Below are 57671 nucleotides of genomic sequence, written 5' to 3' on the forward strand. Positions count from 1 at the left end.
GTTAACAACACGGCGATGCTAGAAAATAAGAGTGGGCAGATCTCATGGCCACCAATGGGCATTTCTGCTGGCCATCAGTGGGCAGTTACGTGGCCGCCTATGGGCAGTTTGCCATGGCCGCTAACAGCCCTGGGCGACATCCCGCGGCCGATCGGTGCATTGCACGCCCTGGCCGCGATCCTGGGCACGGAGACGGCTGGTCCGCGGGGACCATTCGTCCACGCGACGACGGCTGACATCAAGTCGATGATACGTTGCCTGGAAACGGAAGCTGTGCTGGAAAAGATGGCACCGACAATGTAGGAGAGAGTGCAGGAGCGTCGGGATAACGCGCCCCGAACGTGCAGGAGCGTCGGGATAGCGCGCCCCGAACGTGCAGGAGCGTCGGGTGGGGTGGGGGGGGTGGGGCCGGGCTGGGTGTGTGGGGGCGGGCCTAGGGGTCCAGGTGCAACCACCAGGTTTGGCCCTTGCCGATGAGGGCAAAGCCGCAGTTCTTGTAGAGCCGCTGCCCGTCGGGGGTGGCGTTGAGCAGGAGGTGTTCGGCGCCGGCGTCGAAGGCCGCTTTGGAGAGCTGGTTGAGCAGGGCCGTGCCGATGCCCGTGCGCTGGTGTTCAGGGGCCACCACCATGTCGAAGATCCCGGCCAAGTGCTTGGTGCCCTGTTCCGGCGGCAGGTAGGCATAGGAGCGTCCCGCCCATTCATGCTCACCGTCCTTGGCCTGGGCATCCTGGATCTCGCCGTCCTGGACAGGGTTGCGTGCAGTGGCCAGCCAGACCTGGTCGGGTGCCACGGCGGTGACGGTGACTCGTCCGTCGCGGGCTCCGCTGGCCGCTGCCACCGTCTCCACATCCAGGCTCTTGGTCATCCACCAAGGCTGCCAACCGCGTTCAAAGCGGTACTGCGGCAGGATGGACTCCCTGATGGCCGCGCTCATCCAGACACCCACTGTGGTAGCCCCTCGACGTTCGGCTTCGGCCAAGGCGGGCTCTAGCCCGGCGTCACTGATCTCGGTGGGAAACATGCACAGCATCTCGCGTGTCTCCGGAAGCCAGACCCAGTCCATTTTGTGCGTGGAAAACGATCGTCCGCCTGTCGCCTCCGCCAGTGCCCTGAACCAGGCGTGCTGTGTGCGTTGGCAGTCGGCAAGGGTGACCATGATAATTCTTCCGTTTGATAAGTGGTGTGGCGGGCTGGTTGTGGCTGCTTAACGCGGCGAGGCGCGACATGAGCCCAGGGTGCGGGCTGGGGCCATGCCGCGCCTTGCGCGCGCGGTGGCTATTTTTGCTTGAACACCAGTGACATGGGGGTGGTTTCCGTGGTCTGCCCCTGCGGGTTGTCACGGAAAATATCCTCCAGCACCGACTTGGTCAGGGCCGTGTCATGGCCGAGCGCCACAACACCGAGGTCGTTGGCGTCCATGATGGCAGTTCCGGCAAAGTTTGCCGCGAACGCCGCCGGCACGTTGGCACGGACCATGGCACTGAGCCGGGCCGCCACGCCGTCGGGGTCGATGGGCGCGTACTTCACCGAGTGGGTGGAGGTGCCCACCTGGTAGCCGGCCGCGCCGTCGATCGCGTTGATGTTGTGGCCCACCACCTCGTAAAACACGCCCGACTTGCCCTGGAGCTTGCCGATGACGGAGCGCGCCGAAGCGTACATGATCCTGGGCAGGCCCACCTCGTCAATGGCCAGCTGCATGGACCAGGGGCTGGCCAAACCAATGCCGCCGGGGTTGCGGGTGACGAACTTGCTAAAGATCCGCGCGGCATTGGAGACCTTGATGTCCCAGACCGGGATGGAGCGGCCCTGCGTCATGGCCACAATCTTCTCCGAGACGAACAGGTACCACGGGGTGTCGGCCGTGGCTGCGCCATGGTCCCCGCCCGCCGTCGGAAGTCCATCAAAGTAGCGCTTGACGTACGTCATGACGGCGGGGTCAAAGTCGGTTTCCTTGTAGAAAACCTCCGTGCGCAGCGGGTAGCGGCGGAACGTGCCCGCGTCACCTGGCACAGTGATGTCCAGTTGCTTGTCCGGGTTGGGGATGTAGTCGCTCTTGCCCTCGATGCCGGCCTTGACCTCGGGTGCGTCGAAGAACTCGCGCAGCCACAGCTCGGTGTTGATCAGGCGCCAGAACACCATGGTGGAGCCGGAGCTCTTGCCGCTGAGCAGTTCCTCAAACGCGTAGATGACGGCGTCCTGGTTCCAGTACGGGCGGGCGCCAAACGAGCTGGAGAGGAAGATCTCGTAGATCTTTTCCTTCATGTGCCCGAACCACTCGGCCTCGGGGGTGGTGAAGCCGATCTTGTTGCGGCGGTTGCTGATCATTTCCGGCAGCAGCTCGCGGGTGGCGTCGCGCAGGATGCGCTTGTTCCAGCCGCCCTTGATGATGGACTCGTCGTCCAGGCTGAACAGGAATTTCACCACTTCCTTGTCCAGGAACGGCACGCGGCCCTCCAGGGAGAAACGCATGGTGTTCTTGTCCTCGTAGCGCAGCACGGCCGGCAGGGACTTGTGGAACAGGTCGTCGATGAGGCGCAGCTTCAAGTTGTCGGCGATGTTGGAGAACGTCTCGGTCTTGTACTTCGCCGTGAATTTCTTGTTCAACAGCTGCGAAATGCCGATTTCCTTCTTCAGCGTCAGCTTGCCCAGGATCCGGAAGCGGGCCAGGCGGTACAGGATGTCGGAGCTGGAGAGCAGCTCCTTGGCCAGTTTGGTGTTCTGGCCGTTCTTCTTCAACTGTCGCAGGTAAGCAAAGTAATAGGGGATGTACCCGGCCATCATCTCGTCGGCGCCCTGGCCGTCCAGCAGCACGGTGACGTGCTTGGAGGCCTCGCGCATCACCTGGTACTGGGCATAGGGGCCCGAGGAGATGATGGGCTCCTCCATGGTGCGCACAAAGTCTTCCAGGTCCTGAACAAATTCACCCGGCTGCGGCAGGATCTTGTGGCTGATGACATTGCCTTCGCAACGGGCCAGCACGGCGTCGGCGTACTTTTCCTCATCGTTGATGGAGTTCGGGAAGATGGCCGAGAACGTCTGCTGCTTGGCGCCCAGCGAGTCCGTGGCGTCGGCGTTTTCGGCCATGAGCTTGTTGATGGTGGCCACGACGGCGGATGAGTCCAGTCCGCCTGAAAGGGCCGTTCCCACGGGAACTTCGGACTGCAGGCGCAGGCGCACGCCCTCGGTGAAACGCTCCCGGTATTCGTCAATGACGGCCTGGGAGTAGGGGGTTTCGATCTTGGCCAGCTCGGCCAGCTCTTCCTTGAAACGGGTGTAGCTGCTGATGGCAACGGTCCCGGCCGGTCCGGCATCGGTGGCAACAGTATTCAGGACAAGCTTTTCCCCGGGCATGAGCTTGTGCACGCCGGCAAAGAAGGTGGCGGGCTCGTCGTCGTGGATCCTGAACTGCAGGTAGCGGAACAAGATGCGCTCGTTGACACCGGACTCAATTTTGTTGGCGGCGAGCAGCGGCTTGATTTCCGAGCCAAAGAGCAGCGTGGGTGCTTCGGGGGTGCCGGCGGTGGCGTAGTACAGCGGCTTGATGCCAAAGTGGTCGCGGGCCAGCACCAGGCGGTTGTTCAGGCGGTCGTGGATGGCCAGGCCAAACATGCCGTTGAACTTGTCGAACGCGGCGTCGCCCCACTCCTGGTAGGACTGCAGCACCACTTCGGTGTCCGAAGCCGTGCTGAAGGAACGGCCCAGTGTCTCAAGTTCGGCACGCAGGGCAAGGTAGTTGTACACCTCGCCGTTGTAGACCAACACGGTCTCGCCGTCGGCGCTGAACATGGGCTCCTGGCCGTGGGCCAGGTCGATGATGGAGAGGCGGCGGTGTGCCAGGCCTACGTTGCCCTGCGTGTAAACGCCCTCACCATCGGGGCCGCGGTGCACCATGCACGCGTTCATCTGCTGCAATAGGGATTCGTCTTCCCCATAACCGTAGTAACCGGCGATTCCGCACATACTGTAAGTTCCTCGTCTCTGTAGCACGTCAGTCCAGCCAACTCTGTAGTGGGCAGTCCTGCCGACAATGCTACTTGCTTGCGGGGCCCGCGCCTCCCACCGCGCGCGGCGCGTAAACGAAGTTGTCTGTGTGAGATTGCGCCCAACTATGCTTGGGGAGTGACTTTTGACTCCCCTTCCCATGCTTCATCCGGACCTGTCGTTGGCGTGCTGGCGCTACAGGGCGATGTTCGCGAACACGCCAGGGCGCTGGAGGATTGCGGTGCCCGTGTGGTCTCCGTGCGCCGTCCCGCTGAACTAGCCGGTGTTGGGGCCCTTGTCATCCCCGGCGGGGAGTCCACCACCATTGACAAGCTCAGCAGGATTTTCGGCCTCCGGGAACCCCTGATGGAGCGTATTGCCGCGGGGATGCCCGTCTACGGCAGCTGCGCGGGCATGATCATGCTGGCGCAGGAAATTGCAGACCCTGCGAAGGATCTGGCCGGGAACCCGCAACAAACCTTGGGCGGCCTTGACATCACGGTGCGCCGCAACGCTTTTGGACGCCAGGTGGATTCCTTTGAAAGGGCCCTGGACTTTCAGGGGCTGGCGCCGGCAGGGGTGCCGGAGACGCCGCTGCATGCGGTGTTCATCCGAGCCCCGTGGGTTGAGCGTGTTGGCCCGGGTGTACAGGTGCTGGCCGCGGTCAACCTGCCCGGGGAGGCGCAAAACGATAGGATTGATGCAGAAGTCCGTGCAGTAGCCGTTCGATCGCAGTATTTGCTCGCCACCTCCTTCCACCCGGAAGTGACCGGCGAGCGCCGCATCCACGAACTGTTTATACGAATGATCAAGGGAGAAGCGTAACCATGTCAGGCCACTCCAAATGGGCAACCACGAAGCACAAGAAGGCGATTCTTGACAGCCGCCGCGCCAAGTCGTTCGCGAAGCTAATCAAGAACATTGAAGTTGCTGCCCGCGGGGGCGGCGCAGACCTGGCAGGGAACCCCGCCCTCGAGCTGGCTGTCACGAAGGCCAAGAAGACATCCGTTCCGGCCGACAACATTGACCGCGCCATCAAGCGTGGCGCAGGGCTGCTCGGCGACGCCGTCGACTATCAGACCATCATGTACGAAGGCTACGGCCCGCAAGGAACCGCGATCTTGATCGAGTGCCTCACCGACAACAAGAACCGCGCAGCCTCCGAGGTGCGCCTGGCCGTGGGCCGCAACGGCGGCAATATGGGAGATCCAGGCTCCGTGGCGTACATGTTCACCCGGAAGGGGATTGTGGGCCTGCCCAAGAACGAGCACAGCGAGGACGATCTCCTCATGGCTGTCCTGGACGCCGGTGCCGAAGAGGTCAAGGACGAGGGTGAGAGCTTTGAAATCATCTCGGAGCCGCAGGACTTGCCCGCCATCCGGGCAGCCCTGGTCGAGGCCGGAATCGAATACGAAAGCGACGAGGCCGGCTTTGTGCCCTCCATGCACGTGGAACTCGACGTGGAGAACGCCCGCAAATTCATGAAGCTCTACGACGCCCTGGAAGACCTTGACGACGTGCAGAACATCTACTCCAATGCCGACATTGGTGCTGATGTCCACGCAGCCCTCGAAGAGGACTAGCGCTTGAAGAGGATCAAGGCTTGAAAAGGATAAAGAACTGCGTGTTTTAGGCGTTGACCCGGGCTTGACCCGGTGCGGCCTCGGCGTTGTGGACGTTGCCCCCAACCGCACAGCCACTTTGGTGGGGGTGGGGGTTGTCGGCAGTTCGCATGAACAAACCCTTGACGCCCGGCTGCTGGTCATCGCGGACGCGACCGACCAGTGGCTGGACGCATTCAAGCCGGATGTTTTGGCCATTGAAAGGGTTTTTGCCCAAACCAACCTCAGCACTGTCATGGGTGTTGCCCAGGTGTCGGGGGTGGTCATGGTCGCCGCGGCCAGGCGCGGGATTCCCGTGGCCATGCACACGCCCTCGGAGGTCAAGGCCGCCGTCACCGGCAACGGGCGCGCAGACAAGGCCTCGGTCACGGCCATGGTCACCCGGTTGTTGCGCCTGGCCGAGCCCCCTCGACCGGCCGACGCCGCCGACGCCCTGGCGCTGGCCATTGCCCACGCATGGCGCAGCGGGGCTGCCTTTTCTGCAGGCAGTGAAAGTTCGACGCCGGCCCAACAGTTGTGGCGCGATGCCGAGGCCAAGTCGAGGGTTGCGAAGAACAAGGAAAGGCCCGGCACCGCGTGGCACTAGTTCTTAGTATGTATGTTCGATATACTGGGCGCAGTTTTCCGCCATCCAGGGTGTTTGTCAGGAGCAGTTCTCAATGATCAGTTTTGTCCGTGGTCCCGTGGCCCAGCTTTCGCTGGCCCAGGCCGTCATCGACGTCAACGGGGTGGGCATGCTTGTCCATGCCACGCCCAAGACGCTGGGTGGCCTGCGCTTGGGGGAGGAGGCTGTGGTCACCACCACCATGATTGTGCGTGAAGACTCCATGACGCTCTACGGCTTTGCCGACGTTGACGAGCGGGAAGTGTTTGAGATCCTGCTCAGCGTCAGCGGCATTGGCCCTCGGTTGGCGCTGGCCATCTTGGCACTGCTGGAACCCGAGACTATCCGGCGGGCCGTCGCGGACGCCGACGGCAAGACGTTCACCAAGGTCCCGGGCGTCGGTCCCAAGGTGGCCGGACGCATCGTGTTGGAACTCAAGGGCAAGCTCATCCCCACCGGCGCCGCGGTCTCCGCAGCGCCGTCCTCGGCCCCCATGGAGTGGAAGGAGCAGGTGGTTGCCGCCATGACAAGCCTGGGCTGGAACGAAAAGGATGCGCTCAAGAGCATTGACGCGGCTTTGGCCGCCGAGCCGGAATTGGCCGAGACCGCCAATGTTCCTGCCATCCTGCGCGCCACCCTGCGTTGGCTGGGGCAGGACAACTCTCGCCAGGGCAGCGGGGTGCGCTAGATCATGGCTCCCAGCGACGACGCCGCACCCCTCCTTCCCGGGCAAATCAGCGTCGGTGAAGGAGCGGCCCCGGCACGCTCCGGGGCGGGGGAGGCGGTTGCCCCCGTGGTGGAGCCCGAGGAACGGGAGCTGGAAGCTGCCCTGCGCCCCAAGAACCTTGACGACTTTGTGGGCCAGGAGAGGGTGCGCAAGCAGCTTTCGCTGGTGTTGGCCGCCTCGCGCATTCGCGGCCGCAGCGCCGATCATGTGCTCATGTCGGGCCCGCCAGGGCTTGGCAAGACCACCTTGGCGATGATCATTGCCGCTGAAATGAACGCGCCGCTGCGGATTAGCTCGGGTCCGGCGATCCAGCATGCGGGGGACCTCGCGGCCATCCTTTCTTCGCTGTCCGAGGGCGAGGTGCTGTTCTTGGATGAAATCCACCGCATGTCACGCCCGGCCGAGGAAATGCTGTACATGGCCATGGAGGATTTCCGCGTAGACATCATTGTCGGCAAGGGTGCAGGGGCCACTGCGATTCCGCTTGAACTGCCGCCCTTCACCCTTGTCGGCGCCACCACTCGGGCAGGGCTGCTCCCGGGCCCGCTGCGGGACCGGTTCGGCTTCACCGGACATTTGGAATTCTATTCCGTGGCAGAGCTGGAACTTGTGCTGCGGCGGTCGGCCGGAATGCTCGATTTGAAACTGACAAGCGCCGGCTTTGCCGAAATTGCCGGCCGCTCCCGTGGCACGCCTCGCATTGCCAACCGGCTGCTCCGGAGGGTGCGGGATTGGGCGCTGGTGCACGGGATAGAATCCATCGACGCACGCACTGCCTCGGCAGCACTGGACATGTATGAAGTGGACGCCAAGGGCCTGGACCGACTCGACCGTTCGGTGTTGGAAGCACTGGTGCATAAGTTCAACGGCGGACCCGTGGGTTTGTCCACCCTCGCCATTGCCGTGGGGGAGGAAAGCGAAACGGTGGAAACCGTTGCCGAGCCGTTCCTTCTGCGCGAAGGGCTGCTGGGCAGGACCCCGCGGGGCCGCATTGCCCTGCCGGCCGCCTGGGAGCACCTGGGGCTGAAAATGCCACGCAATGCCGTTGCCGCCGCCATGCTGCCCTTCGACGAGGAAGACAGCGCCGAGAATTGATCTCGCCCGGATGCACTCTGTCATGCTGCCGGGGATGCCGCCGCCCGAGTTTCACTGCAAGCAAAAAAACCCACCGTTTCGCGGCAGATGGCGCTAGTGTGTGTATTTGTGCGCGATTCTGGGCGTTTTATCATCCTGCATTCAGCTTTACCCTTTAGACTGTTATGACGTCCGGCACGTTCGCAGCGTGTCTGGCCACCACACTCTACTTAAACGAATGGAACTCCAGCTGTGTCTTTCAGCAGTATTTTAGCCAACGCATTCACCCTTGGGGAGGTTTCATGGACCCGATGACCCTTCTTTTGTTCGCCATGTTTGCCGTGCTCATCTTCATGATGATCCGCAAGCAAAGGAAGAGCAAGGCAGCCCAGGAGGAGCGACGTTCAAAGTTGGCTCCGGGCGTTGAAATCATGACCAACTTTGGCCTTTTCGGCAAGGTACTAACCATCGAAGAAGAGGAGAACAAGCTCCTCTTGGAAATCTCCCCGGGCGTCACCGCCACGGTGCACCGCCAGACGGTCGCCAAGATCATGGATCCCACTGACGTCGACGCCGTTGTTCCCGAGGATGCCTCATCGCTGACGCTCGGCTTGGACAAGCCGGAGACAGCGGAGTCCACGGAGGAAACCCTCCGTCGCCTAAACAACGAAAACAACAAAGACAACTAGCCTTATTCCGGGTTGGCAGCTGCTGTGAACGGGTATTCCCGGGCGCAGCGGCATTGCCATGTTCTCAACACCCGTGACCAATAGAAGGATCCCCTGATGGCACGAACCGGTCCGACGTCCACAGCACGCAGAACTCTTCTGTGGCTCGCGGCGATCATCATTGCATGCACCTTGGCAGTAGCTGGCGGCGTTCTCGCCGGGGCCGCCTCATGGGAGCCAAAACTGGGTCTGGACCTTGAGGGCGGCACCCAGATGATTCTGGCGCCAACAATTGAAGGTGCCGGTTCCATCACCGGCGAACAACTGGACCAGGCCGTGTCGATCATTCGTCAACGTGTTGACGGTTCCGGTGTTTCCGAATCGCAAATTTCCACCGAGGGCGGGCGCAACGTTGTCGTCAGCCTGCCCGGCAAGCCCACCGACCAGCAGCGCGAACTCATCAAGGCCTCGGCCAACATGAATTTCCGTCCCGTCATCGCCGCCACCCAGGGCCCTGCCGGTGCCGTTCCGGAAGCGGAGCGCACCCCCAAAGACAAACTGCCGGTGCCCACGGCAAAGCCGCTCAACGCCAGCGATCCGAACTGGGTGGACGCTGCCGTCATGAAGGACTTCGAGGCCGTCAGTTGCATCCCGCCGCTGACCGATCGTCCCACCACCTCGGACCCGACCAAGCCGCTGGTCAGCTGCCAGCCCGACAGCGGTGTGAAGTACATCCTCGGGCCGGTGGAAATCCCCGGCAAATGGATCAGTACAGCCAGCTATGGGCTGCAGCCCGGTGCCCAGGGTGCCACCACCAACGAGTGGTCGGTGCAGCTGACCTTGACCAAGCCGGAGGGCGCCCAAGCCTTCAAGGACGTCACCCAGCGCTTGCACACCAAATACTTGGCGGACCCCAACGACCCGCAGTCCCGCTTTGCCATTGTGCTTGACGACAGTGTCATCTCGGCTCCGGCCTCCTTGGCTGCCATCACCGATGGCCAGTCCTCCATCACCGGCAACTTCACCGAAGCCAGCGCAAAGTCCCTGGCGGACCAGCTAAAGTTCGGTTCCTTGCCCATCAGCTTTGAAATCCAAAGCGAAATCCAGATCTCCGCAACCCTCGGACTGCAGCAATTGGAAATGGGCGTGCTGGCTGGCTTGATCGGTCTTGGACTGGTTGTCATCTACTCACTTTTCCAGTACCGCGCGCTGGGGTTTGTCACCATCTTCTCCCTGGTGATCGCCGGCATCCTGACCTACCTTGCCATTATTTTGCTGGGCTGGGCTGAAAACTACCGGCTCTCGCTGGCCGGTGTGGCAGGCATAATTGTGGCCATCGGGCAGACCGCCGACTCGTTCATTGTGTACTTTGAACGTGTCAGGGACGAGTTGCGCGACGGCCGCGGACTGGTTGCCGCGGTCGAAAATGGCTGGGACCGGGCCAAGCGAACCATCTTGGCGTCAAAGGCCGTCAATATCCTGGCGTCGCTGGTGCTCTACTTTGTCTCCGTGGGCAGCGTGAAGGGTTTTGCCTTCACGCTGGGCCTGACGGCAGTAGCCGACCTCATCGTAGTCTTCATGTTCACGCACCCGACGCTGCAACTGCTGGCACGGACCAAGTTCTTCGGTGAAGGCCACGCGTTCTCCGGCCTCGACCCCGTCCAGCTCGGAGCCGTACCGCTGTACCGCGGTGCTGGTCGTTTCCGCACCCCCGAAGAGTCGATGGAGGTGGCCAAGGGCAAGAACGCCCGGGCCGCCGGTGAAGCCGGGCGCCGGCAAACGATCGCCGAACGCCGATTGGCGGCGAAGGAACATGAAATGGCCGGCAGCAGCGGCGCTGGGGCCGCCAAATCAACCCCAAGTGACGACTCTAAGGAGAGCAAGTAATGAAGAGTTTCGCCACTTTTGGAAATGAGCTTTACACCGGCGAGCGGTCCTACGAGTTCATCGGGAAACGCAAGCTCTGGTTCTCGATCGCCGGCATTGCCGTTCTGCTTTCCATCTTGGTTCCCTTGCTGGGCGGAGGATTCAACTTTGGCATTGAATTCCGCGGCGGCTCGCAGTTCACCATTTCCCAGGTGAAGCAAACGGACGTCACCATCGGAGAACAGGCAGTCTCGGCTGCGGTTCCTGGAACGGTAGCCGTTGTCACCAACATTGCCGGGGATACCATGCAGGTGCAGACCGACAGGCTGAGCGACGATCAGACCCTGAAAGTCAAGGACGGTCTCAAGTCCGCCTACGGAGTCACGGAGGAGCAAATCACCTCCACCTTTGTGGGCCCCACGTGGGGGCAGGATGTGTCCCGCCAAGCGATCATTGGTTTCTTCGTGTTCGTGCTTTTGGCCACGATCCTGATGGCCTTGTACTTCCGTACTTGGCGCATGTCCGCTGCCGCCATGGTGGGACTGTTCGTCGTCATGGTGGTGACAGCGGGAGTGTACGGAGCCTCCAACTTCGAGGTCACGCCGTCGGCCATCATCGGCTTCCTGACCATTCTGAGTTACGCCCTGTATGACACGGTGGTGGTCTTTGACAAGATCAGGGAAAATACTGCGGATATCGGCAAATCCACCAGGCGCACCTTCTCCGAGGAAGTGAACCTGGCCGTCAACCAGACGCTTGTGCGCTCCATCAACACCACGGTGGTGGCGGTGCTTCCCGTGGCGTCCATCTTGTTCATCGGCGCCATGCTGCTCGGTGCAGGTACGTTGCGCGACCTGTCGCTGGCCTTGTTTATCGGCGTTATCGTCAGCACCTTCTCCACGATCTTTGTGGCCGCGCCGATGTACGCCATGCTGCGCGAGCGCGAACCTGAGCTTGTCAAGCAGGCCAAGGCGGTCCGGCAGCGCCGCGCCGCTGAAAGTGCTGCAACTGTCGAGGTGGGCTAGCAGCACTGCCCGTCGGACAAGGGACAACACACGGGCAAACAGAGGGCCGGGTTGGGATGCGATGCATGCCAACCCGGCTTTTTGGTCCGAATTGCCAGCTGTGCACCTTAGACTTGATTAAATGCCCCGTTGTGGTGGCGGGTGTCAGGTGAGTGCATGAGGGAGGTTGTGCGTTGAACGAGGAATCGCCCCTGCACGAAACATTGACGGAGAACGGCAGTGCACAGGGAAGCGGCAGTGCAACCGACAACGGCGAAGTCCGTCCCCAGCAGGACTTGTCCCGGCAGGATTCGCCCCAGCAGGATTTGTCCCGGCCCACTTTTCCCGGCCGTCGTGAACGGACCCGGTCCCGGCTTGCCCGGCTCACCGGATGGTCCACGGAAAGCTATTCACCCATCTTGGAACCGATGCTGCGCATTGTCCGCGCCAGAAACCCCAAGGAAGATTTTGACCTGATCCAACGCGCCTTCACCGTGGCGGAGAAATATCACGAGGGCCAAAAGCGCAAGAGCGGGGACCCTTACATCACCCACCCCGTGGCCGTGGCCACGATCCTGGCGGAGATGGGAATGACAGGCAGCACGCTTGCGGCTGCGCTGTTGCACGACACCGTGGAGGACACTCCGTACACGTTGGCTGAGCTTGAACGGGAGTTCGGCTCGGAAATCATGATGCTCGTTGACGGCGTGACGAAGTTGGACAAGGTGGAATTTGGTGCCGCCGCCCAGGCCGAGACTGTGCGGAAAATGGTCATCGCCATGGCCAAGGACATCCGTGTCCTTGTCATCAAGCTTGCCGACAGGCTGCACAACGCGCGCACGTGGCGGTTCGTCTCCGCCGCGTCCTCCGGCAAGAAGGCCAGGGAAACCCTTGACATCTTCGCACCGCTGGCGCACCGGCTGGGCATGAACGCCATGAAGTGGGAATTGGAGGAGCTTTCCTTTGCGGCACTGTACCCCAAGGTGTACGAAGAAATAGTGCGGATGGTCCAGGACCGTTCCCCTGAACGCGAGAAGCAGCTGAGCATCATTCGGCGCGAAATCGTGGAGATGCTGCGGGTCTCCAAATTGAAGGCCGAGGTGACCGGCCGACCCAAGCACTACTACTCCATTTACCAAAAAATGGTGGTCCGCAACAAAGACTTTGATGACATCAACGACCTCATCGGTGTCCGTGTCCTGGTGGATACCGTGGGTGATTGCTATGCGGCGCTCGGGCAAATCCACGCGTTGTGGAGTCCCTTGGTGGGGCGTTTCAAGGACTACATTGCGTTGCCCAAGTACAACATGTACCAGTCCCTGCACACCACGGTGGTGGGCCCCGGCGGCAAACTGGTGGAGATCCAAATCCGCACCCTGGAGATGCATCAGCGGGCGGAATACGGTGTGGCGGCACATTGGAAGTACAAAACGGGGAACAAGGCCCCCGTCACCGGCCAGGATGACCTGAACTGGCTGCGCACGCTGGTTGACTGGCAGCAGGAGACAAGCGACTCGAATGAGTTCTTGGAGTCCCTGCGCTATGAAATGAACACCAAGGAAGTGTACGTCTACACGCCCAAGGGCAAAGTCATCGCCCTGCCGGAGGGTGCCACTCCGGTCGATTTTGCGTATTCGGTGCACACGGAGGTCGGCAACCGCACCATCGGGGCGCGTGTCAACGGCAAATTGGTGCCTTTGAACAGTGAACTCGCCCACGGGGACACAGTGGAAATTTTCACCAACAAGGCCGAAGGTGCCGGGCCCAGCCAGGACTGGCAGAATTTCGTCAAGAGTGCGCGGGCCAGGAACAAGATCCGGCAGTGGTTTACGAAGGAACGCCGCGACGAGTCCATTGAAAAGGGCAAGGACCTGCTGACCAAGGCTCTGCGCAAGCAGAACCTGCCGCTGCAAAAGATGATGACCCACGATGCGTTGCTGTCCGTGGCGGAGCACTTCCACTACAACGACATTTCAGGCCTCTATGCCGCCGTCGGAGATGGGCACTCCTCCGCCCAGTCCGTGGTGGAGCGCCTCCGGGACGAGCTGGGCGTCAATGAAGGCATTGAAGCGGTGCCGGCACCGGCTCCCGCCACGCACCAGCCCAAGAGCCGTTCGCGTATTTCAGACTCGGGCGTCATTGTCCACGGCGTGGGAGATGTGCTGGTGAAGCTGGCCAGGTGCTGCACACCGGTGCCGCCGGATCCCATCTCCGGTTTTGTGACGAAGGGGTCGGGCATTTCCGTGCACCGCCAGGACTGCCCCAACCTGCTGCACATGAAGAACGAACCGGACAAATTGATTGAAGTTGAATGGGCACCCACCCAGTCCGGGGTGTTCCTGGTGGAGATCCTGGTGGAAGCCCTTGATCGCAAGAGCCTGCTCTCGGACGTCACCCGCGTGCTGTCCGAAAGCCACGTTAATATCCTGGCAGCCAGCGTCACCACCTCGCGCGACAGGGTGGCCGTGTCCAAGTTTGCCTTTGAGATGGGCGACCCGAAGTATCTTGTCCACGTGTTAAACTCCGTCCGGCGCATTGACGGCGTCTTTGACGTCTACCGCTCCACAGGTTCGCGCCGACGCGCCTGACGCATGCCTTGCCACGGGCTGGCTAGCAGCGGGCCAAGCGGGCCAGCCGTGCTGCCAACTCGGGGTTGTCAACGGGCATGCCGTCCATGTCCCGAAGCTGTCCTGCGGATAATTCCAGCAGTTCGACGGCGGTTCCGCCGTCCGTCGTCACCCGCCACCGGGTGCCCGGTGCTGGGTATTCACCGATGAAGTGCGCAATCGACTCGGCGACTGCGCTGTTGGGCAGCGCATCCAGCTGGTACGGTGAATTGATCTTGCGCCGCGCCCCGGGGCCTGCCGTCATTGCCAGCCTGGCCGGAATTTTGCGGTTGTCGACTTGGCCCGGATCCAGTGGCCAGTGCGTTTCCTGCCACGCGACGCAAGCGAGACCCTCCTTGCCCAGGTAGGCAACCATGTCCCTGCGTGTGTCTTCCGGCGACGGGCGGGTTTCCACAACCCACACCACGCGCAAAGGGGTGCGCAATGGCTGCGTGAGCAGAAGCGCGGCCGGCCTTGCCCGGCCGTCCGCGGCAACGAGCGAGAACTCCAACAGGGCCTGCGAAGGGCCGCCCGGCATTCCCCTGGGGGCCCGCACGGCGTGGTTGCGCCACATTAGGTCGACCGCTGCCGCGCCAAGCAGCGGGCCCTCCGAACGGGCCAGGGGTTGCCCACGCCGCGCTGCCGTCGAGGCTGGCAGCTGTGCCGGGCTCCCGTCGTCGTTGGTGATCGGTGAGAGGCCCTCGAGCTCGCGGACCCAGCGGGGGCGCAGGACCGTGGGCATCCACCAGTAGCTGAAAAAGCAGCCCACGGCACAGATGAGGACTCCGGCTCCGGCGAGAGCCGTCAACAACGACTGCCACCATGTTCCTTCGGGGGTTGGCTGCGCACCAAAACCACCGGCGACGAGACTCACCAAGCAGGATGCCGCAAAAAACAGCAGTCCCACCCCCAGATACGCCATGGCTGCGCCCGGGTACGCCCTGAGTATGTTCCATGGCCGCCATTGGCCGCGATAGCAGCGAATCCCCATCAGCAGGGCGGTTGCCCCGGAGAGGAGCAAAACGAGGAAGAATCCAGACAAGGTCGGTGTGTCGATGGCCGTGACTTTCTGTTGGTGCATGTACTTGGTGCTGCCCTGGGATCGTACTGTGCAGCAAGGGTCCCAGCCCCGGTGCCCGCCGCCGATGAACAGGGCAGATTTACTGCGCGGTGGAGAACTTGACGCGGAAGCGCATCAGAAGCAGGCCGCAGCCAACAACGATACCGTGGGAGTGTGCGGTTCGCACAGTACGTGAACCACACCCATCAACCTGATGGAAGGGCGCCTCGAATGAAAAATGGAACAGCTGAAATTGACGGCAAGGATGCTATTCGTCTGTTTCCGGTGGTCGATTGACTTTTCATGCCCTTCGTCGTTGTGGAGGTTGCTGCGGTTCCCCTACTTCCGTTCCTGCCCCTGGTCGTTGCAGCAGCAGCCCTCACCACTAGGCTGAGGGGTTCCCGCCGGAGAATGGTCACGCTGTGGAGTTTGGCTGCTGTGTTGACACTGAGTGTGCTGGCCCAGTTTGTGCCGAGGCTGTTCAACTTCAATTTCGTGGAAAATGGCACTGTCCATACCGTTGGTTGACCCGGGCCCTGCGGTCAATCCCCTGCAGCTTCGCTCCGGTGCAGTTGTTGGTGCGCGTCGTCGATCATGTTTTCCAGCAGTTCCTGTGCCCGGCGTTTTCCAGGCACATGCACCGCAGCCGCCAGTGCCTGACGGATCCTGCCCAGGGGGCACTGCAACACAGCGTTGCGGCTCATCGTTGTCAGGGCGGCCCGTGCCACTGGTAGAGGTGCTGTTCTGGCCACGTCCAAGGCCGTGCGCAGCGGGCTGGTGACTGGCACTGCGCCAAGCTCCATCACATCCAAGGGGTCGAGGTGCACTTGACGGATGATGCAGCCGCAGAACGGTGGGGCCGAGACGCTGTTGCCGTCGTTGCCGACCACCAGTGAAAAGATGTCCGGCGGGGGAGCGCAGCCGTACACCCAGGCCGCGGACAACTGTGCCACCACTGCCCTGTGCACAAGGCAGGCGGGAATATGGTGGGAGACAGCCGCCGCCCTGAGTTCCGGTGTTTCGGGGGTAGCCGCCGGGCGGAAAGTTTGGCCAAGGACGGGGACCAGCACGCCGTCAAGTTTCATCCCGTGCAGCTCAGCGAGGGTGAAGAGCATGCCGGGGGCCAGCAGCGCTGTTGCGGAAAGCGAAACATCAGTCATGGTTCCACCCTGCACCTTTGCCGGCCCAAGAAAAAGGCCCGCGGGCCGGATTGTGGACAACCCGGCCCGCGGGCCCTTTTGCAAAGCAGCTAAATGTTCGCCCGGCGTCAGGAGAAGTCTGCGGCAGCCTTCTCGATCTGCTCCAGCCAGAGTTCGCGGGCTTCAAGTGCTTCGGTGGCCTTGGCGACCTTGCGGGCGTCCCCGGCCTTCTGCGCCTTGGCGAGGTCGTCCTTGAGCCCGGCGATGGTTGCTTCCAGCTGGCTCAGGGCACTGCTCGTGCGGGCCTTGGCTTCCGGATCGCTGCGGCGCCAGTTGTCTTCGTCGGCCGAGCGGACTGCGTCCTCCACCTTGCGGAGGCCAGCCTCAACACGCTGCATGTCACTGCGGGGTACCTTGCCGGCTTCCTCCCAGCGGTCGCGGATGGACTCCAACGCCTTCTTTGTGGCGTTGAGGTCCTTGACCGGCAGCAGGGCCTGGGCCTCGACAATAAGGGATTCCTTGACGATCAAGTTCGCGCCAAATTCCTCATCCAAGGCATTGTTGGCTGACTGGCGGGCAGTGAAGAACTTGTCCTGGGCGCCGCGGAAACGGGCCCACAGGGCGTCGTCGTCCTTGCGACTGGCACGGGGGGATGCCTTCCACTGGTCCATCAGGCCGCGGTATTCCCCGGCAGCCCAGCCCCACTCGGTGGAAGTCGACAACTCCTCGGCTGCCTCGATCAAGGCCTCCTTGGCGTTTTTGGCGACGGCGTTGTTGTTGTCGAGCTGGGAGAAGTAGGCGCGACGGTGGCGGTCAAACACGGTGCGGGCGCTGCGGAAGCGCTTCCACAGGCCTTCTTCCGTGGCACGGCCCAAACGCATGCCCGACTTTTGTGCCTGCTTCCAGGACTCAAAGAGTTCGTTCATGCGGGCGCTGCTGACCTTCCACTGAACCGTGGCGGGGTCTGCGGCGGAGAGGCTTTCAGCTTCGGCGACAATGGCCTCGCGGGCAGCAAGTTCAACGGAGCGGGCGGCCTCGTGCGTGGCGCGCTCGGCAGCTGCCAGGGCCTTGATGTTTTCCTCAAGGGCAACCAAGCGGGCCAAGGCGGCGTTGACGTCGCCCACCGAGGCCTTCTCGCCCAGCTGCTCGCGCAGGTGGGCCACGCTCTTGTTCATGTCCGTGGTGGGGGCCTGGGCCTCAACCCGCTGCTCGAGCAACGTCAGCTGGGCAAGGATGTCATCAAATTTGCGGGCGAAGTACGCCAGCGCCTCATCCTTGCTGGCACCCGGGTACTGGCCCACGGGGAACTCTTCGCCGTCGAGGAGCAAGAACACATGTCCGTCGTCCTCGGCGCGGCCGAATTTGGCGGCTTCTGCCATATTGACTGGAGTGGCGGCCGCCGGGACGGGAGCTGTCGGGGCTGCCGGCACCGGTGCGGCCGGAACAGGGGCAGCTGCAGTCGGGGCCTTGGGGCGGGCCGCAAAGGCAGCAGGAGATGGTGAAGCCGGTGCGGGTGCTGGGACGGGTGGCTGTGCCGGGACAGCGCCTTCCGCCGTCGTTTCAACAGGGGCAGGGCTGGCCGGCTCCATGGTTGAGGCAAGTGTTTCGTCGGATTCTTGACTGTGTGTCACCGCTAAAAATCTTTCGCGTCGATGGATGCTGGCAGGTGTTGCAAAGTGGATCTGGCCAGGATCGCAGTGATGCTGTTCCTTGCCGGCCACGGTGGTGGCCGGCCGGGAACGGCCTGGTGAAATCTACTTGAGCTTGAACGAGTCTATCGTCACCTTGGTCTTGGGTGCACCGTCGGTGGCGTCGCCTTCGATCCCATCCTTGGCAATGGCGTCCACCACGTCAAGGCCGCTGGTGACCTTTCCCAGGATGGTGTAGCCGCCGTCGTCCTGGGGAAGGGTGGTGTCCTTGAACGTAATGAAAAACTGGGTGCCGTTGCTGTCGATGGTATTGGCCCGGGCCACGGCGATGGTGCCGGCAGGGTAGTTGCCGTCGGCGGGTGTGTTCTCGACCGGGCCCCACTGGTAGTCCGGGTCGCCTTGGCCGTCGCCCTTGAGGGAACCGCATTGCAACACGCCGAAGTCGGGCGCGTCGGCCAAGCGGTGGCAGGTCTTGCCGGCCAAGAAGTCGCTGTCCGCGAGCGATTTGAACACGGCGGCGGCCTGCGGGGCTTTCGTGCCGTCAAGGGTGACACCCAGCGGCTTGCCATTGAGCGTCAGGGTTCCGGTGAACGTCTTGCCTGCGGCGGTTGCGGCGTCGGGAACTTCCGCGCTGTTGGTCAGCCCCTGGGTTGCGGAATCCGCGGCCGGGGTTTCCGCTGGTGCGCTCTGGGCCGGCTCGTCATCCTTGGGCACGAACAACGTCAGCGCCAGCACAATGGCAACGGCCAAAGCGGCGCCGATGGCGATGAAGGCAATGAGGTTGTCGCGCTTTCGACGCTGCACTTGGCCTTCATGCATTGCCTGGTTGGCCTCCATGCGTGCCACGCGCGCCTTTGCTTCGCGTCCTTCACGGTCGGACTTGTTGCTGGTGCCCAAGGGTGCCTCTCCTTCAAATTGAGCGGTATGTTCACCCGTCGCCATCTCATTCTGGCGGGGTGGGTTGGGGGTGGGCCGCCAAAGCTTATAAAATGGCAGCCGGTGCCAGTTTACCCATGGAACGTCCCCATAGCGGCGAGCATGACCAGGCAAGCCAGGCACCATGACGTTTACCCGCCCCGCCGCGCCCCTTGTCTTGAACGAGGTCCCGGCGCATGTTAGGAGAGCAACATCCATGGCACGCAACGCCTCCTTGTCCGGATTCCCCGAGTTGCTTCCCGAAGAACGGTTGGTGGAACAACATGTGCTGGACACACTGCGTCGCACCTTTGAACTTCACGGCTTCTCTTCCATTGAGACCCGTGCGGTGGAAACGGTGGGCCAGCTCCTGCGCAAGGGGGAGATCGACAAGGAGGTGTACGCGCTTTCGCGCCTCCAGGACGACGACGGAAACACCGCCTCCGCAGCCAAGGGGGACCCCAACCAGCTGGCTCTTCACTTCGACCTGACAGTGCCCTTTGCCCGCTACGTGGTGGAAAACGCCGGCTACCTGTCCTTCCCGTTCCGCCGGTACCAGATCCAGAAGGTGTGGCGCGGGGAACGCCCCCAGGAGGGCCGCTACCGCGAGTTCACCCAGGCGGACATCGACGTGGTGGCCGACGGCGTGCTGCCGTTCCGCTACGACGTGGAACTTGCGCTGGTGATCGCCGAGGCGCTCTCCGCCCTGCCCCTTCCGGCCTTCAAGCTGCGCATCAACAACCGCAAGCTGGCCGAAGGCTTCTACCGCGGGATCGGTCTCACCGACACGGCCGGGGTGCTGCGCAGCATCGACAAACTGGAGAAAATCGGAGCCGGCGCCGTCGCCGGCCTGCTGAAGTCCGAGCTGGACGCCAGCGACGAACAAGCCGAAAAGGCGCTGGCGCTGGCTTCCATCCGCACCGAGGACACGTCCTTCGTGGAGCAGGTGCGCGCCCTGGGCGTCACGGACGAGCTCATGGAGGAGGGCTTGAACGAGCTTGAACAGGTTATTGCCGCCGCAGTAAAAAGTGCACCCGGCTCCGTTGTGGCGGATCTCTCCATTGCCCGCGGTCTGGACTACTACACGGGAACCGTCTACGAAACGGTGCTGGTGGGCCACGAACAGCTGGGCTCCATCTGCTCCGGCGGCCGCTATGACGCACTGGCGTCCAAGGGCAACCGCAAGTTCCCTGGGGTGGGCCTGTCCATCGGGGTCACCCGCCTGGTGGCACGCATTTTGAGCCAAGAATTCGCCAAGGCCTCCCGCAGCGTTCCCACCGCCGTCCTGGTGGCACTTGCCGATGAGGACAGCTGGAGCGAGGCCCAGGAGGTGGCCGGTGCACTGCGAGCCCGCGGCATCTCCACCGAGGTTGCGGCCAAGGCGGACAAGTTCGGCAAGCAGATCAAATACGCCGACAAGCGCGGCATCCCCTACGTCTGGTTCACCGACGACGACGGCGCCCACCAGGTCAAGGACATCCGCTCCGGCGAGCAGGTGGCGGCAGATCCTGGTACGTGGATGCCGCCGGCCGAAGACCTCAAGCCCGCCATCGTCGTCGCCTAGACCTGGATCTGCCTGATTCAGCAGCGCCTTGATTCACCGGTAAACTTCTCAACAACTGACCTTTTCGGCCCCGGAACGCGGGCCGTACACCACCATTGAAAGGAATGCTGTGCTGCGCACACATGACTTGGGCTCCCTGCGGGCTGAACATATTGGCCAAACCGTCACCCTCTCGGGGTGGGTTGCCCGCCGACGGGATCACGGCGGCGTTGCGTTCCTTGATCTGCGCGACGCCTCGGGCGTGGCACAGATCGTGGTGCGTGAAGAGGAAGTCTTCCACTCCCTGCGCAACGAGTTCGTGCTGCAGATCACCGGCACCGTCTCACGACGCCCCGAAGGCAACGAAAACCCTGGCCTCGCCACCGGTGAGATCGAAGTGATGGCCGATGACGTCGTCGTGCTTAACGAAGCTGCACCGCTGCCCTTCCAGATTGACGACCACGTGGAAGTTGGCGAGGAAGCCCGCCTGAAGCACCGCTACCTCGACCTGCGCCGCCCCGGCATGCAGCGGAACCTGCGCCTGCGCTCGGAGGCGAACCGCGTGGCCCGCGAGCTGCTGCACGAGCAGGGCTACATTGAAATTGAGACGCCGACGCTCACGCGTTCCACCCCCGAGGGTGCCCGCGACTTCGTGGTACCGGCACGCCTGGCCCCCGGCTCTTGGTACGCGCTGCCGCAGTCCCCGCAGCTGTTCAAGCAGCTGTTGCAGGTGGGTGGCTTTGAGAAGTACTACCAGATTGCCCGCTGCTACCGCGATGAAGACTTCCGTGCCGACCGGCAGCCCGAGTTCACGCAGTTGGACATCGAGGCGTCGTTCGTTGATCAGGACGACATCATCGCCCTGGGCGAGAAGGTTGTTTCAGCGCTGTGGAAGCTGATCGACGTTGAGATTCCGCTGCCGATCCAGCGCATGACCTACCGCGACGCCATGGCCCGCTACGGTTCGGACAAGCCCGATCTGCGCTTCGGTCTGGAGCTGACGGATTTGACCGAGTTCTTCAAGGACACCGAATTTGGCGTGTTCAAGGCACCCTATGTAGGCGCAGTCGTCATGCCGGGAGGTGCTTCGCAGCCCCGCCGCCAGCTCGATGCGTGGCAGGAATGGGCCAAGCAGCGCGGCGCCAAGGGCCTGGCCTATGTCCTGTTCAAGGAAGCGGGCGAGCTGACGGGGCCGGTGGCCAAGAACCTGACCGACACCGAGCGTGCCGGCCTGGCCGACGCGGTGGGCGCCAAGCCCGGGGACTGCATCTTCTTCGCAGCCGGGGAAGTTTCCCCCTCCCGCGCGCTCCTGGGCGCCGCCCGTGTGGAGATCGGCCACCGCACGGGCCTGATCAACCCGAGCGACTGGGCCTTTGTGTGGATTGTCGACGCTCCCATGTTCGAGCCCGCGTCCGACGCCGTTGCGTCCGGCGACGTGGCCGTTGGTGCAGGCAAGTGGACGGCCGTGCACCACGCGTTCACCTCGCCCAAGCCCGAGTTCATGGACACCTTCGACACCGACCCGGAATCCGCCCTTTCATACGCCTACGACATTGTTTGCAACGGCAACGAGATCGGCGGTGGCTCGATCCGTATCCACCAGCGCGATGTCCAGGAGCGTGTCTTTGAGCTCATGGGCCTGGACAAGGAAGCTGCGGAGACCAAGTTTGGGTTCCTGCTCGAGGGTTTCAAGTTCGGCGCCCCTCCGCATGGCGGAATCGCCATTGGCTGGGACCGTGCCGTGTCCTTGTTGGCCGGAGTGGATTCCATCCGCGACGTCATCGCGTTCCCGAAGTCCGGCGGCGGTTACGACCCGCTGACTCAGGCGCCGGCTCCCATCACGGCCCAGCAGCGCAAGGAAGCCGGCGTTGACTTCAAGCCCGAAACCAAGCCCAAGCCTGACGCCAAGCCCGAGGCTGGCGACAAGTAGCAGCCTCCTGCACTTGGCAGCCGCTGCCGGACGTAGTTCCGGGAGCGCAAAAGCGTGAAATGCCGGTCTTCCCGTGATGGGGAGGCCGGCATTCTGCTTTTGCACAGGTTGCGGGGCTCCCGGGCGCAAAAGTGGCCCGTCCCTGCAGCGAAACCGCGTCCGCCCCGCATGCCCGCGGCTGCCGCGTTCCTACTCGTGGGTCAAAACCGCGTCCGCCCCGCATGCCCGCGGATGAGCCGCCAAACAGCGGTTGGGCATCAGCGGTTTCGCGGTCCATGCGCGTGCATGCGGCCACGGCGCGGTCTCGGTGTGCGCGGCGGGGGCGGATATGCGGCCACGGCGCGGTCTCGGTGTGTCAAGCGTCGGGTTCCCGACGATAGTGGTAGCGTCCGGACTCAGAAAATCCGGAAGAACTGTAGAGTCCTTGCGCCGCAGCGTTGGCGGCTGCGACCAAAAGCCACGCGTGGCTGGCTCCGTGGTCGAAGGCACAGGCCATGAGGCGCTGGACGATGGCAGATGCAATGCCTTGGCGCCGGTGGTCCGGGTGCACAGCCATGCAGTAGATCCCGCCCCAGTCGCCGCTCAGACTCATCCGGCCCGTTCCCACCACTGCGCCAGTGTGGTCCACGGCTGAGACAAACACGGACGGCACACTTTGCACCAGTTCGCTGGCGATGGTCCGCCCCGCGGGGCTGGCCGTGCCTTCGATGGCGCACCAGAGGGCCAGCCATTGCGGCGTCGGAGCATCAGCGACTTCAAGGGTGATCTTCTCCGCCTGAGACCCAAGCTCCGGGCCAACTAAGCCGGTATTGCGAGGAGTGTGAGTGTTGTGAGCGCTGGCGGCTGGGGTGCTCGATGTCATGATGAGCGTCTCGGACTGGCAGGAGTACCCCTGTCCAGCCAGAAACCGGTCAAGCTCGATATTTTCCGGGCGGTGGGTCACTTGGAACAGCACTGGCTGGTGCCGTTCGGCGTACCATTTTTCGGTTTGCCGCAGGATCAGCTCGAATCGGTGATCTTGTGGCTGGGCTCTTTCCGTAGGCCGGAACTCCTGCGCCGAGGAGCCCCGGATTGCTTGCGCCCACACGGAGTTGGCCCGCCGTGTCACGGAGCCGGACGCGCGCAGCACCCAGCCATCCAACTCGACAACGTCGAGAGACGGCCAAACGGCATTCATGAGTGGTTCCAGAACGTCCAAGATTGCCGGATTGGTTGCTGTGTGGGTCATCGAACGATCCTAGCGGCGCTGGAAGCATGTTCTGTTACCGCAGCTGCGTTTTCCCGCCCTAGCGCGAAACCGACCCTGTCCCGCATGCCCGCGTCTGGCCCGCGAGCCAGTAGCTGCGCAACAGCGTGTTCGCGGACCAGACGCGGGCATGCGGCCACAACGCGGTCTCGAAATGCGGGCCAGACGCGGGCATGCAGCTGCGGCGCGGTTTCGGAGCGAGTTGCCAAGGGTCCGGCACATGAATGGACCCCCCGTCCACAACGGTGCTCGCCCGGCACGGGATATCAGCCGCTGGTGTCGGAAATCCTGATACGAATGGCGCAAAAATCGGCGGCAGCCTTGTGTAGCACGGCTGACGTGGGGTCGGCCACGGGCAGGGCAGCCAAACGTGGTCGTTTCGCGACGGCCCGCAGCGCCGGCGCGGCAAGGACGGCCTCCACCAGCGGCTTGTCCCCGCCGGTGGCAAGGTATTCAAAACTTTGGCCTGACAGGATCCGTGCCGCCTCCTGCGCAGCGCGCCCGGCAACCGCAACGCCTGGGTCGCCGCCACGGGAGCGGGCAGAGGTGGTGCCCGCCTTGTGCGCCAGCAAGGATCCGCCGGCCGCAACTCCCACGGCATAGCCTCCGCGGCGCACGAGCACGAGAGCCATCCGGCGTTCCTGGGATGCCAAGGAGACCAGGCGCTCCACCAAATCCGTTCCGCGGCCGGGCCGGCCGTCGTCGGGCCACGGCGGGCTCAGGAGGGCCGAAGAGCCGTCGCGCATAGTCAACAAAAGGCCTCCGTCGGTGTCTGCGGTGGCGGCCAAACCGTCATGAGCGTCGGCAAAACGTGCAATCCAGCCGTGCAACCGATCCGGGGTGAGAAGAGTGGTACGAGTTGAGTGCGTCACGCTGCAAGACTATCCGCCGCAGCCAGCTCGAACGGCCCCGCCGCCTCAGCCGCCGGCACCACTGGCGGCATGTGCCGCGTGCCGTCAACACCTGCAGCACCCGACTAGCAGCGCCGCGGTGCAGCGGTGTCGGAGGGTGGGGATAGCCTAGAGGGGTGAGCGACCTTTTTAGCAGCGTCTTTGACAATGACGACGACGCGGACGACGACGGCAGCATAGCCTTTGATAGTGACCAGGGCCAACAGTCCTCGCGTCCGCGCAGCCCCTTGGCCGTGCGCATGCGCCCACGCACGGTGGACGAGGTGGTGGGCCAGCAGCACCTGCTGGGTGCGGGATCGCCGCTGCAAATGCTGGCGGCCGGTGGCAGCGCCGGGGGAGCGGCCGGGCCCGCCTCCGTAATGCTCTGGGGCCCTCCGGGGACCGGGAAAACCACCCTCGCCCATGTGATTGCCCGCGGGCCGGGACGGAAGTTCGTGGAACTTTCCGCCATCACCGCCGGGGTCAAAGACGTGCGGCGGGTCATGGACCAGGCCCTCACCGACAGGGACCTGCACGGGCGCACCACCATCTTGTTCCTCGATGAAATCCACCGTTTCAACAAGGCGCAACAGGACGCGCTGCTGCCAGGTGTGGAAAACCGCTGGGTGGTGTTGATTGCCGCGACCACCGAGAATCCCTCGTTTTCCGTGGTGGCACCCCTGCTTTCCCGCTCGATCCTGCTGACGCTCAAACCGCTGACCAATTTGGATATCCAGGGCCTGTTGGAGCGTGCCGTCACCGACCAGCGCGGCCTTGACGGGCTGGTCACCGTCACCGACGAGGCCATGGACCATCTTGTTCGGCTCGCGGCCGGAGATGCCCGCCGCGGACTGACCACCCTCGAAGCCGCTGCCGGGGTTGCGCTGTCGGACGGCGGCCAGGCGGTCGGCGGTCAAGCGGGCCCTGGACCAGGGGAACCGGACATGGACGACGGCGATCGCGCAGCGGCCGTGGTTGACCTCGCTATTGCCGAGCGTGCCATTGACGCTGCCGCGGTGCGCTACGACAAGGCCGGAGACCAGCACTACGACATCATCAGCGCTTTCATCAAGTCGGTGCGCGGCTCCGACGTCGACGCGGCACTGCACTACCTTGCCCGCATGCTCGAGGCAGGGGAGGACCCACGCTTCATCAGCCGAAGGATCATGATTTCCGCCTCGGAGGATGTGGGCATGGCCGACCCCACGGCCTTGCAAACGGCTGTGGCGGCCGCTCAGGCAGTGGCGCTCATCGGCATGCCCGAGGCGCGGATCATCCTCGCCCAGGCGGTGGTCCATGTGGCCACGGCACCGAAGTCCAACGCCTCCTACAACGGCATCAATGCCGCCGTTGCCGATGTCAGGGCCGGACTGGGGTCCACGGTCCCGCCGCCCCTGCGTGACGCACACTACGCCGGTTCAGCCGGATTGGGCCACGGCAAGGGTTACATCTATTCGCACGATTCCCCGCATTCGATCGCCACCCAGCAATACCCGCCTGACGACCTGGTGGGCCGCAACTACTACGCCCCCACCGCCAACGGATTCGAACGCGACCTTGGTACGCGGGTGGACAGATTGCGTAGTCTGGTCCGCGGCAGCGGAGACGGCCCACCAGCCAATGCCACGGCAGCCAAGCCCAAAGGGAAATAGCTTCCCCCCGGTTGCGTGGCCCCAACTGTCATTCTGCGGACGTGGACAAATAGTTTCGGGCACGCATGTGGTGGTACAGTTGATGCCGCACTGGCAAGCCTTGGCTCCATGCGCAATATAAAGCTCAAACGACGCGTATTTCCGCGCCCTCTGACCATCTTTTTGTTCATGCCCAGGTGCTGTAGCGACGGGTGGCAATAGCCCCAACTCTCCACAATGGAGGCCAGGACACATACATGTTGCACATATTGGAAGGACACAAGTGGCTAACAACACACGTGCCCGCCGGCAGGCCCGCCTTTCGCGGTCCCTCGGCATTGCCCTGACTCCCAAGGCCGCCAAGTACCTGGAGCGCCGCCCGTACGGCCCCGGTGAGCATGGACGCGCCCGCAAGAAGCAGGACAGCGACTACGCAGTACGCTTGCGCGAAAAGCAGCGTTTGCGCGCCCAGTACGGCATCCGCGAAGCACAGATGACCCGTGCCTTCGAAGAAGCCAAGCACACCAAGGGCATGACCGGTGAAAACCTGGTTGAGATCCTTGAAAGCCGTTTGGACGCCCTGGTTCTGCGTGCAGGCTTCGCCCGCACCACCGCCCAGGCACGCCAGCTGGTTGTGCACCGCCACATCATGGTTGACGGCGCCCGCGTGGACCGCCCGTCCTTCCGCGTTGCCGAGGGTCAGCTGATCCACGTGCACACGCGCAGCCAGACCATGGTTCCGTTGCAGCTTGCAGCAGCCGGCGCCCACCGCGACGTGCTCCCCGCCGTCCCGGCCTACTTGGATGTGAAGCTGGAGAGCCTGCAGGCCCGCCTGGTTCGCAGGCCCAAGCGCTCCGAGGTCCCCGTGACCTGTGAAGAGCAGCTGGTTGTTGAATTCTACTCACGCTAAACATCCTTAGCGTGAAGTAGGGCTCGAACCACTCGCAGCCTGACAACACAAAACAGCCCGTGGCCTCCGCTGCGGGCTGTTTTGCAGTCAAAACACCCCAAACCCGGCCAGAACCAGCCAAGGCCGGCGGCTTTTTGGACTAAGGTGTTTTGGGAAGCAGTCCGTGCCGGCAGGACGCGGCTCAACGAGCCCGCCCGGCAGAGCACGACAAGCCCAAGAAGCCCAACAAGCAAGGAATAGAGGCGGCACGCACATGAGTGGTGGCGACATTGCAGGATTGATAGCGGCAGGGGTCTTTGCCGTCTTGGTGGCCTTGCTGGCCGTGCCCATTTTCAAACTCGGCAAGGTTTTCGATGAAATCCGGGTCACCATCAGGCAGGTCGGCGACGGCACGACCCCGCTGATCGATGAAGTTACAGCCACGGTGGCCACCACCAACACCCAGCTGGGCAAGGTGGACGGCATTTCCAACAATGTCTCCGATGCCACCGCCAATATTTCAGCGCTCTCCGCGTTGGTGGCCGCCACCATCGGTTCACCGTTGATCAAGGTTGCAGCGTTTAGCTACGGTGTCCGCCAAGCAGTGGCCAGCCGCAGCAAGCCCTCTCGCGGACGACGCAGCCGCTAAAGCACGCCACCCAAGGACCCCCAGGACAAGGTACCCATGAAAAAGATCTTTTGGCTCGGCGTTGGCATCACCATCGGCGTCGTGGCTGCCCGCAAGATTGCCGCCGCAAAAGGTGCGATAGGCCCCGAAGGACTCAACCGTGCCGTGGGGCGCGCCAGTGATGCCGTCCACGACTTTGCCTCCGCGCTGCGTGAAAACATGGATGAGCGTGAAAACGACCTGCGCGTGGCACTGGGCATCGACCAGGCACCCGACTTGGCACGCCACTAAAGCAAATTCAAGTATTTTTGCCCGCTAGAACAATTGAAGGAGCCACCAGGCTAATGAAATCCCATGACATTGCACGCCGCTGGGTAGAATTCTTTGCCAGCAAGGGACACACCCCCGTGCCGTCTGCCTCCCTGGTGTCCACGGATCCGTCGCTGCTGTTCACCGTGGCCGGCATGGTCCCCTTCATTCCCTACCTGACAGCCCGTGAAGTGCCCCCTTACAAGAGGGCCGTCAGCGTGCAAAAGTGCATCCGCACCGGCGACATCGACGAAGTGGGCAAGACGGTCCGCCACGGCACCTTCTTCCAAATGTGCGGCAACTTTTCCTTTGGCGACTACTTCAAGGAAACCGCCATTTCCTACGCTTGGGAACTGCTGACCACACCCCTGGCCGACGGGGGCTTCGGCCTGCCCGTCGACCGCCTCTGGGTCACTGTTTATGAAGAGGACGACGAAGCGCTGTCCATCTGGCGCGACACGGTGGGCATTGCCGAGGATCGCATCCAGCGCATTGGCAAGGAAGACAACTACTGGTCCACCGGCCAGCCCGGCCCGGCCGGGCCCTGCTCCGAGATATTCTACGATCGCGGCCCCCAGTACGGGATCGAGGGCGGGCCCGTTGCCGATGAAACCCGCTACATTGAGATCTGGAATCTCGTGTTCATGCAGTACCAGATTGACAACGTCACCTCCAAGGTGGATTTCGACGTTGTCGGCGAACTGCCCAACAAGAACATTGACACGGGCCTTGGCCTGGAACGCCTGGCCATGATCCTGCAGGGCGTGGAGAACATGTACGAGACGGACCAAATCCGTCCCGTGCTCGATGCTGCTGCCAAGCTTTCGGGGAAGACCTACACCTCCACTGAGGACCCGGCGGACCCGCATCACGTGGACGACGTGCGCATGCGTGTTGTCGCCGACCACATCCGTTCCTCGCTGATGCTGATTTCCGACGGCGTCACCCCCTCCAACGAGGGCCGCGGCTATGTGTTGCGCCGGCTCATCCGACGTGCCGTACGGGCCATGCGCCTGCTGGGCGTGGAAACCGCCGTCCTCCCGGATCTGCTGCCTGTCTCCCGCGACGCCATGAAGGGTGCCTACCCGATAGTGGAGAACGACTTTGCGCGTATTTCACGCATCGCCTGCGCCGAGGAACGTTCCTTCCTGCGCACCATTGCCAGCGGCACGGCACGCTTGGAAGAGGCTGTGAAGGAGTCCAAGGCTGCCAACACGAACCTCTCCGGCGCTGAAGCCTTTGCCCTGCACGACACGTACGGCTTCCCGATCGACCTGACCCTTGAAATGGCAGGCGAGGCAGGACTCGCCGTGGACGAAGTCGGTTTCCGCGCCTTGATGCTTGAGCAGCGCCAACGTGCGCAGAGGGACGCGAAGGCCAAGAAGAGCGGCCACGCGGACCTCAGCGTCTTTCACGAGCTGCTGGCACAGGGCGAAACAGTCTTCACCGGCTACACCGAGCTGGAAGGCCAAGGCCGAGTCCGCTCCATCCTTTCGCACGGCGCAGCGGTGGCCCATGCCTCCACCGGAGACGAAATTTCCCTCGTCCTTGACGAAACCCCCTTCTACGCGGAAGCGGGCGGCCAGGCAGCTGACACGGGCTTGATTACCGGCGACGGTTTTGTCGTGGAAGTTCTGGACGTCCAACGCCCCGTCAAGGGCCTGAGCGTGCACAAGGCCATCGTGCGCGAAGGTGAACTGCCGGCCGATGCCATGGTGCGTGCCGCCGTCGACCGTGAACGCCGCCACGCGGCAGAACAGGCGCACACTGGAACGCACATTGTGCACGCCGCCCTGCACCAGATCCTGGGCCCGGAGGCACTGCAGCGCGGCTCCTTCAACAAGGCCGGCTACCTGCGCTTTGACTTTGCCTGGGGCGAAGGCCTGAGCCCCGCGACGCGTTCGGAAGTTGAAGAGGTGGCCAACATTGCCATCCGCAACAATTTCCGCGTCGACACGAAAGTCATGGACCTGGACGCTGCCAAGGCGCTGGGCGCCATGGCCCTGTTTGGTGAAAATTACGGCTCCGAAGTGCGTGTGGTGGAGATCGACGGCGCCTGGTCGCGCGAGCTCTGCGGCGGCACCCACGTCGAGAGCACCTCAAACATCGGTTCGCTGACCCTGTTGGGCGAGCAGTCGGTGGGCTCGGGCAACCGCCGTGTTGAGGCGTTTGTGGGAATGGACGCGTTCCGCCACCTGGCCGCCGAGCGCGCCTTGCTGAGCGATTTGACGGACATGCTCAAGGTCCCGGCCCACCTCCTCCAGGAACGCGTGGCCGCCACTTTGGCAAAGCTGAAGACCGCCGAGAAGGAACTCGAACGCCTGCGCAAGGAATCCCTGGGCGCGGCGGCCGCAAACCTGGTGGGCACGGCCGTCGACGCCCGCGGCGTGCGCCTGATTGCGCACAACGCCGGGGATGTCAGCGGAGCGGACGACCTGCGCGCCTTGGCCCTTGACCTGCGCGACCGCCTGGGCTTGGCGCCGTCGGTCGTGGCGGTGGCCGGTGCCTCCAACGGCCGCCCCGTCATCCTCGTCGTCACCAATGAGGGAGCCCGTGCCGAAGGCATCAAGGCCGGAAACCTGGTGAAACTGGCTTCGGGCATTTTGGGCGGCGGTGGCGGCGGCAAGCCTGACATGGCCCAAGGCGGCGGCAGCGACGTCAACGCCATTGGTGCTGCACTGTCCGCCATTGCCGACGCCGTGGAACAACGGTCCTAGGAGCCTCGTGTCGGAAACAAACTACCCGCAGGGGGTCAAGCTGGGCGTGGACGTGGGTATGGTCCGCGTTGGCTTGGCCTCCTGCGACCCCGACGGCATTCTCGCCACCCCGGTGAAGACGTTGAGCCGGGATGCCAAGAAGAACAGCGACGTGAAGATCGTTGTCAAGGAGGCCGCCGCCCGCGGCGCCCGGCAGATCTTTGTCGGCCTGCCCCGCACACTCAAGGGGGAGGAAAAAGCGTCGGCGCAGATGGCACGCAGCTACGCCGACATCCTTGTTGCCTTGCTGCAGGACGCCCACCTGGACGTTCCCGTGCACCTCATCGACGAGCGACTGACCACCGTCAGCGCCCATCAAGCGCTGCACAATGCTGGCATGGACAGCCGTGAACACCGTAAAGTAGTAGATCAAGTGGCCGCTGTGGAGATTTTGCAGCATGCCCTTGACATGCAAAAGGCGCGCAAGGCCGACGTCGGCCGCCGTGTGCGCGCAGCCAAGACTGGCGTTGTGGGGACTGCCGGCTCATCTGAAAATGAAGAGGTTTCCACCATTTCCACGCCTGCCAGCGTGCCTGAAGAAACGACGACGGCACCATGAACGATCCTTTTCACGGCCCCGCAGCCGGTACCGGGGCGGAGTCCGAAGCCGAGCCCGGGCACGAATCCTCCACTGAATTCCTCGACCACCAGGAAGCTGTAGCGGAAGCGTCGGAAGCGTCGGAAGCCTCGGAAGCGTCGGAAGCCCAGGCGGCCCCGCTGCCTACGCGCCGCAGCACCCGAGTCTCGAAGCGAGTGCGCAAGCGCCGGCGCAGTCTTGCCTTTCTGGTCGTTGTTGTCCTCTTTGGGGCGGTCGTGTACTTCGCCGTGCAAAGCGTCAAGCCCATGCTCGGCGGATTTGCCGTCCCGGATTATCCAGGGCCCGGCACGGGTTCCGTGGAGATTGTTGTTCCCGAGGGCGCCACAGGACGCACGGTGGCGGCCGAGCTGAAGACCGAGGACGTCGTCGCCAGTGAACAAGCTTTCCTCGACGCCTTGACTGCCGCCGACGGCAGTGGTGCACTGCAGCCGGGCAGCTTCAGCATGAAGGAACAAATGAAGGCTGCCGACGCAGTGACCATCCTGTTGGCCAACAGCGACGACAAGGTCCACTACGCAGCCGTGGCGCAAAACTTGCGCATCAACGACACCCTGGCCGTCTTGGCCAAGAGCACGGGCCTGCCGGAAGCCGAGTTCCAGACACTGTCCGAACAACCCGAGCTTTTCGATCTGCCGAAGCAGGCCAAAACCCTTGAGGGCTACCTGGCCCCGGGGGAGTACCGTTTCCCGATCGAGCTGGACGCCAAGGGCGTTCTGGCCGAAATGGTGGCGGCCACAAAGAAGTCGCTCGTCGACACCGGCGTGACCGATCCGGACGAGCAATACAGGGTCCTGACGATTGCCAGCATCATTGAATTCGAAGGAAACGAAGCGAACTACGCCGAGATTTCCGGTGCCATCGAAAACCGCATCAACAACCCCAATGGTGAAACGGGCGGCCGGCTGGAATCCGATGCCACAGTGGCTTATGGGCTCGGCGTGAAGACGTACAACATCACGTCGGCGCAAAAGGCCGACAAGTCCAATCCGTACAACACTTTCGCCAAACCGGGGCTGCCGGTGGGTCCCATCGGTTCCCCTGGCAGCAAGGCCATTGAGGCGGCAGCCCACCCCGAGCCGAACCCCTACTACTTCTGGGTGACAGTGAATTTGAAAACCGGTGAAACACTGTATGCGACCACGTTCGCGCAGCACAAAGTCAATGTGGCGAAATATGTGGCTTGGTGCGGGGACAATCCGGGGAAGTGCAAATAATTGAAGGAACTGCTTCAGGGAGCGGTGTTGGGGCACCCCATTGGGCATTCCAAGTCACCGGCCCTGCACAACGCCGCCTACAAGGTCATTGGCGCCCACTTCAGCTACACGGCCCTTGACATTGAGGTCCCGGAACTTCCCGGCCTGTTGGAACGTGTGCGAGCCGAAGGCAATTGGTACGGCCTCTCGGTCACCATGCCGTTGAAAAACGCCGCCGTGGCCTTGCTGGACGAGCTGAGCCCCGTCGCATCCACCCTGGGTGCCGTGAACACCATCGTGTGCACGACCCCGCCCGACGGCGGCACTCACCTCCGCGGGGAAAACACCGATGTGCCGGGGATCGTGAACGCCTTGCGCTACGCCGGAGTTCGGGAACGCCCGCGCGCTGCCATTCTGGGCGGCGGCGGCACGGCCGTCTCCGCCATCGCCGCACTGGCCCATCTTCAGGCGAGCGAGGTGGTGGTCTTTGTGCGCAACCCCGCCAAGGCGGCAGACGTCCTGGACGTGGCGTCCAAGGTTGACGTTCGTGCCTCGCTTGAGCCCTTTGCAGGTGCCGCAGACGCCATGGCCGGCTTCGACGTCGTCATTTCCACGCTGCCGCCGCACGGTGCCGACGGGCTTGCAGCGACCTTGGACGGGCAAGGGGGGGAGCAACTGGACGGGGCACTGCTGCTCGATGTTGCCTACGACCCTTGGCCCAGTGCCTTGGCGGCGGCGTGGGAGAAGCGCGGCGGCACAGTGGTGGCAGGCATTGAAATGCTCTTGTACCAAGGTGTGGAACAAGTCAAGCTGTTTGCGCGGGCCGGAGGGTACGGCACGTTGGCAACAGACAAGCAAGGGGACGTCATCAATGTGATGTGCGACGCAATTGGCGTCGGCAGGCGGAAACCCCACGAACAGAACATGGCAGGATAGAGAGTATGTTGCGTTGGTTGACCGCCGGAGAATCACATGGCCCGGCACTCGTGGGAATTATTGAAGGCGTGCCCGCCGGTGTGGAGCTTACGAGCGCCCACATTCGGGACGCCCTGGCCCGCCGCCGCCTCGGCTATGGCCGCGGCGCGCGGATGAAATTTGAGCAGGACGTGGTGACCATCCTGGGCGGCGTGCGCCACGGCCTGACCCAGGGCGGTCCCGTCGCCATCCAGATTGCCAACTCCGAGTGGCCCAAGTGGGAACAAATCATGTCCGCGGACCCCGTGGACGAGTCCGAGCTGGCCAACCAGGCCCGCAACGCACCCTTGACACGGCCTCGCCCCGGACACGCAGACTTTACCGGCATGCAAAAGTACGCCTTTGACGAAGCGCGGCCCGTGCTTGAACGCGCCAGCGCCCGCGAAACCGCCACCCGGGTTGCCCTGGGCGTCGTGGCAGCGCAAATGCTGGCCGCCGTCGGCGTCGAGCTTGTCAGCCACACCGTGCAAATTGCGGGGGTCGCTTCCCCCGGGGACGCCGTGCTGCCCGTCTTCGCCGACGTGGCAGCCCTGGACGCCGATCCGCTGCGCTGCTTCGATGCGGCAACTTCGGCCGCCATGGTGGAAGAAGTAGACACCGCGCAAAAGCAGGGTGAAACACTGGGCGGCGTCGTTGAGGTATTGGCCTACAACCTGCCGCCCGGCTTGGGCAGCTACGTGCACTGGGACAGGCGCCTGGACTCGCGCCTGGCCGGGGCCCTCATGGGCATCCAAGCCATCAAGGGGGTGGAAGTCGGCGACGGCTTTGCCACCGCTGCACGTCGCGGTTCGGCAGCACACGATGAAATTGTCCGCGATGCCGACGGGCGCATCACCCGCACCTCCAACCGCGCAGGCGGCATTGAAGGCGGCATGAGCATTGGCGACGTAGTGCGCGTGCGGGCGGCGATGAAACCCATCGCCACGGTGCCGCGCGCCTTGAAGACCATTGACGTGGCCACCGGCGAAGCAGCCAAGGCACACCACCAGCGCTCGGATGTCTGTGCGGTTCCGGCTGCAGGCGTCGTGGCCGAGGCCATGACGGCCTTGGTGCTGGCAGAAGCACTCGTGGAAAAGTTCGGCGGGGACTCCATGACGGAAACCCGGCGGAACATGGAAAGCTACCTGGCGGCCATTCCTGCCAACCTGGATACGCAGGGGCACTGATGGGCGCGGGCAGGGATCCGGCCGGGGTGCCGGAGTTCACGCCCCGCCGGCCCATCGTCGTGATCGGGCCCATGGCTGTTGGCAAATCCGTCATCGGCGCCGAATTGGCCCGCGTGCTGGGCCTTGAATTCATTGACTCGGACCAGTTGATCGTGACCAAGCACGGCCCGGTGCCGAGGATCTTCGCAGCGAAGGGTGAGCACCACTTTCGCCAGCTGGAGGCCAAGGCCATTGCGGGGGTACTCGATTCGCCCAAGCCCAAGGCCGTGGTTTTGTCCCTTGGAGGGGGAGCGGTGCTGGATTCGGGCACGCAGCAGCTGCTGGCCAGGGCCACCGTAATTTTTTTGCGTGCCGAGATTGACACAGTGCGCGAACGCATCACCCGCAACACCGGGCGTCCGCTGCTGGCCGCGGATCCCGTGGGCACCTGGCAGCGCCTGGCCGCAGCCCGGGGACCGGTTTATGCACGGCTGGCCGACATCACCCTCGATGTGAGCCGCTCCAATGTGCCGCAGCTTGTTGGGCGGCTGATCGAACAGCTCGCAGAAGCTTCTAGGAAAGAGAATTTGCAACCGTGAACATCGAAAATACAGCAGCCGCCACCAACACGGTCATCAAGGTCACCGGCGCGTTGCCACAGGATAATTACGACGTCGTGGTGGGACGGGGGCTGTTGGCCCAGCTGCCGGCGCTGCTGGGTGAGCGGGTCAAAAAGGTACTTGTGATCCATCCCCGGGCGTTGCGCCTCACGGGGGACACCGTCAGGGATGAGCTCGAGGCCGCAGGCTTCACGGCCCTGACGGCGGAAATTCCCGACGCGGAAGAAGGCAAGCACATCCAAGTGGCCTCCTTCTGCTGGGAAGTGCTGGGCAAGAACGATTTCACCCGCTCCGACGCCATCGTCGCCGTGGGCGGGGGCGCCGTGACCGACGTCGGCGGATTCGTGGCAGCCACGTGGTTGCGCGGCGTCAAGGTGGTGCACATGCCCACGTCGCTGCTGGGCATGGTCGATGCCGCCGTGGGCGGCAAGACGGGCATCAACACCGCGGAAGGCAAGAACCTTGTGGGCGCGTTCCACCCGCCGGCGGGTGTTCTTGTGGATCTTGACACCCTTGACACGCTGCCCCCCAACGAATTGATCTCCGGCATGGCCGAAGTGGTCAAGTGCGGCTTTATCGCCGATCCCGTGATCCTTGACTTGATCGAGGCCAACCCCGACGCCGTGAAGGACCCGAAGTCGGCCGTCTTGCGGGAGTTGATTGAACGAGCCATTGACGTGAAGGCCAAGGCGGTTTCCGAGGATCTGTTGGATGTGGGTGTGCGTGAGACCCTGAACTACGGGCACACTTTGGGCCACGCCATCGAATTGACTGAACGCTATTCGTGGCGCCACGGTGCTGCCGTCTCGGTGGGCATGATGTTTGCCGCCGAACTGGCCCGCAGCGTGGGCCGGCTCAGCGACGCCGACGCCGATCGGCACCGAAGCATCCTGGACTCGCTGGGCTTGCCGTTGACCTACCGCCGCGACCGTTGGCAGGCCTTGCTTGACGGCATGCGCCGGGACAAGAAGGCACGCGGGGACTTGTTGCGATTCGTGGTCCTCGACGGCATTGGCCGTCCGAGCATCCTCGACGTGCCGGATACTTCGCTGCTCTTTGCCGCCTACCAGGAGATAGCTTCCTAGCATGGGATTGAAGGATTGGCCCTCGGCAGGTTTTCCGGGCACCGCGGTTAACCCGGATACATTGCTGGCCGAAGTGGTTGACGATGAAGCCTGCGACGAAGCGCTTGCACGCTCCGAGGACCCGGCGGACAAGATTTTTGTCCTCCTGGCCCGTGGGCTGACGGGCGAGGCCGCCGAGGCTGCCGCGAGGGCCCGCCTGACCGATCCCGAATCAGTCAGGCTGCAGGTCCTGGACGCGGAAGTGCTGCGGTCCTCACGGAACTTCGCCAGGGCCGAGGCCATCCTGCGGGGCCTGCTGCCCACCGTTGCCGGGACGCCCTTGGAACCCTGGGTGTTGCAACAAAAGGGCAAGGTGCTCTTTAGCAACGGCCAGTTTGAAGCAGCGGCCAAGAGCTTTGCCGCAGCGTTGGAATTGCGCGTGGCAGCCGGCCACGACGCATCGGCCATCTATTCGGCCACCGTGTCGCTGACGCGGGCGCTGGACCAGGCCGAACGCGAATAACCGCACCGTGCGGTAGTATGGTCAATGGATTTTTGATAACACTTATACGCTAAGAGGCTATTGTGGCAACCACTAACGACATTAAGAACGGCACCGTTCTCAAACTTGAAGGACAGCTCTGGAACGTCATTGAGTTTCAGCACGTCAAGCCAGGGAAGGGCGGCGCGTTTGTCCGCACCAAGATGCGCAACATCCTCTCCGGCAAGGTGGTCGACAAGACCTTCAACGCAGGCTTGAAGATTGAAACCGCAACAGTGGACCGCTCCGACTACCAGTACCTGTACCAGGACGGCGAAGACTTCGTGTTCATGGACAACGATAACTACGACCAGCTGACCGTCTCCGGCAAGACCGTTGGCGACGCCACCAACTTCATGCTGGAAAACCTCAACGTGACCATCGCGCTGCACGAAGGGTCGCCGCTCTACATTGAGCTGCCCCCGTCGGTTCAGCTGCGCATCACGTACACCGAGCCGGGCCTGCAGGGCGACCGCTCCTCCGCCGGCAACAAGCCCGCCACGGTGGAAACCGGCTACGAAATCCAGGTTCCGTTGTTCGTTGAGAACAACACCCTCGTCAAGGTTGACACCCGCGACGGCAGCTACTTGGGACGTGTCAGCGAGTAGTGGCAAGCAGTCAGACCAGCCCCACGGGCAAACCAAATTCGTCGCGCAGCAAGGCCCGCCGCCGCGCCTTGGACATTTTGTTCGAGGCCGAACAGCGTGAGGTCAGCGCCCTCTCGGCACTGACCGCCCGCCGCGAGAAAACCGACCAGGTCATCAACCCGTACACGGTTGACTTGGTCGAGGGCGTCACCACCATGGCCGAGGAGATCGACGAATTCCTGCAGACTTACTCCCAAGGGTGGACGCTGGAGCGCATGCCCGCCGTCGACCGCATCATTTTGCGCGTTGGCACGTGGGAATTGCTGTACAACGACGATGTCCCCGACGGTGTTGCCGTCAGCGAAGCCGTGGAATTGGCGAAGATCCTTTCAACGGACGAGTCCCCGCAGTTCATCAATGGACTGCTGGGCCGCCTCCAGCAGATCAAGCCGACGCTCTTGGCGTAGCTCGGCACAAGGGGCCCGCGGGGGCGGTCGAAAACACTTGCCTGCTCGTGTTTTGGACCGCCCCCGCGGGCCTTTTGGCGTTTAAGCCCGTCACTAGCCGGTGGCGGGCTTGTTTGCGTGCGGCTCCGAGCTGTTTGCGCCCTCCGCCGCCTGCGCAACGCTGTCACGACCGGGTCGGGCCCGCACCTTGGCCGCACGCCCGCGCCTACCCCGCGAAACCGCGTCCGGAGAACGGCGGTCTCGCGGGGTGGGCGCGGGTTCGAGGATGTGGATGCGGGGTAGGCGCGGGTTCGAGGATTTGGGGGACCCGATCGGGGCTTAGTGTGGGGGCTCGCGGTAGTTCTGCTGAACCTGCTGGCTGTGCTGCTGCGGCTGGAGCTGTGGGAACTGCTGGTGCTGCTGCGCCTGCCACACCGCAGCGGCGTGCCGGCCCAGCAGTTCGCTGCGCACGGTGGTGATTTTGGTCAGCAGCGATATTTCCAGTTCCTGCCCGGTAGCAAGGCGTCCGGCCGCACCGCCGCGTGAATCCACCAAGAGGCGCTGGCGGGTAAAGGCCAGCCTGGTGGCGAGCCGGATGAATTCCTTCATGCTCGGCGCTGCGGCAAAGGTTTTGGACCACGCCAATGCACGACGGCGCCCGCCTCCCGTGGCGAGCATCGGCACTTCCTGGGGGGTGAACCATCCGGACGGGACATACTCGGATAAGCGCATCCGGGTCAGCCTGGCTTCCGAGCGGCGCAGCAGGATGACCCCCACGACGAACACGATGAACAGCGGAACCTGGAGTACCACATAGGCGATGAAGAAGCTCCCGCCCAGGAATGAGGAACCGTTCCACAGCCCGTGCAGGACCATGGCCGGCACAAGGCCCACCACCCACGCGCCCAACACCATCCCGGTGCCGCCGTGGCGGGCTGCATAGCCCACGCAGACGCCGAGGGTGGCGGTGAACATGACGTGGGCGAAGGGAGACATGAGCCCGCGCAGGATGAATATTCCCACGAGTCCGCTCGGAGCCCCGTGTGCCTCCTGGAGGGCCTGGCCGAAGTAGAGGATGTTCTCGGTGAACGCAAAGCCGGCCGCAATGATGCCGGCATAGACCACGCCATCTATGGGTCCGTCAAAGGTCCGCCGGCGCAGGAAGAACAGCAGCAACACCCCTGCACCCTTGCAAAACTCCTCCACGAGCGGTGCCTGAATGACGGCTCCCACCATGTCGGCGTTCGCCGTGGTGCCGATCGTCAGCAGCGGCTGCACCCAGCTGCCCACCACGAGGGTCGTCATCACGGCCATGCCTGCACCCCAGCAAAACCCAAGGGCCAGGGCGGAGAAAGGTTCAGGCTCCCACCTGTCAATCCACACCAACGTCGCCACACAGATGGTCAACGGGATCAACGCCAAGGCACCGCAGATCAAAAACACGTTGGCACCAATGGAAATGGCAAAGAAGGCAAGGGTCACGAGGGTTACGAGAGCAAGTACGCACAGCAAGATGATGTTTGTCACCTTCACGCCCCTGCCGCGAACCTTTTTGCGTGCCGGAGCTGGGGCCGGGTGTGCCCAATACTCGTGCGCGTGGTTCAACGCCGTACCGGGTGCCGGCGCATGGCGGAGGGGCGCATGGCGGAGGGGCGCCTGGGCAAGATTCGCCTGGCCGGGATTCGCTTGGGCAAGGGGCGGTTGCGCATACACAGGCTGCTGTTGCGGGGCACCTGCAGGGGGCTGCGGCCAGTGGCCGGGCTCAGTCATGGCTTGAACAGTTCAGTCATGGCTTAAACACTAGGGCCACCGGGCACGGCCACCAAGGTGCCGCGCTCATCCAGCACTGCAAGCGCCCATCCAGCACCGCAATTGGGCATCAAGCACGGCAGGAACGCAGCCTGTGCTGTCCGACGAAGTTCCGGACATGCTCCGGCAGGCAGGGCTCCGGCAAGCCATGCTCCGGCAAGCAAGGCTCCGCCTGTGGTATTTTTTAGGGGTATGCAATCAACCTTTTAATTCCGTCCTGTGAGGCGGGGAAAGGGGACGCGAGAAAATGAGTAACTCCTCTGCAGCATCCGGGGAAGTTCAACCTGCCTCGGCGCCTGCCGTTGTGTCCCGTGTGGTTTTATCCGCCGCGGACATCGAACGGGCACTGACTCGTATCGCCTATGAGATTCTGGAAGCCAACAAAGGCTCGGAGAATCTGCTCCTTTTGGGCATCCCGCGACGCGGCTACCCCTTGGCCCAGCGACTGGCCGCCAAGTTGGCTGCCAGCGATCCCGCCGTGGATCCAGCCGCCATCGTCGGCCAACTTGATGTCACCATGTTCCGTGACGACTTGGCACAACATCCCACCCGGGCACCCCAGCCCACCCAGCTGCCGCCTTCCGGCATCGACGGGAAGACCATTGTTCTCGTCGATGACGTCCTGTATTCCGGACGCACCATCAGGGCCGCCCTCGACGCACTAGTTGATCTGGGCCGTCCCCGTGCCGTCCGGCTGGCAGTGCTCGTTGACCGCGGCCACCGTGAACTTCCCATCCGGGCAGACCACGTGGGCAAGAACCTGCCCACGTCCTCCAGTGAAAAGGTGCGTGTGCGCCTGTCCGAAATTGACGGCGGCGCAGCTGCCCGCGACGAAGTGGTCATTGAGGCAGGCGCATGAGGCATTTGTTGTCCACTGAACAACTCAGCCGCGAAAATGCCATCCAGATCCTTGACACCGCGCAGGAAATGTCCGCCGTGGGCGAGCGGGAAATCAAGAAACTGCCGGCCCTGCGCGGGCGCACGGTGGTGAACCTGTTCTTCGAGGACTCCACCCGCACACGCATCTCCTTTGAAGCCGCCGCCAAGCGACTCTCCGCCGACGTCATCAACTTCAGCGCCAAGGGATCCTCGGTGTCCAAGGGCGAATCGCTGAAAGACACCGCCCAGACTTTGGAAGCGATGAGCGCCGACGCCGTTGTCATCCGGCACTGGGCATCGGGGGCACCTGCCCGGCTGGCCAACTCCGGCTGGATCGACGCAGCGGTGATCAATGCGGGCGACGGCACGCACGCACACCCCACCCAGGCACTGCTGGATGCGTTCACGATGCGCGCCCACTGGGCCAAGCTCAGCGGCAACCCTTCCGTCGGTGCCGACCTGCAGGGCATGCGGGTGGTGATTGCCGGAGACGTGCTGCACTCCCGCGTGGTCCGCTGCAACGTGTGGCTGCTGCGCACCCTCGGCGCCCACGTCACGCTCGTGGCCCCGCCCACCCTGTTCCCTGTCGGCGTGGAGCACTGGCCGTGCGAGATCAGCTACGACCTTGACGCCACGCTGGATGCCGGGGTTGACGCCGTCATGATGCTCCGCGTCCAGGCGGAGCGCATGAACGCGTCCTTCTTCCCCTCCACCCGCGAGTACGCCCGCCGGTGGGGTTTCGACGACGCCCGGCTGGCCCGCCTTGACGCGCTGAACCTCAAGGACACCATCATCATGCACCCGGGGCCGATGAACCGCGGCCTGGAAATTTCCTCCGCCGCCGCCGATTCGCCCCGCTCCACCGTGCTGGCCCAGGTCCGCAACGGTGTTTCGGTGCGCATGGCCGCCCTCTACCTGCTGATGTCGGGTGAGCTGCGCACGGAGCAATCCGACGCCGCCGCCCAGCACCCAACGTCCCCGTCCTCCACCGACCTGCCTTCTGCAAAGGACCCCTCATGACTTCGACGAGTTACTTGATTCGTTCAGCCTCCCTTTTGGGAAGCACGACGGCGGACCTCCTGATCCGTGACGGCGTCATTGCCGCCGTGGGCGCGAACCTTGACGCCGCCACCGTGGACGGAGCAACAGTCATCGAAGCGGCCGGGTTTGTGGCCCTGCCCGGCCTGGTGGACCTCCACACCCACCTGCGCGAACCGGGCCGCGAAGACGCTGAAACTGTGGAAACCGGCACCCGCGCCGCCGCCCTGGGCGGCTTCACCTCCGTCCACGCCATGGCGAACAGCTCACCGGTGGCTGACACGGCAGGTGTGGTGGAGCAGGTCCACACGCTGGGCCGCGAGTCCGGCTGGGTTGATGTCCACCCCGTGGGTGCGGTCACGGTGGGCCTTGCCGGCAAGCAGCTGGCCGAGCTCGGTGCCATGGCCGACTCCCGAGCCCGCGTGCGCGTTTTTTCCGACGACGGCATCTGCGTCAGCGACCCGGTCATGATGCGCCGCGCCCTGGAATACGTCAAGGCGTTCGACGGCGTGATCGCCCAGCACGCGCAGGAGCCCCGGTTGACCGAGGGCGCGCAAATGAATGAGGGCCGCGTCTCGGCGGATCTGGGCCTGGCCGGCTGGCCCGCCGTGGCCGAGGAATCCATCATTGCCCGCGACGTGCTGCTGGCCCAGCACGTTGGCTCACGCTTGCATGTGTGCCACGTTTCCACGGCCGGATCCGTGGAGATCATCCGCTGGGCCAAGGAGCGCGGCATCTGCGTCACGGCCGAGGTCACTCCGCACCACCTGCTGCTGACCGAAGAGCTGGTGCGCAGCTACAACCCCGTGTACAAGGTCAACCCGCCGCTGCGGGCCGACTCCGACGTCCACGCCCTCCGCGCGGCACTGGCCGACGGCACCATCGACATTGTCGGCACCGACCACGCCCCGCACCCCAGCGAAGCCAAGGACTGCGAATGGGCTGCTGCCGCCATGGGCATGACAGGGCTGGAAACGGCGCTGTCGGTGGTGCAGGAGACCATGATCGAAACGGGGATGATGACGTGGGAGGACTTCGCCCGCGTCACCTCCACCGCGCCGGCCCAAATTGGCCGTGTCACGGACCAGGGCCGCCCGCTGGAAGTGGGGGAGCCGGCCAACATTGTGCTGGTGGACCCCGCTGCCCGCTGGAACGTGGACCCGGCCGCCATGGCCACGAAGGGCCGCAACTCTCCCTTCGCGGGACTTGTTCTGCCGGGCAAGGTGGTGGCCACGTTCTTCCACGGACACCCCACCGTGCTGGAGGGCAAGCTCAACACCCCCTACCGCCACGGAGCCAACTAGTGGATGAGCGCATCCTGCCGGGCCTGCTGACGCTGCTGCTCGTCGTCGTCATCTTTGCCATGATGTGGTGGGGATGGCGCAACAAGCTCAAGCGCCAAGAGACTGTCGCCGCGCTGCCGGAGACGCCGGCCGGGCTGGGGGAATCCGTCATCAGTGTCCCGGGACAATATGTTGTCACTACTTCCGCAGGGGACTGGCTGGACCGCATGGCTGTGAACGGGCTCGGCATCCGCACACCTGCCGTCGTGCACGTCCATGCCGCCGGCGTCGTGCTTGAACGCAAGGGGGCGCAGGACATCTTCATCGCCAAGGAAGCACTCGGCGAGGTTGGTGCCAGGTCGGGCATGGCCGGTAAATTCGTGGAAAAGGACGGCCTGGTGGTGATCGGCTGGCGTCTGGCGGACACTGCAGTGGACACCGGATTCCGCACCACCGAGGCAGCCGCTAAACGGCCCTTGATTGAAGCATTGCAGGCGTTGCTGCCTGAAGACAGCGATACAGAGCCCAACGGAAAGAACAATTGAGAATGAGTGAAACAACCATGCCTGCACAGGCACTTTTAGTCTTGGAAGACGGCCGCACTTTCCGTGGCAGCAGCTACGGGGCACAGGGCACGGCCCTGGGCGAAGCGGTCTTCACCACCGGCATGACCGGATACCAGGAAACCCTGACCGACCCCTCCTACGCCCGTCAGCTGATCGTGCAGACTGCCCCGCACATCGGCAACACCGGCGTGAACAAGGCCGACAACGAGTCCGCCCGCATCTGGGCCGCCGGCTATATTGTCCGCGATGCCGCCCGCCGCCCGTCCAACTGGCGCAGCGAGGGAACGCTCGACGACGAGCTTTCTTCCCAGGGCGTCGTCGGCATCCAGGGTCTAGACACCCGCGCCATCACCCGGCACCTGCGCGAACGCGGCTCCATGAAGGCCGGCATCTTCTCCGGCGCCGACGCCGCCCGCCCCGAAGCGGAGCTGCTCGCCGACGTCGTTGCCCAGCCTGCCATGGCCGGGCTGCGCCTGGCCGAGGAAGTCAGCTGCAAGGAGGCCTACGTCGTGGAACCTGCCGAGCACGGCTGGACGGGGGAGACCCTGTTCAACATCGTGGCCCTCGACCTGGGCATGAAGGCGATGACCCCGGCCCGATTCGCCGAGCGCGGCGTGCGCCTGCACGTCCTGCCAGCCACCGCCACGTTTGAAGAGGCCCAAGCGCTGAACCCCGACGGCGTGTTTATTTCCAACGGCCCGGGCGACCCCGCCACGGCCGACCGCCAGGTCGGATTCGTGCGCAGCTTCCTTGAAGCCGGCGTGCCCTACTTCGGCATCTGCTTCGGGAACCAGATCCTGGGACGGGCCCTGGGCTTTGGCACCTACAAGCTGCGCTACGGGCACCGCGGCATGAACCAGCCGGTCCTTGACCGCAGCACCGGCAAGGTGGAAATCACCAGCCAGAACCACGGCTTCGCCGTCGACGCGCCCCTTGACGGGCCCACCCAGGCACCGGAAGATCGCTTCGGCAGGGTCAAGGTCAGCCACATCAGCCTCAACGACCAAGTGGTTGAAGGCCTCTCCTGCATGGACGTCCCCGCCTTCTCGGTGCAATACCACCCCGAAGCCGCGGCCGGCCCGCATGACGCCGCCTACCTGTTCGACAGGTTCATCAACCTCATGACCGAGTACAAGACCGCACAGAGCCAAACCACACAGAGCCAGGAAAACAAGTAATGCCAAAAAGGGAAGATCTTAAGTCAGTTTTGGTCATTGGCTCCGGCCCGATCGTGATTGGACAGGCCGCCGAGTTCGACTACTCCGGCACCCAGGCGCTGCGTGTTTTGAAGGAGGAGGGCCTGCGGGTCATCCTCGTCAACTCCAACCCCGCCACCATCATGACCGACCCCGAGTTCGCCGACGCCACCTACGTTGAGCCCATCACCCCCGAGGTGGTGGAGAAGATCATCGCCAAGGAACGTCCCGACGCACTCCTGCCCACCCTGGGCGGTCAGACGGCCCTGAACACGGCCATCGCCTTGGACAAGAACGGCGTGCTGGAAAAGTACAAGGTTGAGTTGATCGGCGCCAACATCGCCGCGATCGAACTCGGCGAGGACCGCGAAAAGTTCAAGGGCGTCGTGGAGCGTTGCGGTGCCGAGTCGGCACGCAGCCACATCATCCACACCCTGGCTGAGGCATTCGTCGCTGCTGAGGACCTCGGCTACCCGATGGTGGTGCGCCCCTCCTTCACCATGGGCGGGCTCGGCTCCGGACTGGCCTACAGCCCGTCGGACCTGGAACGCATTGTGGGCCAGGGCCTGCAGTACAGCCCCACCACCGAGGTTTTGCTCGAAGAGTCCATCCTTGGCTGGAAGGAATACGAGCTGGAAATGATGCGGGACAAGAACGACAATGTCGTGGTTGTCTGCTCCATCGAAAACTTTGACCCGGTGGGCGTCCACACCGGCGACTCCATCACCGTGGCTCCGGCCATGACCCTGACGGACCGCGAGTACCAGAACCTGCGCGACATCTCCATCGCCATCATCCGCGAAGTTGGCGTCGATACCGGTGGTTGCAACATTCAGTTCGCCATTGAGCCGGACACGGGCCGCGTCGTCGTCATTGAGATGAACCCGCGTGTTTCACGCTCCTCGGCACTGGCCTCGAAGGCCACCGGCTTCGCCATCGCCAAGATTGCCACCAAGCTGTCCCTGGGCTACACGCTGGATGAAATCCCCAACGACATCACCCAGAAGACCCCGGCCTCCTTCGAACCGGCACTGGATTACGTGGTGGTCAAGGTTCCGCGCTTCGCCTTCGAGAAGTTCCCGGCGGCGGACCCCACCCTCACCACCACCATGAAGAGTGTTGGCGAGGCCATGTCCATGGGCCGCAACTTCACCGAAGCGCTGCAGAAGGCGCTGCGTTCACTGGAGCAAAAGGGTGCCAGCCTTGAATTCAGCAGCGTCAACGAACTCGACGTGCCTGAGCTCATCGAATCCTCCAAGCGCCCCACCACCGAGCGCCTGTCCCAGGTCCAGCGTGCACTCCTGGGCGGTGCCACGATTGAGCAGCTGTACGAGGCAACAGGCATCGACCCCTGGTTCCTTGACCAGCTGGTGCTGCTCAACGAGGTCTCGGCAACCATCCGCCAGTCCACCGCGCTGACCCCGGAAATGCTGAAGCTGGCCAAGCGCCACGGCTTCTCCGACGCCCAGATCGGCGCGTTGACTTTCAACTCCGAGGCTGTGGTGCGCGGCGTCCGCCAAGCGCTGAACATCCGTCCCGTGTACAAGACGGTCGACACCTGTGCGGCCGAGTTTGCCGCCTACACCCCGTACCACTACTCCTCCTACGACGAGGAAGACGAGCTTGCGCTGCACGAAAAGCCGTCGGTCATCATCCTCGGCTCAGGACCGAACCGCATTGGCCAGGGCATCGAATTTGACTACTCCTGTGTCCACGCCTCGATGGCGCTGCGCAAGGCCGGCTACGAGACCGTCATGGTCAACTGCAACCCGGAAACCGTCTCCACCGACTACGACGTCTCCACGCGCCTGTACTTTGAGCCGCTGACCCTTGAGGACGTCTTGGAGATCATCGCCGCCGAAGAGCGCACCGGCGGTGTCATGGGCGTGTTTGTCCAACTCGGCGGCCAGACACCGCTGAAGCTGGCTGCGGAACTGGCCGACGCCGGTGTGCCCATCTTGGGCACGTCCCCGGAAGCCATCGACCTGGCCGAGCACCGCGGCATGTTTGCCCGCGTCTTGGACGAGGCGGGGCTCATCGCCCCGAAGAACGGCACGGCCGTCTCCTTCAACGACGCCAAGACGATCGCCGACGAGATCGGATACCCCGTGCTGGTCCGCCCCTCCTATGTGTTGGGTGGCCGCGGCATGGAGATCGTCTATGACGAAGCGCACCTCTCGCGCTACATCACCAACGCCACGGAGATCACCGAGGCCCACCCGGTGCTGATTGACCGCTTCCTGGAAGACGCCATCGAAATCGACGTCGACGCACTCTTCGACGGCAAGGACATGTACCTTGGCGGCATCATGGAGCACATCGAGGAAGCCGGCATCCACTCCGGCGACTCTGCCTGCGTGCTTCCCCCCATCACCTTGGGTCAGGACGTGCAGGACCGGGTCAAGGCCGCCACGCGCGCCATTGCCGAAGGCGTGGGCGTCAGGGGCCTGATCAACATCCAGTTCGCCCTGGCCGCAGACATCCTGTACGTGCTTGAAGCGAACCCGCGTGCCTCCCGCACAGTGCCTTTTGTCTCCAAGGCAACCGGCGTGCAGATGGCCAAGGCGGCGGCGCTGATTGGAGTGGGCGTGTCCATCGCCCACCTGCGCAGCGTCCACCACATCCTGCCGGAACAGGGCGACGGCGGAAACCTGCCCGACAACGCCCCTGTTGCCGTGAAGGAAGCAGTGCTGCCCTTCAACCGATTCCGCACTCCGGAAGGCCACGTGGTCGATTCCCTGCTCGGGCCGGAAATGCGCTCCACCGGCGAGGTCATGGGCATCGACAAGCACTTCGACACGGCCTTTGCCAAGAGCCAGGCAGCAGCCAACAACGCCCTGCCGGTCTCCGGCACCGTGTTCGTTTCGGTGGCCAACCGCGATAAGCGCTCCATCATCATGGCCGTCAAGCGCCTGGTAGACCTCGACTACACGATCGTCGCCACCAGCGGCACCGCCGATGTGCTGCGCCGCAACGGCATTGCCTCCACCACGGTGCGCAAGATCAGCCAGGAAGGCACGGGCCAGGACGAGCGGAGCGTCGTGGACTTGATCAATGACGGGGAGATCGCCATGATCTTCAACACCCCGTCAGGCGGCCAGGCCCGCGGCGACGGCTACGAAATCCGTGCAGCGGCAGTTTCAAACGGCAAGCCCTGCATCACCACGGTGGCCGAGTTCAACGTGGCAGTCCAGGCCATGGAGGCACTGCGCTCCTACGAATGGGACGTCACCAGCCTGCAGGAACACGCCGTCGTCCTGGCAGCGGGACTGGCAGCGCAGAATGCCTAACCCGCACGACGCCGGACGGCGGGCCCCCGGTCGCGAGGGCCCCACTGCGAGCTTGCGAGCAGAGGGAGCGACTAGGGGATTTGGCGTCCGCCTCGCCGCCGCCATGCTTGCCCGCGGACCGCTGTGTGTGGGGATCGACCCGCACCCGGCACTGCTGGCGGGGTGGGGGCTGGCGGACTCGGTGCAGGGCCTGCGCACGTTCTCGCAGACCGTGCTGGAGGCCGTTGCACCCTTGGCGGCCGCCATCAAGCCGCAGGTGGCGCTGTATGAGCGCCACGGCTCGGCCGGCATGGCGGCGCTGGAGGAATTGCTGGCAGCGGCCGCGGAGGCCGGGGTGCTGACCATTGCCGACGCCAAGCGTGGGGACATTGGCTCCACCATGGCCGGCTATGCCGATGCGTGGTTGCGGGACGGTTCGGCATTGGCTGCGGATTCAGTGACGCTGAGCCCCTACCTGGGCTTTGAATCGTTGCGTCCCGCCCTTGACCTGGCGGCCGCCAATGGCAGGGGAGTGTTTGTGCTGGCCCTGACGTCCAACCCGGAAGGCGCCTCCGTACAGCATGTGGGCGGCGCCGATTCGGTCGCCAAGCGCATTGTGCAGGCAGCTGCCGTCGAAAACCAGCGTTGGGCCTCTGTAACTTTGGGCTCGGTGGGGCTGGTGGTCGGTGCCACGGTGGGTGACGCGCTGAAGGAACTCGGCATCGACCTGGCAGCCGTCCACGGTCCGCTGCTGGCGCCGGGCCTGGGTGCACAGGGCGCCACGGGTGCCGACATGCGGGCCACCTTTGGTGCCGCCTATCCGGGTGTGCTGGCCACCTCCAGCCGCGGCATCCTGGCCGCCGGGCCCGGGGTGGCAGAGCTGCGGGCCGCAACGACGGCGACACTGCAGAGGTTGTAGTTGGTGCGAGCTGCTTGGGACAGATTGATTTGCTTCCCCGGTGCGGATAGGTTCGAATGATTAGCGAGTAAATGACCCGCACCGGGGACAGCCATCAGCAGGGAGCTTTTACGTGAATTTGCCGCATCTGTCCCATGAAGAACGCGCGGAGGCACGCATCAAGGCCATGGCGGCCAGGGCCTTGCGGTCCCAGGCCAAGCAGGATCTCAAAACAGGGCAAACCACCGTTGCTGCGGTGCTTGCCGCGGCTCCCGGTGAAGCTGCCCTGGACAGACTCAAAGTGTGTGAATTACTCGAAGCCCTCCCGGGCATAGGAAAGGTACGTGCAACTGTGATCATGAGCGAGCTGGGGATAGCCCCAACGCGCAGGGTGCGTGGCTTGGGCGTGCACCAGCGCCGGGCCCTGGTGGACTACCTGGGGCGGAAGCGGTGAGCGGAGTTTCCGTACCCGCGGAAAACGTGCCCGTGGAAAATGTGCCGGCAGACAGTGTGCCCACAGACAATGTCCCGACGGAAAACACCGCCCGCACCAAGCCCCGCAGCGGGGTGACGGTGTTGGCCGGACCCACCGCCGTCGGCAAGGGGACTGTCTCCACGTTTATTCGCGACAATTACCCGGATGTGTGGCTTTCGGTGTCGGCCACCACACGCCAGGCCCGGCCCGGGGAAGATGAAGGAATTCATTACTTCTTCAAGTCCGCCGACGAATTTGATTCCCTGGTGGCCGACGGCGACTTGCTTGAGTGGGCCGTGGTCCACGGCGTCAACCGCTACGGCACGTTGCGCAGCACCGTGGAGGCTGCCGTGGCAGCCGGCAAGTCCGTGTTGCTGGAGATTGACTTGCAGGGCGCCCGGCAGGTCAAATCGGCCATGCCGGAAGCCGACTTTGTGTTTCTGGCACCGCCCACATGGGAGGAATTGGTCCGCAGATTGGTGGGACGCGGCACGGAAAGCGCCGAGGAACAGCACCGACGCCTGGAAACAGCTAAACTGGAACTTGCTGCTGCCACGGAGTTTGATTACGTCATTGTCAATGACCAAGTCAGCCGTGCAGCAGCGGCGCTGGTTGACTTGATGGGGCTCACGCCCCACCACCTTGATTAAACCGCAAGACCCTTTACGAATTTTGGAGAAGCAATTGACAACACAACCCGAAGGCATCATCAATCCCCCCATCGATTCGCTGCTTAAAGCTGCCGATTCGAAGTACGGATTGGTCATCTTTGGTGCAAAGCGCGCGCGCCAGATCAACGCCTACTACGCACAGCTCCACGAGGGCCTGTTTGAGTACGTCGGCCCGCTGGTGGACACGAAGCTGAACGAGAAGTCGCTTTCCATCGCCTTCCGTGAAATCGACGAGGGCCTGCTGGTCTCCGCCCCCATCGAAGCCGCCTAACCAGCGTTTTTCGCAGGGGATGAATGTGCTGAACATTGTTTTGGGTGTGGGCGGCGGCATCGCCGCCTACAAGTCCGCCTTGCTGCTGCGCCTCTTCACGGAGGCCGGCCACAAGGTCACTGTCATCCCCACGGAGGCGTCGAAGCGCTTTGTGGGCGTCGCCACGTGGGAGGCCCTCAGCGGCCGCCCCGCCACGAACGACGTCTTTGACGCCGTCGAGTCCGTCAACCACGTCAGGATTGGCCAGGAGGCCGACCTGATCGTGGTGGCTCCGGCCACCGCCGATCTGCTGGCGAAAGCTGCCGGCGGGCACGCCAACGACCTGCTGACCACCACTTTGCTGATGGCGCGCGGGCCGGTGTTGTTCGCCCCTGCCATGCACACCGAAATGTGGCAGCACGCGGCCACGGCAGCCAACGTTGCCACCCTGCGCGCCCGCGGCATCCATGTGCTGGACCCGGCCGTGGGTCGATTGACGGGTGCCGACACAGGACCCGGCCGGCTGCCCGAGCCGGAGGAGATCTTTGCCGCCGCCATGGCGCTTGTCCCGGCCGCGGGCCCTGCACTGGGTGAGCCCGCAGTTCTGGATCCCGACGCTCTTGAGCCTGGCGCTCTTGAACCCGGCACAGACAGACAGGACATGTTGCAGCACGACGCCGGAATCCCGGCCGCCGCTGTCGCCCCGGAACTTCCAGCCGACACTGCACCGGCTCCTTCAGTGGGCCCGGGACCCGATGCTGTGGCGGCACCAGCAGCCGCCCTTTCACTCGCTCCCGCCGGCGGAACTGGTCCGTTGTCCGGGCGGCAGGTACTCATCACTGCCGGGGGCACCCGCGAACCCCTGGACCCGGTGCGTTACTTGGGCAACAAGTCCTCCGGCAAGCAGGGAGTGGCACTGGCCGAGGCCGCCCTGGCCGCCGGTGCCACAGTGACACTGATCCACGCGCCCCTTGACGTGCCCGTCCCTGCCGGGGTGAAGCTGCAACCCATTGAGACGGCCCGTGAACTGCGGGCCGCCGCACTGGCGGCGGCAGCCACGGCCGACGTCGTCGTCATGGCGGCCGCCGTGGCCGACTTTCGTCCGGCAAGCCTTTCCACGGGCAAGATCAAAAAACGCGACAACGTCCCCGACCCCGTCATCGAACTGGTGCGCAACCCCGACATCCTGGTGGAATTGGTGGCCCACCGGGCCGCCCAAAACCAGCGGCAGCTCATTGTTGGATTCGCGGCCGAGACCGGCGACGAACAGGGTGATGCGCACAGCTATGGGCGGCAAAAGCTTGTCCGCAAGGGCTGTGACCTGCTGGTGGTCAATGAAGTGGGACCGGGGGAGTCCGGAGCCGAGCGGGTCTTTGGACAGGACAACAACCAGGTGGAAATCTTGGCCCTTGACGGCGCCAGCCCCGTGCAAACCGGCGGCAGCAAGCGCGAGGTGGCCGACGCCGTCGTGCATCTGATTGCCCAACGGCTGGCCAACGGCTGACCCTGCCCAGTGTGACCATCCATGTCTGCCGTCGCCGGTGGGCAGCACAACGACAAGTAAAGTAGACACGTGACTTCACTAAACCCCTTGCGCCTTTTTACCTCCGAATCAGTGACAGCCGGCCACCCGGACAAAATTTGCGACCAGATCAGCGACGCCATTTTGGATGCGCTGCTGGCCGAAGACCCCAATTCACGGGTCGCTGTGGAGACCATGGCCACCACAGGGCTGGTGCACGTGGCGGGCGAGGTCACCACGAACGCGTACGTGGAAATTCCGCAGATCGTCCGCAACACCATTTTGGACATTGGCTACGATTCCTCCGCCAACGGATTCGACGGTGCACGCTGTGGTGTCTCTGTCTCGATCGGCCAGCAGTCCCAGGACATTTCCGACGGCGTCTTCAACTCCCTGGAGGTCCGTGAAGGCACGGCCGTCGACGACGACGACACGCAGGGTGCAGGGGACCAGGGGCTCATGTTTGGCTACGCCAGCAATGAGACCGCCTCCTACATGCCCACCCCCATTTACTTGGCCCACAGGCTCTCGGAACGGCTCACCTCGGTCCGCAAGTCGGGGTTGCTTGAGTACCTGCGCCCGGACGGAAAAACCCAGGTGACCATTGGCTACGACGGTGATGTTCCGGTCTCCGTGGACACCGTGGTCATTTCCAGCCAGCACGCGGAGGGCACCAGCCTGGACCGGCTGCGCGCAGACCTGCAGGAATTCGTCATTGCCCCTGTCATGGAGGCCTCCGGACTGGATATCACCGCTGTCAAGACACACCTGAACCCGGCGGGGCCTTTCGTGGTGGGCGGTCCCGTGGGCGACGCCGGCTTGACGGGGCGCAAGATCATCGTGGACACCTACGGCGGCATGGCCCGCCACGGTGGTGGTGCCTTTTCCGGCAAGGACCCGTCAAAGGTGGACCGCTCGGCCGCGTACGCCATGCGCTGGGTCGCCAAGAACGTGGTTGCCGCCGGCCTTGCCGCCCGGGCCGAAGTCCAGGTTGGCTACGCCATTGGCATGGCCCGCCCGGTGGGTGTGTATGTGGAGACCTTCGGCACCGAGACAGTCGACCCGCGCCGCATCGAAGCCGCCATTGCCGCCGTGTTTGACCTGCGCCCCAGCCCCATCATTCGGGCGCTTGACCTCAAGCGGCCCATCTACGCCAAGACGGCGGCCCACGGCCACTTTGGCCGCGACGATCCGGACTTCACCTGGGAAAACCTTGACCGCGTGGATGAGTTGAAGGCGTTCTTCAACGCTTAAACCTTCCGGTTTTTCGTTTTCCCCAACACCTTCATCCACAGCCAAGCACAGCCCGCCGACATCTTTGTCAGGGGGCTGTGCTTAGCTTGTTTTAGGCCCCCGCAACGGGCCCGCCGCCCAGGGCATGCAAAGGCGCCGATTGCACGCCCGGACAAGTCGACCGCATGCCAAGACAAGGAGTACGCCATGGATGAGGATTCCAGCCAGGGTGTGCAACTGAGCCTGCTGAGCGGCTTTGTGGCCAAGGAACGGGTTGCCGATCCGCACAGCGGGGTGGTGCTGGCTGCGGAACTGCCGGTGGCCCAAGTCGTCATTGATTCGCCGCTGCCGCACCTTGACAGGATCTTCGACTACTCCGTGCCCAAGGAGCTCGACGCCGAGGCCCAGCCTGGTGTGCGGGTGCGGGTGAAGTTCTCCGGCCAAGACCTCAACGGCTTTTTGGTGGCGCGGGTTGCCGAATCCCAAAGCGAACGTTTGGTGCCGCTGGGGCGTGTCTATTCAGCTGTTCCGGTGCTGGCCCCGGCGGTGTTGGAGCTAGCCCGAAAAGTGGCCGCGAGGTACAGCGGAACCGTGGCGGACGTGTTGCGCGTCGCCGTGCCGCCACGGGTCGCCAGTTTGGAGAAGGTGTTCCTGCGCAGGGCCGATTCAACTGCTCCCGTCCCGCATGAGCCAACGCCACATCTGGAGTCTTCGCCGTTTGCCGATTACGACCATGCCGAGGACTTCCTGACCCGGCTGGCCATGGGAGAAGCACCCAAGGCCGTTTTGGGCTCCCTGGCCGGCTTTGGCGTGCACTCCTGGCACCACCAACTGGCCCAGGCAGTGGCGTCCTGCCAGATCTCGGGCCGCGGTGCCATTGTGGTGGTACCCGACCTGCGCGACCTTGAGCTGCTGGAGCACGCCTTCGCCACCGTGTTGGAGGAAGGAACTTTTCTGAAGCTGACCGCCGACGACGGCCCGAGCCTGCGCTATGCCAACTTCCTGAAGGTCCTGTCCGGGGACGTGAAAATTGTCATCGGCACCCGGTCTGCGGCCTACGCCCCCGTGGCGGATCTGGGCCTTGTGTGCTGCTGGGACGACGGCGACGAGCTGCACGTTGAGCGCCGCGCCCCCTACCAGCACAGCCGTGACGTGTTGTTGCTGCGCTCGGAAATCCAGGACACGGCAGTGCTCATGGCAGGCCACTCCCGCAGCAGCCAATCCCAACGCCTGGTGGCCACGGGGTGGGCACAGGAGCTGGTGGCCGCCCGTCCCGCCGTTCGTAAATCCACGGCAAGGGTCATCAGCACCTCGGACTCCTATGAGATGGAACGCGACCCGGCCGCTGCCATGGCGCGCCTGCCGCACAGGGCCTGGGAAAGCGCCAAGGCTGCCGTCAAGTTTGGCCCCGTCCTGGTCCAAGTGGCCCGCACGGGCTACGCACCGGCGCTAGCGTGCCAGCGCTGCCGCGAAGTGGCCCGCTGCAGGCACTGCACGGGCCCCCTGATGCAGGCCCGGTCGGCTGGGTCCACCTCCATCATGGTCACCTGCAAGTGGTGCGGGGTGGCCGAGACAGCCTTTAGCTGCAGCAACTGCGGATTCCACGAGCTGCGGGCCATCTCCGTCGGTGCTTTGCGCACTGCCGAGGAACTGGGGAGGGCTTTCCCTTCGGTGCCCGTCATCTCCTCTTCCGGGGAACACATCAAGACCACGGTGCCTGACAAGCCGGCCATTGTGGTGGCCACCATCGGTGCGGAGCCCGTGGCAGCGCGCGGTTATGCGGCAGCGCTTCTCCTCGACGGGGACTCCATGCTCCGCCGTGAAACGTTGCGGGCGGGGGAGGAAACGCTGCGACGCTGGATGAATGCGGCGGCCCTCGTGCGCCCGGCCAAGGACGGCGGCGTGGTGGTGGTCACCGCAGAGGAGTCCACGGAAGTTGCCGCACTGGTTCGCTGGGATCCGGCCGGCTACGCCGAACGGGAGTTCATGCTGCACCGTGAATTGCAGCTGCCCCCGGCCGTCAGGCTCGCAGCCCTCACGGGACGCGAAGCCGATGTGGAGGCATTTGTGGCCGCCCTGGAACTGCCTGAAGGGGTCAGGGTGGTTGGTCCGGCCCCGTTGCCGCGGGCCTACCTCGCGGCGCCCTCGGCGGAAGAGGAAGAAGCCCCGGACTACCGCACACTTGTCTTCTTCCCCTACTCGGAAGCTGCCGGGATCACCGCCGCCATGCGGTCCCTGAAAGCCTCCAATGCAGCCCGCCGGGTGGGCAAGCCAGTGCAGGTTCGCTGTGACGGCCTGGACGTGCTCTAACCTGGCGATGCTGGTGGGTTGTCCGCCTGCGCGTCGGAGGAGCCGCAACTCAGTGTCCAGCAACTGCGTGCGCGGGCAGTTCAGTGAGCGGGCAGCGCGATGAGGTAGCTGTCGGCCTCGAGCACTTTCGCTGTTTTGGCCGCTCCGGCGAAACGCAGGACATGGCAAAATGCCTGCCGTGTACCATCGTGGAGAACGAGCACGCCGTCAACGCTGGCCCCGCGCCCGTGCGTGAGCAGGGATCCGAAGGACACTTCTTCAACCGGGGGAGTTGCCGCTATCCACTGGCGCACCCCGTCGCGGCCTTCCAAAATGCGTTGCCCCAGGATCCTCCATGCAATGTCGTCGGCAAGGACTGAGTCCACATGGTCGGCGTCGTGCTTGGCGAGCGCGATGACGAGTGCGGCCAGGAGCTCCCTTCGGGGAGCATTGCCGCAGTCCGGCAACCTGTGAATCGTGACCATTCGCCGAGTGTACCCGGTGATGGGGCTCGGGCCCCAGCCTTCGCTGGAGGACACGGATACCGTCGGTCTGGGGTACGGCCACGGTCAGCGTGGATATAGCGACATGACAGCCAGTGTCACCTATACGCTCTGGCGCAATCCAAACGACCGCTCCGACCCCATCAACTTGGCGGACCTCGACGAGCAGATGCGCCGGGGGCACGAGCACGTTCCGCCATGGCCGCGGCGCCGTGACGGCCGTGCTTCCACGCGCCGAGCTTCAGCGCATCCCCGTCGGCTTCACGGCCCGGCACTAGCGTGCTGTGTGCCGGCGTTCCCAACGAATGGCTGCGGCTCGGCTTGCGGTGCGAACACGCCATGCGCATTTCCATGACGAACGTGGGCCATGACGAACGTGGAAGGGAACAACCGTCAGGCTTTTTCAACAGCGGGAAACCCCACGTCGTATCCGAGTCGCTTAAGCTCTGAAATGATCTCCACTTTGTGTTCGCGGCCTTTGGTCTCCACCTTGACGCCGATCTGCACATCGGTTGCCGCGAGCCCGCTGCTCGTTCGGTCATGCTCCACACTCACCACGTTGCATTCCGTTCGTGCCAGTGCTGTGAGGAACTTCACCAGCGACCCGGGCCGGTCGGGCAGGCGTACTATCATTTCCATGAAACGCCCGGCCGCTGCAAGGCCGTGCAGCAGTACCCGATCAAGCAACAAGGTGTCGACGTTCCCGCCCGACAGGACGACGACGACAGGCCCCTTCAGTCCTTGCGCACCGTCGAGCAGGGCAGCAACACCCACGGCGCCGGCAGGCTCGACAACCAGCTTGGCGCGCTCGCTCAAGAACAGCATCGCCTCGCCGATCTGTTCCTCCGTCACCGTACGAATCTCGGCCACGTGCTCGCGCACAATGCCCAAGGTCAGCGCACTTGGCACAGGTACGGCGATCCCGTCGGCAATTGTCGCCATCCGGGTCAGGCGTACCGGAGCCCCCTGGGCCAACGAAGCCGGGAACGCTGCCGCTCCCTCGGCCTGCACCCCGACCACCCGGGCACAGGAACCGGAGAGATGCACGGCAGCGGCCACCCCTGCGAGCAGCCCCCCGCCTCCCGTAGGGACGATGATGGTCGCGACCTCCGGCACCTGCTCCAAAACCTCAAGGCCCAAAGTGGCCTGGCCGGTGACGATGTCAACATGATCAAAGGGTGGAATAAAAACACGGCCGCTTGCGGCCGCCTCGTCTTGTGCCAATTCGATGGACTCCGCCAAATCTTCCCCGGCCAAACGCACCTCGGCACCGTAGCCGCGGGTGGCAGTCACTTTTGGAAGTGCAGCCCCGGTCGGCATGAACACCACGCAATCAATCCCCAGCTCGCGTGCGGCCACCGCCACGCCCTGGGCATGATTTCCCGCGCTTGCGGCTATGACTCCTCGGTTGCGCTCCGCTTCGCTCAGCGCCGATAGCCGCGTAAAGGCACCACGGAGCTTGAACGAACCAGCGCGTTGCAAGTTCTCACACTTGAGCAATACCGGAACCCCTGCCATGGCGCTGAGCGAGGTGCTGGTCTCTATCGGCGTGCAGGAAGTCACGCCCCTGAGCAGTTCCCTGGCTTGCTCGATTTCGGAGAGACGGATCGGCGAAGTGTCGTCGTTGACCGGGATCGCTGCAGACATGATGAGACTCCTCCACCTAAAATAGCTGTACCCGCCAGAAGAACGTGTCCCACTCGTTTGCTTGCACATGGGCGGCCTGAACACGGGCACGGGGCTGGAATGTCCCGCCTCTCGCACGTTCTGGCCTGCTGCAAACCGCCCACCTCGTTCGGGAGTAATCTCCCTCACCATAAGACCTGCAGTGCATGCACGGCTAGCTTGGGCAAGGCTGGTTCATGATCCGGCCGAGTCAGGGAC

At 63.9% G+C, this 57671-nt stretch carries 50 protein-coding genes; 39 read left to right on the forward strand and 11 right to left on the reverse strand.

Annotation, left to right across the window (positions count from 1 at the left end; genetic code table 11):
- The coding region (locus tag QMG25_RS08785; RefSeq protein WP_283459359.1) for a hypothetical protein at positions 1–303 on the forward strand (303 nt) is incomplete at its 5' end.
- Positions 304–433: 130 nt separating this feature from the next.
- Here QMG25_RS08785 and QMG25_RS08790 read toward each other — a convergent pair.
- Together QMG25_RS08790 and asnB are read right to left on the reverse strand one after the other, a co-directional pair.
- On the reverse strand, positions 434–1156 hold the full coding sequence (locus tag QMG25_RS08790) for a GNAT family N-acetyltransferase (RefSeq protein ID WP_283459361.1): 723 nt from the start codon (positions 1154–1156) through the stop codon (positions 434–436).
- A 119-nt stretch (positions 1157–1275) separates the two neighbouring features.
- Complete coding sequence (gene asnB, locus QMG25_RS08795) at positions 1276–3960, reverse strand: asparagine synthase (glutamine-hydrolyzing) (protein WP_283459363.1); 2685 nt, start codon at positions 3958–3960, stop codon at positions 1276–1278.
- A gap of 159 nt (positions 3961–4119) precedes the next feature.
- On the opposite strand from asnB, the gene pdxT reads away from it, so the two are divergent.
- The 9 genes from pdxT (at position 4120) to QMG25_RS08840 (ending at position 14134) form a co-directional block, all read left to right on the forward strand.
- Positions 4120–4806: a pyridoxal 5'-phosphate synthase glutaminase subunit PdxT gene (gene pdxT, locus QMG25_RS08800; protein WP_283459364.1), complete on the forward strand. Its 687-nt coding sequence runs from the start codon at positions 4120–4122 to the stop codon at positions 4804–4806.
- A 2-nt stretch (positions 4807–4808) separates the two neighbouring features.
- Positions 4809–5564 (forward strand): YebC/PmpR family DNA-binding transcriptional regulator, encoded by a 756-nt coding sequence (locus QMG25_RS08805; RefSeq protein WP_283459365.1) that lies wholly within the window; start codon positions 4809–4811, stop codon positions 5562–5564.
- A 37-nt stretch (positions 5565–5601) separates the two neighbouring features.
- Positions 5602–6189: a crossover junction endodeoxyribonuclease RuvC gene (gene ruvC, locus QMG25_RS08810; protein ID WP_283459667.1), complete on the forward strand. Its 588-nt coding sequence runs from the start codon at positions 5602–5604 to the stop codon at positions 6187–6189.
- 73 nt (positions 6190–6262) lie between these two features.
- Positions 6263–6895, forward strand: coding sequence for a Holliday junction branch migration protein RuvA (ruvA, locus tag QMG25_RS08815; RefSeq protein WP_283459367.1), 633 nt, complete (start codon positions 6263–6265; stop codon positions 6893–6895).
- A gap of 3 nt (positions 6896–6898) precedes the next feature.
- The gene (ruvB, locus tag QMG25_RS08820) at positions 6899–8029 is read left to right on the forward strand and encodes a Holliday junction branch migration DNA helicase RuvB (RefSeq protein WP_283459369.1); all 1131 of its coding nucleotides are present in this window, start codon (positions 6899–6901) and stop codon (positions 8027–8029) included.
- A gap of 281 nt (positions 8030–8310) precedes the next feature.
- Entirely contained in the window at positions 8311–8697 is a 387-nt protein-coding gene (gene yajC / locus QMG25_RS08825; protein ID WP_349307123.1) for a preprotein translocase subunit YajC, read from the forward strand.
- A gap of 96 nt (positions 8698–8793) precedes the next feature.
- On the forward strand, positions 8794–10563 hold the full coding sequence (secD, locus tag QMG25_RS08830; protein WP_283459371.1) for a protein translocase subunit SecD: 1770 nt from the start codon (positions 8794–8796) through the stop codon (positions 10561–10563).
- On the forward strand, positions 10563–11567 hold the full coding sequence (secF, locus tag QMG25_RS08835; RefSeq protein ID WP_283459373.1) for a protein translocase subunit SecF: 1005 nt from the start codon (positions 10563–10565) through the stop codon (positions 11565–11567). Before secD ends, secF begins: the two co-directional genes overlap by 1 nt.
- Positions 11568–11842: 275 nt before the next feature.
- Positions 11843–14134 (forward strand): RelA/SpoT family protein, encoded by a 2292-nt coding sequence (locus tag QMG25_RS08840; protein WP_283459671.1) that lies wholly within the window; start codon positions 11843–11845, stop codon positions 14132–14134.
- Positions 14135–14156: 22 nt separating this feature from the next.
- Here QMG25_RS08840 and QMG25_RS08845 read toward each other — a convergent pair whose 3' ends face one another.
- From QMG25_RS08845 to QMG25_RS08860, 4 genes are all read right to left on the reverse strand, one after another.
- On the reverse strand, positions 14157–15233 hold the full coding sequence (locus QMG25_RS08845; protein WP_283459375.1) for a hypothetical protein: 1077 nt from the start codon (positions 15231–15233) through the stop codon (positions 14157–14159).
- A gap of 521 nt (positions 15234–15754) precedes the next feature.
- Complete coding sequence (locus tag QMG25_RS08850; RefSeq protein WP_283459378.1) at positions 15755–16372, reverse strand: type IV toxin-antitoxin system AbiEi family antitoxin; 618 nt, start codon at positions 16370–16372, stop codon at positions 15755–15757.
- A gap of 107 nt (positions 16373–16479) precedes the next feature.
- Positions 16480–17982, reverse strand: a complete 1503-nt coding sequence (locus QMG25_RS08855; protein WP_502866371.1) for a DUF349 domain-containing protein — start codon at positions 17980–17982, stop codon at positions 16480–16482.
- 123 nt (positions 17983–18105) lie between these two features.
- Entirely contained in the window at positions 18106–18837 is a 732-nt protein-coding gene (locus tag QMG25_RS08860) for a peptidylprolyl isomerase (RefSeq protein ID WP_283459676.1), read from the reverse strand.
- Positions 18838–19132: 295 nt separating this feature from the next.
- Here QMG25_RS08860 and hisS point away from each other — a divergent pair, with 295 nt between their 5' ends.
- Together hisS and aspS are read left to right on the forward strand one after the other, a co-directional pair.
- The gene (gene hisS / locus QMG25_RS08865; protein WP_283459380.1) at positions 19133–20479 is read left to right on the forward strand and encodes a histidine--tRNA ligase; all 1347 of its coding nucleotides are present in this window, start codon (positions 19133–19135) and stop codon (positions 20477–20479) included.
- A 109-nt stretch (positions 20480–20588) separates the two neighbouring features.
- A complete protein-coding gene (aspS, locus tag QMG25_RS08870) occupies positions 20589–22388 on the forward strand; it encodes an aspartate--tRNA ligase (RefSeq protein ID WP_283459383.1) in 1800 nt (599 codons plus the stop codon).
- A gap of 355 nt (positions 22389–22743) precedes the next feature.
- On the opposite strand, the gene QMG25_RS08875 is transcribed toward aspS, so the two are convergent.
- Positions 22744–23616 carry a GNAT family N-acetyltransferase gene (locus tag QMG25_RS08875; RefSeq protein ID WP_283459385.1) on the reverse strand — a complete coding sequence of 291 codons (873 nt, stop codon included), beginning with the start codon at positions 23614–23616 and terminating at the stop codon, positions 22744–22746.
- Positions 23617–23900: 284 nt separating this feature from the next.
- Positions 23901–24506 (reverse strand): Vms1/Ankzf1 family peptidyl-tRNA hydrolase, encoded by a 606-nt coding sequence (locus tag QMG25_RS08880; RefSeq protein WP_283459387.1) that lies wholly within the window; start codon positions 24504–24506, stop codon positions 23901–23903.
- A gap of 155 nt (positions 24507–24661) precedes the next feature.
- Between QMG25_RS08880 and QMG25_RS08885 the strand changes: the two genes are divergently transcribed.
- The 14 genes from QMG25_RS08885 (at position 24662) to nusB (ending at position 37927) form a co-directional block, all read left to right on the forward strand.
- Positions 24662–26176, forward strand: coding sequence for a replication-associated recombination protein A (locus QMG25_RS08885; RefSeq protein ID WP_283459389.1), 1515 nt, complete (start codon positions 24662–24664; stop codon positions 26174–26176).
- A gap of 262 nt (positions 26177–26438) precedes the next feature.
- Complete coding sequence (gene rpsD, locus QMG25_RS08890; RefSeq protein WP_283459391.1) at positions 26439–27065, forward strand: 30S ribosomal protein S4; 627 nt, start codon at positions 26439–26441, stop codon at positions 27063–27065.
- Between the two features lie 253 nt (positions 27066–27318).
- The gene (locus tag QMG25_RS08895; RefSeq protein WP_283459393.1) at positions 27319–27693 is read left to right on the forward strand and encodes a DUF948 domain-containing protein; all 375 of its coding nucleotides are present in this window, start codon (positions 27319–27321) and stop codon (positions 27691–27693) included.
- A 36-nt stretch (positions 27694–27729) separates the two neighbouring features.
- Entirely contained in the window at positions 27730–27963 is a 234-nt protein-coding gene (locus QMG25_RS08900; RefSeq protein WP_283459395.1) for a hypothetical protein, read from the forward strand.
- Positions 27964–28016: 53 nt separating this feature from the next.
- Positions 28017–30698 (forward strand): alanine--tRNA ligase, encoded by a 2682-nt coding sequence (alaS, locus tag QMG25_RS08905; RefSeq protein ID WP_283459397.1) that lies wholly within the window; start codon positions 28017–28019, stop codon positions 30696–30698.
- Positions 30699–30705: 7 nt separating this feature from the next.
- Positions 30706–31296: a Holliday junction resolvase RuvX gene (gene ruvX / locus QMG25_RS08910; RefSeq protein ID WP_283459399.1), complete on the forward strand. Its 591-nt coding sequence runs from the start codon at positions 30706–30708 to the stop codon at positions 31294–31296.
- On the forward strand, positions 31293–32549 hold the full coding sequence (gene mltG, locus QMG25_RS08915) for an endolytic transglycosylase MltG (protein WP_283459401.1): 1257 nt from the start codon (positions 31293–31295) through the stop codon (positions 32547–32549). The genes ruvX and mltG overlap by 4 nt, the downstream gene beginning before the upstream one ends.
- The gene (locus tag QMG25_RS08920) at positions 32550–33464 is read left to right on the forward strand and encodes a shikimate dehydrogenase (RefSeq protein WP_283459403.1); all 915 of its coding nucleotides are present in this window, start codon (positions 32550–32552) and stop codon (positions 33462–33464) included. It begins immediately after the preceding gene.
- A gap of 5 nt (positions 33465–33469) precedes the next feature.
- Positions 33470–34669: a chorismate synthase gene (gene aroC, locus QMG25_RS08925; protein WP_283459406.1), complete on the forward strand. Its 1200-nt coding sequence runs from the start codon at positions 33470–33472 to the stop codon at positions 34667–34669.
- Complete coding sequence (locus QMG25_RS08930; RefSeq protein ID WP_283459407.1) at positions 34669–35247, forward strand: shikimate kinase; 579 nt, start codon at positions 34669–34671, stop codon at positions 35245–35247. Before aroC ends, QMG25_RS08930 begins: the two co-directional genes overlap by 1 nt.
- A 2-nt stretch (positions 35248–35249) precedes the next feature.
- The gene (gene aroB / locus QMG25_RS08935; protein ID WP_283459678.1) at positions 35250–36353 is read left to right on the forward strand and encodes a 3-dehydroquinate synthase; all 1104 of its coding nucleotides are present in this window, start codon (positions 35250–35252) and stop codon (positions 36351–36353) included.
- Position 36354: 1 nt separating this feature from the next.
- A complete protein-coding gene (locus QMG25_RS08940; protein WP_283459409.1) occupies positions 36355–36855 on the forward strand; it encodes a tetratricopeptide repeat protein in 501 nt (166 codons plus the stop codon).
- 62 nt (positions 36856–36917) lie between these two features.
- Positions 36918–37481, forward strand: coding sequence for an elongation factor P (gene efp, locus QMG25_RS08945; protein ID WP_283459411.1), 564 nt, complete (start codon positions 36918–36920; stop codon positions 37479–37481).
- Positions 37481–37927: a transcription antitermination factor NusB gene (nusB, locus tag QMG25_RS08950; protein WP_283459413.1), complete on the forward strand. Its 447-nt coding sequence runs from the start codon at positions 37481–37483 to the stop codon at positions 37925–37927. Before efp ends, nusB begins: the two co-directional genes overlap by 1 nt.
- A gap of 318 nt (positions 37928–38245) precedes the next feature.
- On the opposite strand, the gene QMG25_RS08955 is transcribed toward nusB, so the two are convergent.
- Positions 38246–39676: a PrsW family intramembrane metalloprotease gene (locus QMG25_RS08955; RefSeq protein ID WP_283459415.1), complete on the reverse strand. Its 1431-nt coding sequence runs from the start codon at positions 39674–39676 to the stop codon at positions 38246–38248.
- Between the two features lie 286 nt (positions 39677–39962).
- On the opposite strand from QMG25_RS08955, the gene pyrR reads away from it, so the two are divergent.
- The 13 genes from pyrR (at position 39963) to QMG25_RS09020 (ending at position 55305) form a co-directional block, all read left to right on the forward strand.
- Entirely contained in the window at positions 39963–40574 is a 612-nt protein-coding gene (gene pyrR, locus QMG25_RS08960) for a bifunctional pyr operon transcriptional regulator/uracil phosphoribosyltransferase PyrR (protein ID WP_283459416.1), read from the forward strand.
- Complete coding sequence (locus QMG25_RS08965) at positions 40571–41614, forward strand: aspartate carbamoyltransferase catalytic subunit (RefSeq protein ID WP_283459417.1); 1044 nt, start codon at positions 40571–40573, stop codon at positions 41612–41614. The genes pyrR and QMG25_RS08965 overlap by 4 nt, the downstream gene beginning before the upstream one ends.
- Positions 41611–42936, forward strand: a complete 1326-nt coding sequence (locus QMG25_RS08970; protein ID WP_283459418.1) for a dihydroorotase — start codon at positions 41611–41613, stop codon at positions 42934–42936. The genes QMG25_RS08965 and QMG25_RS08970 overlap by 4 nt, the downstream gene beginning before the upstream one ends.
- Positions 42936–43460, forward strand: a complete 525-nt coding sequence (locus tag QMG25_RS08975) for a PH-like domain-containing protein (protein ID WP_283459420.1) — start codon at positions 42936–42938, stop codon at positions 43458–43460. Before QMG25_RS08970 ends, QMG25_RS08975 begins: the two co-directional genes overlap by 1 nt.
- A gap of 2 nt (positions 43461–43462) precedes the next feature.
- The gene (gene carA / locus QMG25_RS08980) at positions 43463–44659 is read left to right on the forward strand and encodes a glutamine-hydrolyzing carbamoyl-phosphate synthase small subunit (protein ID WP_283459422.1); all 1197 of its coding nucleotides are present in this window, start codon (positions 43463–43465) and stop codon (positions 44657–44659) included.
- A complete protein-coding gene (gene carB / locus QMG25_RS08985; RefSeq protein WP_283459424.1) occupies positions 44659–47967 on the forward strand; it encodes a carbamoyl-phosphate synthase large subunit in 3309 nt (1102 codons plus the stop codon). The genes carA and carB overlap by 1 nt, the downstream gene beginning before the upstream one ends.
- Positions 47960–48865, forward strand: coding sequence for an orotidine-5'-phosphate decarboxylase (gene pyrF / locus QMG25_RS08990; RefSeq protein ID WP_502866372.1), 906 nt, complete (start codon positions 47960–47962; stop codon positions 48863–48865). The genes carB and pyrF overlap by 8 nt, the downstream gene beginning before the upstream one ends.
- A 112-nt stretch (positions 48866–48977) precedes the next feature.
- Positions 48978–49298, forward strand: a complete 321-nt coding sequence (gene mihF / locus QMG25_RS08995) for an integration host factor, actinobacterial type (RefSeq protein WP_283459429.1) — start codon at positions 48978–48980, stop codon at positions 49296–49298.
- Between the two features lie 56 nt (positions 49299–49354).
- Positions 49355–49969: a guanylate kinase gene (gene gmk, locus QMG25_RS09000; RefSeq protein ID WP_283459680.1), complete on the forward strand. Its 615-nt coding sequence runs from the start codon at positions 49355–49357 to the stop codon at positions 49967–49969.
- A 34-nt stretch (positions 49970–50003) separates the two neighbouring features.
- Positions 50004–50261: a DNA-directed RNA polymerase subunit omega gene (rpoZ, locus tag QMG25_RS09005; RefSeq protein ID WP_283459431.1), complete on the forward strand. Its 258-nt coding sequence runs from the start codon at positions 50004–50006 to the stop codon at positions 50259–50261.
- Positions 50262–50289: 28 nt separating this feature from the next.
- The gene (locus QMG25_RS09010; RefSeq protein ID WP_283459682.1) at positions 50290–51744 is read left to right on the forward strand and encodes a bifunctional phosphopantothenoylcysteine decarboxylase/phosphopantothenate synthase; all 1455 of its coding nucleotides are present in this window, start codon (positions 50290–50292) and stop codon (positions 51742–51744) included.
- A 69-nt stretch (positions 51745–51813) separates the two neighbouring features.
- Positions 51814–53016, forward strand: a complete 1203-nt coding sequence (gene metK, locus QMG25_RS09015; RefSeq protein WP_283459433.1) for a methionine adenosyltransferase — start codon at positions 51814–51816, stop codon at positions 53014–53016.
- 186 nt (positions 53017–53202) lie between these two features.
- On the forward strand, positions 53203–55305 hold the full coding sequence (locus QMG25_RS09020; RefSeq protein ID WP_283459435.1) for a primosomal protein N': 2103 nt from the start codon (positions 53203–53205) through the stop codon (positions 55303–55305).
- Between the two features lie 80 nt (positions 55306–55385).
- Here QMG25_RS09020 and QMG25_RS09025 read toward each other — a convergent pair whose 3' ends face one another.
- Positions 55386–55769 carry a nuclear transport factor 2 family protein gene (locus QMG25_RS09025; protein WP_283459437.1) on the reverse strand — a complete coding sequence of 128 codons (384 nt, stop codon included), beginning with the start codon at positions 55767–55769 and terminating at the stop codon, positions 55386–55388.
- A gap of 411 nt (positions 55770–56180) precedes the next feature.
- The gene (ilvA, locus tag QMG25_RS09030) at positions 56181–57434 is read right to left on the reverse strand and encodes a threonine ammonia-lyase (RefSeq protein WP_283459439.1); all 1254 of its coding nucleotides are present in this window, start codon (positions 57432–57434) and stop codon (positions 56181–56183) included.
- Positions 57435–57671: the final 237 nt, after the last annotated feature.

The organism is Arthrobacter sp. H35-D1, assembly GCF_030063185.1.
Taxonomy (GTDB): Bacteria; Actinomycetota; Actinomycetes; order Actinomycetales; family Micrococcaceae; genus Specibacter.

Excerpts from the sequence above, each read along its gene's own strand:
- asnB (WP_283459363.1), bottom strand. The coding sequence starts at position 3,960 with ATGTGCGGAATCGCCGGTTACTACGGTTATGGGGAAGACGAATCCCTA.
- QMG25_RS08850 (WP_283459378.1), bottom strand. The coding sequence starts at position 16,372 with ATGACTGATGTTTCGCTTTCCGCAACAGCGCTGCTGGCCCCCGGCATG.
- QMG25_RS08900 (WP_283459395.1), top strand. The coding sequence starts at position 27,730 with ATGAAAAAGATCTTTTGGCTCGGCGTTGGCATCACCATCGGCGTCGTG.
- pyrR (WP_283459416.1), top strand. The coding sequence starts at position 39,963 with ATGAGTAACTCCTCTGCAGCATCCGGGGAAGTTCAACCTGCCTCGGCG.
- ruvA (WP_283459367.1), top strand. The coding sequence starts at position 6,263 with ATGATCAGTTTTGTCCGTGGTCCCGTGGCCCAGCTTTCGCTGGCCCAG.
- hisS (WP_283459380.1), top strand. The coding sequence starts at position 19,133 with ATGGCACGCAACGCCTCCTTGTCCGGATTCCCCGAGTTGCTTCCCGAA.
- ilvA (WP_283459439.1), bottom strand. The coding sequence starts at position 57,434 with ATGTCTGCAGCGATCCCGGTCAACGACGACACTTCGCCGATCCGTCTC.
- ruvB (WP_283459369.1), top strand. The coding sequence starts at position 6,899 with ATGGCTCCCAGCGACGACGCCGCACCCCTCCTTCCCGGGCAAATCAGC.
- QMG25_RS08845 (WP_283459375.1), bottom strand. The coding sequence starts at position 15,233 with ATGCACCAACAGAAAGTCACGGCCATCGACACACCGACCTTGTCTGGA.
- QMG25_RS08965 (WP_283459417.1), top strand. The coding sequence starts at position 40,571 with ATGAGGCATTTGTTGTCCACTGAACAACTCAGCCGCGAAAATGCCATC.
- secF (WP_283459373.1), top strand. The coding sequence starts at position 10,563 with ATGAAGAGTTTCGCCACTTTTGGAAATGAGCTTTACACCGGCGAGCGG.
- QMG25_RS08970 (WP_283459418.1), top strand. The coding sequence starts at position 41,611 with ATGACTTCGACGAGTTACTTGATTCGTTCAGCCTCCCTTTTGGGAAGC.
- QMG25_RS08895 (WP_283459393.1), top strand. The coding sequence starts at position 27,319 with ATGAGTGGTGGCGACATTGCAGGATTGATAGCGGCAGGGGTCTTTGCC.
- QMG25_RS08940 (WP_283459409.1), top strand. The coding sequence starts at position 36,355 with ATGGGATTGAAGGATTGGCCCTCGGCAGGTTTTCCGGGCACCGCGGTT.
- QMG25_RS08930 (WP_283459407.1), top strand. The coding sequence starts at position 34,669 with ATGGGCGCGGGCAGGGATCCGGCCGGGGTGCCGGAGTTCACGCCCCGC.
- QMG25_RS09020 (WP_283459435.1), top strand. The coding sequence starts at position 53,203 with ATGGATGAGGATTCCAGCCAGGGTGTGCAACTGAGCCTGCTGAGCGGC.
- alaS (WP_283459397.1), top strand. The coding sequence starts at position 28,017 with ATGAAATCCCATGACATTGCACGCCGCTGGGTAGAATTCTTTGCCAGC.
- QMG25_RS08875 (WP_283459385.1), bottom strand. The coding sequence starts at position 23,616 with ATGACCCACACAGCAACCAATCCGGCAATCTTGGACGTTCTGGAACCA.
- QMG25_RS08805 (WP_283459365.1), top strand. The coding sequence starts at position 4,809 with ATGTCAGGCCACTCCAAATGGGCAACCACGAAGCACAAGAAGGCGATT.
- QMG25_RS08955 (WP_283459415.1), bottom strand. The coding sequence starts at position 39,676 with ATGACTGAGCCCGGCCACTGGCCGCAGCCCCCTGCAGGTGCCCCGCAA.
- pyrF (WP_502866372.1), top strand. The coding sequence starts at position 47,960 with ATGCCTAACCCGCACGACGCCGGACGGCGGGCCCCCGGTCGCGAGGGC.
- mltG (WP_283459401.1), top strand. The coding sequence starts at position 31,293 with ATGAACGATCCTTTTCACGGCCCCGCAGCCGGTACCGGGGCGGAGTCC.
- carB (WP_283459424.1), top strand. The coding sequence starts at position 44,659 with ATGCCAAAAAGGGAAGATCTTAAGTCAGTTTTGGTCATTGGCTCCGGC.
- QMG25_RS08790 (WP_283459361.1), bottom strand. The coding sequence starts at position 1,156 with ATGGTCACCCTTGCCGACTGCCAACGCACACAGCACGCCTGGTTCAGG.
- carA (WP_283459422.1), top strand. The coding sequence starts at position 43,463 with ATGAGTGAAACAACCATGCCTGCACAGGCACTTTTAGTCTTGGAAGAC.
- secD (WP_283459371.1), top strand. The coding sequence starts at position 8,794 with ATGGCACGAACCGGTCCGACGTCCACAGCACGCAGAACTCTTCTGTGG.
- QMG25_RS08860 (WP_283459676.1), bottom strand. The coding sequence starts at position 18,837 with ATGGAGGCCAACCAGGCAATGCATGAAGGCCAAGTGCAGCGTCGAAAG.
- yajC (WP_349307123.1), top strand. The coding sequence starts at position 8,311 with ATGGACCCGATGACCCTTCTTTTGTTCGCCATGTTTGCCGTGCTCATC.
- aroC (WP_283459406.1), top strand. The coding sequence starts at position 33,470 with ATGTTGCGTTGGTTGACCGCCGGAGAATCACATGGCCCGGCACTCGTG.
- QMG25_RS09025 (WP_283459437.1), bottom strand. The coding sequence starts at position 55,769 with ATGGTCACGATTCACAGGTTGCCGGACTGCGGCAATGCTCCCCGAAGG.